Source organism: Mycobacterium sp. RTGN4 (assembly GCF_033804635.1).
In the GTDB taxonomy this organism is placed as follows: Bacteria; Actinomycetota; Actinomycetes; order Mycobacteriales; family Mycobacteriaceae; genus Mycobacterium.
This window is the reverse complement of the sequence record NZ_JAPZLB010000001.1, coordinates 230,687-288,177: the sequence shown is the minus strand read 5'-3', so window position 1 is coordinate 288,177 and position 57,491 is coordinate 230,687. Positions and strand designations below refer to the sequence as shown.

Below are 57,491 nucleotides of genomic sequence, written 5' to 3'. Positions count from 1 at the left end.
GAGCTTCTGCACGTTGGCGACGAACGGCCGCATGTGGGCCTCGTACCGGGCCAACGCTTCGGCCAGTCGCGGTGATGACAATCCGTCGCCTGCCGGGCCCAGTTCGCCTGCGAGGACATATGCCCCGACGAGCGCGAGTGCGGTACCCATGCCGCTGAGCGGCGACGCGCAATAGCCTGCGTCCCCGACCAGGGTGGCACGGCCCGACGACCACGAGTCCATGTGCACTTGGACGAACGCGTCGAAGTAGAAGTCCTCCGCCGTTCGCGCCGCGGCAAGCAGTGCGGCCGATTCCCAGCCCGCGGTGGCGAACTTCTGCTCGACTAGCCGCCGCTGGGCATCGACATCCTTGCGGTCGTAGTCGATCGGCTCGGAGCGAAAGGCTAAGCCGGCCTTCGAGAGTCGGATGTCGTGGTCGGGTCGCATCGACGTGACGAGCCCTGGTTCCTGATAGAGGAGGAACCAGCCGTCGAGCCCGACGGTGTCCGGCGCGGTGAACCACGCGTGGTATCCGCCAAGGGGTTTGACGAATTGTTCCTCGGGCCCCCATACGAGCTTCCGTACTGCGGAGTGCGCACCGTCGGCGCCGACCACGAGGTCTGCGGTGACGGTCGAGCCGTCCGACAGCGTGGCGTGAACTCCGTCGGCATCCTGAGTCAATTCATCGATGCGGCAATCGAATCGGTACTCGGTCTGCTCGACGGTCGCGGTGTAGAGCACCTCGGCGATGTCACCGCGCAGGATTTCGACCGTGCTGACCAGCCCGTTGCCGTCGAACGCGGTGACGGGCATCTCGGCGCGCCGACTGCCGTCTGCCCTCACCCATGCGGCGCCCGCCTGGTCGAGCGCCAACGAGGTCATCTGGTCAAGGAGGCCCATCCGCTCGACGACGTGGCGTCCGACGCCGCGGAGATCGACCGTTTGGCCGCCGGGACGAATACCCGATGCGAGTTCTACGACGATCACGCGATATCCGGAGCGGTTCAGCCAGAACGCCAGCGTGGGTCCGGCGATCCCGGCACCGCTGATGAGCACGGTTGGTTGGGCATGAGCTAAAGCGTATGTCATACGCATTCCGCGTGGGCAAGGCCGGGTGATTCTTGCCCATCGCACACGGCGTCCACATCGCGCGCCAAGGTCACGGGCGTTGACTGACGCTATGAGCCGCGAGATAGCCGATACCGCAACCACAGTCGTCCTCGTACTGGACGGTGACACCGACGCCGGATATCAGCTGGCGCGCGGGCTACTGGCCGACGGCCGTCGGGTCGCGGTGGTAGCTCGTCACCCCGGCGACGTGGTCAGGGTCATGCACGGCTACTCCGCCGATCAGGTGATGGTCATCGCGGGCGATACCACCGACCAGCGCCAATGGAGTCGCATGACCGAGCGGGTGCTCGACCGATTCGGTCGCATCGACACCGTCGTCCGCGCTCAGGATGCGACGTTGCGCGCGTCGGCCTGACCCCACCACCTCCCGCGAGATTCAGGCCTCCAACGCCTGGTAAGTGCGGCGAACGAATCTGGGCTGGGCGGCCTGCAGTTTGGCCAGTGACGTGTTGCCCGCGACGGAGGCGGCCGCGTCGCTGCTGAGGTCGGGCATGTTCTGGATCAGGTAGAAGAGGATGGCGTCATTCGACGGATCCGCCAACCACCACGTGCCGTAGGCGCCGGGCCAGTTGAACGCGCCGAGCCCGCCCGGTCCGTACAGCTGGCGCGACTGCGCGGGATCGGTGACCACCGACAAGTTCAACCCGAAGCCGCGACCCCGCCAATAGGGCATGCCCAGAAACGGGTGGCGCTTCTGTTCCTCGGTGAGCCGGTCGGTGCGCATCGACCGGACCGAGTCCTCCGACAACACCCGCACGCCGTCGACGGTTCCGAACCCGAGCAGCATGCGCGCGAACGCCAGATAGTCGTCGACCGTCGACCACAGCCCCGCTCCGCCTGCGCAGAACGTAGGCAGCGTCACCGGAGCCGGCCCCATCGCGTCGTCGCTGAGTCGATTGTTCGCGTCGAGCTTGTACATGGTCGCCGCGCGCCTACGCCCCGCGGGAGACACGGCGAACCCGGTGTCGACCATGCCGAGTGGCCCGAAGATCCGGTCCGACAGCACCTCCGCGAGCGGCTTGCCCTCGATACGCGACAGTGCGATGCCAAGCACGTCGGTCGCGTGGCTGTACGTCAGCCGGTCACCGGGTTGGTGAGCCAACGGCAGCGCCGCCAACTCGGCCAGCCAGTGGTCCTGATCCTGGCGGTGCATCAGCCGTCCGTACGCCCGTCCGAGCGGCGGTCCCACCGAGAATGCATACGCGAGGCCGCTGCGGTGGGTCATGAGGTCGTCGAAGGTGATCGGCCTGCGCAGCGGCACCGTCTTCTCGAGTGGCCCGCCCGGATCGGCCATCACGGCCACGTCTGCGAGCTCGGGGATATAGGGCGCGATGGGATCGGACAGCGCGAACTTGCCCTCCTCGACAACCGCCATCGCCGCCGCCACCGTGATCGGTTTGGTCATCGACGCGATCCGAAAGATGGTGTCGCGCTGCATCGGCAGTCCCGCGTGGACGTCGCGGTACCCGAGTTCGTTGACCTGGAGTACCTGTCCGGCCTGCCAGACCATCGTGACCGCGCCCGCGAGCAGCCCCCCGTCGATGACCTCGGAGATGGACGCGTGGTTGCCGTCAAGATTCACCGGGCCAGCCTAGCCAGCGCTTCGTGACCGGCTCGCGGGATGCTAGGCTGCCCGGCAGTTCGACGTCCTTTAACGATCCGTCCCGAGAGGCGGAGAAGGAGGTCCGGGTCACACATGGCTGCCTCCAGCCCCGACCGGGAATTGATGTCCGCCGCGGACGTGAGCCGGACCATTTCTCGCATCGCGCATCAGATCATCGAGAAGACCGCGCTTGACGGCACCGACGCGCCGCGCGTGGTTCTGCTCGGCATCCCCACCCGCGGTGTCACGCTGGCCGCGCGGCTCGCACACAACATCACCGAGTTCTCCTCGGTCGCTGTCGCGGCAGGGGCGCTCGACGTCACGCTCTACCGCGACGACTTGAACTTCAAGCCACCCCGTCCGCTCGAGGACACGTCGATTCCTGAGGGCGGCGTCGACGACGCGGTCGTGGTGCTCGTCGACGACGTGCTCTACTCCGGACGCACCGTGCGGGCCGCACTCGACGCGCTGCGCGACGTCGGCAGGCCGCGCGCGGTGCAACTGGCCGCCCTGGTCGACCGTGGTCACCGCGAACTGCCGCTCCGCGCCGACTACGTCGGCAAGAACGTGCCGACCTCCCGCAACGACAACATCAAAGTGCTGCTGGCCGAACACGACGGCCGAGACGGAGTCCTGATCGCAAATACAGGGGGGCCGCTCCGATGAGCGCTTGCGCGAAGAGCGAAGGGTGAAGCGCTAATGCCGAGACATCTGCTGTCCGCAGCCGACCTGACCCGCGACGAGGCAACCGCAATCCTCGACGACGCCGACCGCTTCCGCGAGGCGCTGGTAGGTCGCGAGGTCAAGAAACTTCCGACCCTGCGCGGTCGCACGGTGATCACGATGTTCTACGAGAACTCGACGCGGACCCGGGTCTCGTTCGAGGTGGCGGGCAAGTGGATGAGCGCCGACGTGATCAACGTCAGCTCATCGGGGTCGTCGGTGGCCAAGGGAGAGTCCCTGCGCGACACCGCGCTAACGCTGCGCGCGGCTGGGGCCGACGCCTTGATCATCCGGCATCCGGCTTCCGGTGCGGCACAACAGCTTGCGGAGTGGACCGCGGAAGCCGACGGGGGACCCAGCGTCATCAATGCCGGTGACGGCACCCACGAGCACCCGACGCAGGCGCTTCTCGACGCACTGACGATCCGGCAACGACTCGGAAGCATCGAGGGCAAGCGCGTAGTGATCGTCGGCGACGTCCTGCACAGCCGAGTGGCGCGCTCGAACGTGCTGCTGCTGGCGACCATGGGCGCCGAGGTGGTGCTCGTTGCCCCGCCGACGCTCCTACCGCTTGGAGTCGCCGACTGGCCGGTGAGCGTCTCGCACGACCTCGACGCCGAGTTGCCCGCCGCCGACGCCGTGTTGATGTTGAGGGTCCAGGCCGAGCGGATGAACGGCGGCTTCTTCCCATCGGCCAGGGAGTACTCGGTGCGCTACGGATTGTCCGAGAAGCGCCAGACTCAGTTGGCTCCCAACGCGGTGGTACTACATCCCGGACCGATGCTGCGCGGTATGGAGATTTCGTCGTCGGTGGCGGATTCATCGCAATCGGCGGTGCTGCAACAGGTTTCCAACGGGGTCCACGTGCGGATGGCGGTGCTGTTCCATTTGCTGGTCGGAGCCGAGCGAGAGGCGATCAGCGCATGAGTCTTCTAATCCGCGGCGTGCGCCCCTACGGCGAAGGTGATCCCGTCGACGTGCTCGTCGCCGACGGCCAGTTTGCGGGCATCGGTTCCGCGCTCAAGGCGCCGAAGGATGCAGAAGTCGTCGACGCGCACGGGCAGGTATTGCTGCCCGGCTTCGTCGACCTACACACCCACCTACGCGAGCCCGGCCGCGAGTACGCCGAGGACATCGAAACTGGTTCGGCGGCAGCCGCACTCGGCGGCTACACCGCGGTGTTCGCCATGGCTAACACCAGCCCGGTCGCCGACAGCCCGGTGGTCACCGACCACGTCTGGCATCGCGGGCAGCAGGTCGGGCTGGTCGATGTACACCCGGTCGGGGCGGTGACCGTCGGGTTGGCCGGCACACAGCTCACCGAGATGGGCATGATGGCCGCAGGGGTGGGACAGGTCCGGATGTTCTCGGACGACGGCATCTGCGTGCACGACCCGTTGATCATGCGTCGGGCGCTCGAGTACGCAAGCGGTTTGGGCGTGCTCATCGCCCAACATGCCGAGGAGCCGCGGCTCACGGTCGGCGCCGTCGCGCACGAGGGACCCAATGCGGCGCGGCTCGGCCTTGCCGGTTGGCCACGCGCCGCCGAGGAATCGATCGTCGCGCGCGATGCACTGCTCGCTCGCGATGCGGGAGCGCGGGTGCACATCTGCCACGCCTCCACCTCTGGCACTGTCGAACTCGTCAGATGGGCTAAGGCGCAGGGGATTTCGATCACAGCCGAAGTGACACCGCATCACCTTCTGCTCGATGACACCCGACTGCAGACCTACGACGGGCGCAACCGGGTGAACCCACCGCTACGTGAAGCCAGCGATGTGCTGGCGCTGCGCCAGGCTCTGGCGGACGGCATCATCGACTGTGTCGCGACCGATCACGCTCCGCACGCCGAGCACGAGAAGATGTGCGAGTTCGCCGCCGCAAGGCCGGGCATGCTCGGCCTGCAGACCGCGCTGTCGGTCGTCGTCGAAACCATGTTGCGCCCAGGCCTATTGACCTGGCGCGACGTCGCCCGGGTGATGAGCGAAGCGCCCGCACGCATCGTCGGGTTGGCCGACCAGGGCCGCCCACTCGAAGTCGGTGAGCCCGCCAACGTGACGGTGATCGATCCGGACGCGACCTGGACCGTCGACGGGGCGACCTTGGCCAGTCGATCGGACAACACCCCGTACGAATCGATGACCTTGCCCGCCTCCGTAACGCTGACGTTGTTGCGCGGCAAGGTCACTGCGCGCGACGGGAAGAGTCCGGCGTGAACGCCCAGCGGGATCGCGCATGAATACCGGCACGCTCGTCGCCTCGCTGATCATGGCGGCGCTGCTGGTGCTGCTGATCGCCTTCCTGATCCGTCGGATGATGCAGGGTTGGCTGCATCGGGCGCAGCGCCAGGTCAAGTCCATCGGTCGGTTGCCTGCGCTGCCGGATACCGTTGGGCCCGCGATCATTCCGGCGACCAAGGGGCTGTACGTGGGGAGCACCATCGCCGACCTGGATGCCCTTCGGGGCAGCGGCGCACCGCCGAGCTGGCTGGATCGGGTCGTGGTCGGTGACCTCGGCTTCCGCAGTAAGGCGACGCTGACGCGCTACCCCGAGGGCATCATGGTGCAACGCGTCGGTGCGACGCCGATCTGGATCCCCAACGAGTCGATCATCGCACTCCGGACGGAGCGGGGTATCGCAGGCAAGGCCCTCACGCACGACGGCATCCTGGCCATCCGATGGAAACTCCCGTCGGGCACCGAGATCGACACCGGATTCCGCAGCGACGATCGCAGGGATCTCGCCAATTGGGTAGAGGAGGACGTTGCGTGAGCAGCAAGAACGTCACCGGTCGGGCCGTGCTCGTGTTGGAGGACGGCAAGGTATTCACCGGAACTCCGTTCGGGGCGGTCGGCCAGACCTTGGGCGAGGCGGTGTTCTCCACCGGAATGTCCGGCTATCAGGAGACTTTGACCGACCCCAGTTACCACGGTCAGATCGTCGTCGCGACGGCACCGCAGATCGGTAACACGGGCTGGAATGGCGAGGACGCCGAAAGTAGGGGCGACAAGATCTGGGTGGCCGGATACGCCGTGCGCGACCCCTCGCCGCGAGCGTCGAACTGGCGGGCCACCGGAACGCTCGATGACGAACTCGTCCGGCAGGGCATCGTCGGCATCGCGGGCATAGATACCCGCGCCGTGGTTCGCCACCTCCGCACGGCCGGCTCGATGAAGGCAGGCGTCTTCTCCGGCGGTGCGCTCGCCGACGCGGACGTGCTGGTCAGCAGAGTGCTCAGCCAACCCTCGATGTTGGGCGCCGACCTCGCGGGCGAAGTCAGCACGGAGGCGGCCTACGTGGTGGATCCCGATGGACCACAACGCTTTACCGTCGCTGCACTGGACCTTGGCATCAAGACGAACACGCCGCGGAACTTCGCCAACCGCGGCATCCGCACGCACGTACTGCCCTCGTCGACGACGTTCGAGCAGCTCACCGCCGTGAATCCGGACGGAGTCTTCCTGTCGAACGGGCCTGGCGACCCGGCAACCGCCGACCAGGTGGTGGCGCTCACCCGGGAGGTGCTCAGCGCCGGGATTCCGTTGTTCGGCATCTGCTTCGGCAATCAGCTGCTCGGCCGTGCGCTGGGCAGGGCTACGTACAAGATGACGTTCGGCCACCGAGGCATCAACATCCCGGTGATGGACCACGCCACCGGCCGCGTGGCGGTCACCGCGCAGAACCACGGATTCGCGCTCGAAGGCGAGGCTGGTGAAGAGTTCGACACGCCGTTCGGGCGTGCCGTAGTCAGCCACACGTGCGCCAACGACGGTGTCGTGGAAGGCATCAAACTCGTTGACGGAAGAGCATTTTCGGTGCAATACCACCCGGAGGCGGCGGCCGGACCGCACGATGCGGAGTACCTGTTCGACCAGTTCGTCGACCTCATGGCAGGAGACAAGTAGTGACCGTGCGGATCCAAACGCCCAACGTGGCGTGTCGCATACGAAACCGCACACTGGCGGGGGAGAAGTAGATGCCGCGTCGCGCCGATCTCAATCACGTGCTCGTCATCGGCTCTGGACCGATCGTCATCGGGCAAGCCTGTGAGTTCGACTACTCAGGTACCCAGGCCTGCCGTGTGCTGCGAGCCGAGGGTCTACAGGTCAGCCTGATCAATTCGAATCCGGCGACGATCATGACCGACCCGGAGTACGCCGACAACACCTACGTCGAGCCGATCACTCCGGAGTTCGTGGAGAAGGTGCTGGCGCAACAAGCCGAGCGCGGCAACAAGATCGACGCCGTGCTGGCCACGCTCGGAGGGCAGACCGCGCTAAACACCGCCGTCGGCCTCCACGATCTGGGCATCCTGGAGAAGTACGACGTCGAGCTCATCGGTGCCGACTTCGAGGCCATCCAGCGCGGCGAGGACCGGCAGCAGTTCAAGGACATCGTCGCCAAAGTCGGTGGCGAGTCGGCGAAGTCGCGGGTGTGCTTCACCATGGACGAGGTCCGCGAGACCGTCGAGGAACTTGGCCTGCCCGTCGTCGTCCGGCCCTCGTTCACCATGGGCGGACTGGGTTCGGGCATGGCCCACTCGGCCGAGGACGTGGTCCGGATGGCTGGCGACGGGCTGGCAGCCTCGCCGAGTGCCAATGTGCTCATCGAGGAATCCATTTACGGCTGGAAGGAATTCGAGCTCGAGCTGATGCGTGACGGCAAGGACAACGTCGTCGTCGTCTGTTCGATCGAGAACTTCGACCCGATGGGCGTGCACACGGGCGACTCCGTCACGGTGGCGCCTGCGATGACACTGACCGACCGCGAGTACCAGAAGATGCGCGACCTCGGCATAGCGATCCTGCGCGAGGTCGGCGTCGACACCGGTGGCTGCAACATCCAGTTCGCGGTAGATCCGGCGGACGGAAGACTGGTCGTCATCGAGATGAATCCTCGGGTGTCGCGGTCGAGTGCGTTGGCGTCCAAGGCCACCGGCTTTCCGATCGCCAAGATCGCCGCCAAGTTGGCCATCGGCTACACGCTCGACGAGATCGTCAACGACATCACCAAGGAGACCCCGGCCTGCTTCGAGCCGACGCTCGACTACGTCGTGGTCAAGGCGCCACGGTTCGCGTTCGAGAAGTTTCCGGGTGCTGATCCCACGCTGACGACCACGATGAAGTCTGTGGGCGAGGCGATGTCGTTGGGCCGCAACTTCATCGAGGCGTTGGGCAAGGTCATGCGGTCCCTGGAGACGGGACGGGCAGGCTTCTGGACCGGACCCGATCCTGACGCGTCGGTGGAGGAGCTGCTCGAAGGCCTCGAGACACCGACTGACGGGCGCCTCTACGACATCGAGCTGGCCCTGCGGCTCGGCGCGACTGTGGAACGGGTCGCGGCCGCCTCCGGTGTCGACCCCTGGTTCGTCGAGCAGATCGCCGGTCTGGTCGAGCTACGGGCCGAACTGATCGAGGCCCCCGTACTCGACGAGGAGTTGTTGCGACACGCCAAGCACAGCGGGTTGTCTGACCGCCAACTCGCCGCCCTACGACCGGAACTCGCCGGTGAGGACGGAGTGCGGACGCTGCGGCGCAGGTTGGGTGTTCACCCCGTCTACAAGACCGTCGACACGTGCGCCGCCGAGTTCGAGGCGAAGACGCCGTATCACTACAGCAGCTACGAGTCGGATCCTGCGGCCGAGACGGAGGTGGCTCCGCAGACCGAACGGCCGAAGGTGCTCATCCTCGGTTCGGGTCCCAACCGCATCGGCCAGGGCATCGAGTTCGACTACAGCTGCGTGCATGCGGCGACGACCTTGAGTGAGGTCGGGTTCGAGACCGTCATGGTGAACTGCAATCCGGAGACGGTGTCGACCGACTACGACACCGCCGATCGGCTGTACTTCGAGCCCTTGACGTTCGAGGACGTGCTCGAGGTGTACTACGCCGAATCTGCCTCGGGTGCCGGAGGTCCCGGTGTCGTCGGCGTGATCGTCCAGCTTGGCGGACAGACGCCGCTCGGCCTTGCACAGCGGCTCGCAGATGCTGGTGTGCCGATCGTCGGCACCAGCCCCAAGGCGATCGACCTGGCCGAGGACCGCGGCGAATTCGGCGAGGTGCTCAAGAACGCGGGCCTGCCCGCGCCCCGCTTCGGGATGGCCACCAGTTTCGAGCAGGCCCGCCGCATCGCCGCTGATATCGGCTACCCGGTTTTGGTGCGGCCGTCGTACGTGCTCGGCGGACGCGGCATGGAGATCGTCTACGACGACGAGACGCTGCGCGGCTACATCACCCGTGCCACCGAACTCTCACCCGAGCACCCGGTGCTCGTCGACCGGTTCCTCGAGGACGCGATCGAGATCGACGTCGACGCATTGTGCGACGGCACCGACGTGTACATCGGTGGCGTGATGGAGCACATCGAGGAGGCCGGTATCCACTCCGGCGACTCGGCCTGTGCGCTGCCGCCGGTCACCCTGGGCCGTCAGGACATCGCCGCGGTGCGGCACGCCACCGAGGCGATTGCCCACGGCATCGGGGTGGTGGGCCTGCTGAACGTGCAGTACGCACTGAAGGACGACGTGCTCTACGTGCTCGAGGCCAACCCGCGTGCCAGCCGCACCGTGCCATTCGTGTCGAAGGCGACCGCGGTGCCGCTGGCCAAGGCGTGCGCCCGAATCATGCTGGGCGCCACCATTGCCCAGCTTCGCGAAGAGGGCGTGCTCGCGGCGACCGGCGATGGGTCCAATGTCACGCCGAATGCGCCGATCGCGGTGAAGGAAGCAGTGCTGCCGTTTCACCGGTTCCGCAAGTCGGATGGCACACAGGTGGACTCGCTGCTCGGTCCGGAGATGAAGTCGACCGGTGAGGTCATGGGCATCGACCGTGACTTCGGTACCGCCTTCGCCAAGAGTCAGACTGCGGCATACGGTTCGTTGCCCGCCGAAGGCACGGTGTTCGTCTCCGTGGCCAATCGTGACAAGCGCTCGCTGGTGTTCCCGGTGAAGCGGCTCGCCGACCTCGGGTTCCGGGTATTGGCGACCGAGGGCACCGCGGAGATGCTGCGCCGCAACGGCATTCCGTGCGACGAGGTGCGCAAGCACTTCGAAGCCCCGAGTGCCGACCGCCCCGCGTTGTCGGCGGTGGACGCCATCCGCGCCGGAGAGGTCGACATGGTGATCAACACGCCATACGGCAACTCCGGTCCGCGCGTCGACGGTTACGAGATCCGTTCGGCCGCCGTCGCCATGAACATCCCGTGCGTGACCACGGTGCAAGGGGCGTCCGCTGCGGTGCAGGGGATCGAGGCGGGCATTCGTGGCGACATCGGGGTGCGCTCACTGCAGGAGCTGCACAGTCAGCTGAGCGCGACGCCGTGACCGGCTTCGGGGCCCGACTGGCCGACGCGATGTCCGCGCGGGGTCCGTTGTGTCTCGGCATCGACCCGCATCCCGAGCTGCTGACCGCATGGGGATTGCCGACCGATGCCGACGGACTACGCGCGTTCTGCGAGGTCTGTGTGCAGGCTTACGCCGGTTTCGCAGTGGTCAAGCCGCAGGTGGCGTTCTTCGAAACGTATGGCGCTGCAGGTTACTCCGTACTCGAGTACGTCATCGCTGCGCTGCGGGAAGCGGGCGTGCTGGTGCTCTCCGACGCCAAGCGCGGCGACATCGGTACGACGATGGCCGCCTATGCCGCCGCGTGGGCGGGTGATTCGCCACTCGCAAGTGACGCCGTGACCGCGTCGCCGTATCTAGGGTTCGGTTCGTTGCGACCCTTGCTCGACACGGCGGCACAGCATGGCCGCGGCGTGTTCGTGCTGGCTGCGACGTCGAATCCCGAGGGCGCGAGCGTGCAGCGGGCGACCGTGGACGGACGCACCGTTGCGCAGTCGATCGTCGATGCGGTCGCCGCGGAGAACTGCTCCCGCGGTGCGGGTTCCGTTGGCGTCGTCGTCGGTGCGACACTGTCGAACGTGCCCGACCTGAGTGCGCTTGGCGGCCCCGTGCTGTTGCCAGGAGTGGGAGCCCAAGGTGGTCGGCCGGAGGCGTTGAAGGGGCTTGGGGGAGCGGTCGAAGGGACGCTGCTGCCAGCGGTGTCGCGCGAAGTCCTGCAAGCGGGTCCGGACGTGGCGGCGGTTCGAGCGGCAGGCGAGCGGATGCGGGACGCGGTCGCCTATCTGGCTGGCTGACTGCGTCATCGAGAACGCAGTGAGGGTCGCGATCACGTCGGCGATCACGACCCTCAGTGCAAATGTCAACGGTTACATCGGGATCCACATCCCCAAGAACCAGAAGCCCCAACCCGCTCCGTTGCCCGCCTGCATCGGCGTGACCTGCTGGCCATTCCAGTTGAACGGCTGATGGTCCTGGCGGCCCTGGTCGATGCCGCGGTGGTTCCAATCCATCGGGCCGTTGTTGCCCGGGCCGTTGTTCCATTGGTGGTTGTCGTTGTTGTTGTTCCACTGGTTGTTGTTGTGCTGGTCCTGACCGCACGGCGGCCGGCCCGGCGCGTTGCACCCTGGTCCGGGATCAGCGGATGCCGTACTCAGGCCGACACCCAGCAATCCAGCGAGCCCCACTCCGGCGGCCAGCGTCGACGCGCACATAGCCCTCTTGAAGCTCATCAGTGACTCTCCACTCGTCATGTAGGCGCGAATTCGCCTCACTGCCAAGACGTTAAGGCGACGGGCTGGGCCAGGTCTGTGCCGCGCGTGGGCGCGCGCTGTGGAACCGGTAACGGTTCGAAAACCATTTGTGCTCGGCGGTATCACGCGCTGGGCCTATGCGATGCGAAGCGTCGACGTCGGTTCACCATCACGATGGCCAAGGACACGATGTCGAGGCCGATCACGACGAGGAGGATTAGCCCGCCGATGTGACCGCGATTGCGAGTGACGTAAAGACGTTTTGATACGGGTGTCGGTATCAGCTTGGCCGAATACTTGGCCGAATACGTAGTCGCCCTCGATGAGGCTCGGCTGGCCGAGGAAGTTACTCCACCGAGTCCGCCAGCCCTTCGCCTCCGTGCGCCGGCGGTGAAGCTCCCGCCCGCCGGAGGCTGCCGAGCTGAGCTGTGCGTTAGCTTTTTGCTGGATATGAGTGGCCTGAGCTGTTGCTGATGTGACATATGTAACTGGTGTGACGCACGTGACGACGGACGTCCCCGTCAACCTGCGCCGACACGCCCGACACGCCGTGACCTGCGAAAATTTCTCATCAAGCGAATGGGTAGGGCTGCCGTCCGGCGTCGTCGCGCCCGCGTGATTGCCCGATCAGCTCGCGAAAACCGCTCAAAACCCTTGATACGCAGGCAAATCGACGGCCAGCAGCCCTCCCGAAGCCGCCGCGAGCGCGGATTCGGGGCTTGTCGACCACGTTCGCAGGCTTCCTACACGCTGGCGTTTTGGGGCGCTAACCAGGGGGTGGGGTTAGCTTTCGTCACCCAGCGTGGGTACGGTCGTCGTCGCTGGCTGGTTCGCTAACCAGTCAATACACAAGATGATGATGGCCAGTTCAGATGGCAAGAGACGGAGGAACCCGTGGCCCTTCCCCAGTTGACCGACGAGCAGCGCGCGGCAGCGTTGGAGAAGGCTGCTGCCGCACGTCGGCTGCGAGCCGAGCTCAAAGATCGGCTCAAGCGTGGCGGCACCAACCTCAAGCAGGTCCTGAAGGACGCTGAGACCAACGAGATCTTGGGCAAGATGAAGGTTTCGGCGCTTCTTGAGGCGTTGCCGAAGGTTGGCAAGGTCAAGGCGCAGGAAATCATGACCGAGCTCGAGATCGCTCCCACCCGCCGTCTGCGCGGCCTGGGCGATCGTCAGCGCAAGGCCCTGCTGGAAAAGTTCGACTTCACGGCGGATTAAGCGCCGGCGAGGGGCCGGACGGCGATTGCGATGAGTCGAGTTGTCGTGCTGTCCGGTCCCTCTGCGGTCGGTAAGTCGACGGTCGTGCGCTGTTTGCGCGACCGCCTTCCCGACCTGCACTTCAGCGTCTCGGCCACCACCAGGGCGCCCCGACCGGGCGAGGTGGACGGCGTGGACTACACGTTCGTCAGCCCCGAGCGCTTTCAGCTGTTGATCGATGACGGCGCACTGCTGGAGTGGGCCGAGATCCACGGCGGACTCCACCGGTCCGGTACCCCGGCCGAGCCCGTTCGCCAGGCCGCCCGGGATGGCCGTCCGGTGCTCATCGAGGTCGATCTGGCAGGCGCGGCCGCTGTGAAGCAGTCGATGCCGGAGGCCACCACGGTCTTCCTCGCCCCACCAAGCTGGGACGCATTGGAACGTCGACTCGCCGGTCGGGGGACCGAGAGTCCCGAGGTGATGGCCCGCAGGTTGACCACCGCGAAGGCCGAACTTGCCGCTCAGGACACCTTCGACAGAGTGGTCGTCAACAGTGAGTTGGAATTTGCCTGCTCAGAGTTGGTATCCTTGCTGACGGGCCATTGATCGTCGCCGTGCCGGCAGTGGTACGGCCCGACCCGCTAGCTAGCCCCCAGCGCAAAGCCAGGAGAATTCTTCGTGACCAAACCTGTCGAGAGCATCGACTCCGACGCCGCCAACGCGTACGACACCCCGCTGGGCATCACCAACCCGCCCATCGACGAGCTGCTTGACCGCGCGTCGAGCAAGTATGCGCTGGTCATCTACGCCGCCAAGCGTGCGCGCCAGATCAACGACTACTACAACCAGCTCGGTGACGGCATCCTCGAGTACGTCGGCCCGCTCGTCGAGCCGGGCCTGCAGGAGAAGCCGCTGTCGATCGCCATGCGCGAGATCCACGCCGACCTGCTTGAGCACGTCGAGGGCGAGGGCTAAGCCCTCCCGGCGGGATCCGATGAGCCTCTCGGGCGAAGAGCACACGTGACGGAGCGCAGACGGATCGTCGTCGGTGTCGCCGGGGGCATCGCCGCCTACAAGGCGTGCACAGTGGTCCGTCAGCTGGCCGAAGCAGGCCACTCCGTACGCGTCGTACCTACCGAGTCGGCCTTGCGTTTCGTCGGGGCGGCTACATTCGAGGCCCTTTCCGGCCAGCCCGTGCACACCGGTGTCTTCGCGAACGTCGACGAAGTTCCGCACGTTCGCATCGGGCAGGAGGCCGACCTCGTCGTCGTCGCGCCTGCGACCGCCGACCTGTTGGCGCGCGCCGTGGCCGGACGGGCCGACGACCTGCTGACCGCGACGCTGCTCACCGCCAGATGCCCGGTGTTGTTCGCGCCTGCCATGCACACCGAAATGTGGTTTCACCCGGCCACCGTGGCGAACGTCGAAACGCTGCGTGGTCGGGGCGCAGTAGTGCTCGAGCCCGCATCCGGACGGCTCACCGGTTCCGACAGCGGCGCCGGCCGCCTGCCGGAGGCCGAGGAGATCACCACCTTCGCTCAATTGCTGTTGGATCGTCCCGACGCGCTGACGCACGACCTGGCCGGGGTCAAGGTGCTCGTCACGGCCGGCGGCACACGCGAGCCCATCGATCCGGTGCGGTTCATCGGCAACCGCAGTTCGGGCAAGCAGGGCTATGCGATGGCCCGCGTGGCCGCTCAGCGGGGCGCCGAGGTCACGTTGATCGCAGGCAATACCGCCGGTCTCATCGACCCAGCCGGCGTCGACGTCGTACACATCGGCTCGGCCAGCCAGCTTCGCGACGCGGTGTCCAAGCACGCTCCGGACGCGCACGTGCTGGTGATGGCGGCTGCCGTCGCCGACTTCCGTCCGACCCACGTGGCCACCAGCAAGATCAAGAAGTCCCATGATCCTGGGCACACCGCGGACGCGCCAGCCATCGAGCTGACGCGTACCGATGACGTGCTCGCCGGCGCGGTCCGGGCACGCACCGACGGCCAACTGCCCAACATGAGAGCCATCGTTGGCTTTGCGGCCGAGACCGGTGACGCAAACGGCGACGTGCTGTTCCACGCACGGGCGAAACTCCAACGCAAGGGCTGCGACCTGCTGATCGTCAACGCCGTCGGCGAGGGCCGCGCGTTCGAGGTGGACAACAACGACGGATGGCTCCTCACGGCCGACGGCAACGAGGTCGCATTGGAGCACGGTTCGAAGACGTTGATGGCCAGCCGTATCGTGGACGCGATCGTGGCCGTTCTGCACACCAGCAGTGGGTGATGAGCGCTCGCGCGAAGTACATGCAGGAGTGACGCGAAGCACCCGACAAGGTGCGCGTAACGGTTGCGCGCGGTGAGTGCGCACGCTTGGCTGCATCGAGATACAGATATGATTCGCTTAACTAAGTATCGGAAAGGGATGAACCGTGAGCAAAGGTCGGCTGTTTACCAGTGAGTCGGTAACCGAAGGACACCCCGACAAGATCTGTGACGCCATCAGCGACTCGGTGCTCGACGCGCTGCTTGCGCAGGATCCCAAGTCCCGCGTCGCGGTGGAGACGTTGGTGACCACCGGGCAGGTGCACGTGGTCGGTGAGGTGACGACGACGGCCAAGGAGGCCTTCGCCGACATCCCGAAGACCGTTCGCGAGCGCATCCTCGAAATCGGCTACGACTCGTCGGAGAAGGGCTTCGACGGCGAGACCTGCGGCGTGAACATCGGCATCGGCGCTCAGTCGCCCGACATCGCCCAGGGCGTCGACACCGCGCACGAAGCCCGTGTCGAGGGCGCCGGTGACCCGCTGGATGCGCAGGGCGCCGGCGACCAGGGGCTGATGTTCGGCTACGCCATCAAGGACACCCCGGAACTGATGCCGCTTCCGATCGCCATTGCGCACAGGCTGGCGCGTCGGCTGACGGAGGTCCGCAAGAGCGGCGTGCTGGACTATCTCCGTCCGGACGGCAAGACGCAGGTCACCGTCCAGTACGACGGCACCACGCCTGTCCGACTCGACACGGTGGTGCTCTCGACGCAGCACGCAGAGGGCATCGACCTGGACGGCACGCTCACGCCGGACATCCGCGAGAAGGTCGTCAACACCGTGCTGGGTGACCTCGCACACGACACGATGGACACATCCGACTTCCGGCTGCTGGTCAACCCCACCGGGAAGTTCGTGCTGGGCGGTCCGATGGGCGACGCGGGACTGACGGGCCGCAAGATCATCGTCGACACCTACGGTGGATGGGCCCGCCACGGCGGCGGCGCCTTCTCCGGCAAGGATCCGTCCAAGGTGGACCGTTCGGCCGCGTACGCGATGCGCTGGGTCGCGAAGAACGTCGTCGCAGCTGGCTTGGCGGAGCGCATCGAGGTCCAGGTGGCCTACGCGATCGGCAAGGCCGCCCCCGTCGGACTCTTCGTCGAGACGTTCGGCAGCGAAACCGTCGACCCGGCCCGCATCGAGAAGGCCATCACGTCGGTCTTCGACCTGCGGCCCGGCGCGATCGTCCGCGATCTCAACCTGCTCCGTCCGATCTACGCGCCGACGGCCGCGTACGGCCACTTCGGCCGCACTGACGTCGACCTGCCGTGGGAGCGGACCGACAAGGCCGAAGAGCTCAAGGCTTCGGTCTAGTTCCTGCCGCGAGTTCCTCCTGCTCGCGCCGATGGGGTGGTTACAGCAGGATGGGGCGAATGGAGCATGTGACGTTCGTGCCAACGGTCGACGAGATGACCTTCACCTTCGGTGGAGCGGCCCCCGTGCGACGCATCAGGCCGGGCACCGTGCTCACGCTGTGGACGGAGGACGCGTACGGCGGCCGCATCACCTCGACGGACGACGTCGCCAGCACCGTCCTCGACACCGAGGACCTCAATCCCCAGACCGGCCCGTTCTGGATCGAGGGTGCCGAACCGGGTGACACGCTGGCCGTTCACCTCGTCGATCTGACCCCGGCGCGGACCTGGGGCGCGTCGACGCTCATCCCGTTCTTCGGCGGGCTCACCAGCATTCCGGTGAGTCCCACACTGCAGCCGGCGCTGCCCGAGCGCACCTGGATCTACGAATACGACTCGGCCACCGACACACTGGGCTTCTCGGCGCGGGCCAGTGACTTCGAGGTCGCGCTGCCCGCCAACCCCATGCTCGGCACCGTCGGGGTGGCCCCGGCCCGCCGCGAGGTCCGTACCTCGTTGGTGCCGGACTACTTCGGCGGGAACATGGACACGCCCGAAATGGCTGCTGGCGCAACGTGTTATCTGCGGGTCAATGTGGAAGGTGCGCTATTTTCGCTCGGCGATGGCCACTACCGGCAGGGTGAAGGCGAGTCCTGCGGCACGGCGGTGGAGGGCGCGATGAACGTGACCGCGATCATCGACTTGATCAAGGCCCCGGGGCCGGCGTGGCCGAGAATCGAAAGCGATACCCACCTGATGTGCATCGGTTCTGGGCGACCGCTCGAAGAAGCGTGGCGGGCGGGTCAGGTCGAGATGATCACCTGGCTCGGCGAGCTCCACGGCCTCGACCGGCTCGATGCCTACCAACTGCTGAGCCAGATATCGCAGGTCCCCATCGCGAACGTCGTTGACGCCAACTACAGCGCCGTGACCAAGATCGACAAGCGATTGTTGCCGAGTTCGCCTGCCTACGGCGGAGTGCATGCCGAAATGCGCAGCGTGGCAAGATCACTCGGCGCTATCTCATACTGACTCGCTAGCTACTGAACTCGTAATCCGCGAGCGGAAAGCGACGACTGCGCCAGATGGCCTCGGGCGTGCTCGTCGGCCGCAGGGGCACGTCGCCGTTCTTGTCGAAGTAGTAGCTGTTCGCGAGACTGCACGAGTCCTGCCAGAAGATCTGGCGGTGCCGCTTGCGCATCATCTCGGCGAAGAAGCGGTCGTTGGCCTCTTGCGACACCTCGACGCGGGTGGCTGCGTCACGTGACGCGCGTTCCAGGCATCGCACGATGTGGTGTGTCTGCGTTTCGATGAGTGCGAAGTACGACGAGCCGACGTAACCGTAGGGACCCATCACCGTGAAGAAGTTGGGGAAGCCGGGCACGCTGACACCCTCGTAGGCCTGAAGACGTTGTTCCGACCAGAATTCGGCCAGCGATCGCCCGCCCGCCCCTGTGACGGGGAACGTGGGGATGCTGTCGACGTCCATCACCTTGAATCCGGTGGCAAGGATCAGCACGTCGACGTCACGGGTCGTCCCGTCAGTGGTGGCGACGCCCGTGCCGGTGACCTTGTCGATGGGTTCGGTGACCAGTTCGACGTTGTCGCGGTTGTAGGTCGACAGGTACGTGTTGTGAAAGCCGGGGCGTTTGCATCCGACCGCATAGCGGGGCGTCAGCTTGTCGCGTACCTCGGGGTCGTGGACCTCACGCTTGAGGTACGCGCGGCCCATCTTTTCGGCGCGCCTGGCCAGCGGGAACACGGTGTAGTACTGGGCGGAGATGGTGAACGTCAGCTCCACGTAGGCCTGGCTGAGCGCCCGCTGCAGCACCTTGCCGCCCGGTATCCGCATCGCCCACCGGGCAGGCGCGGGCAACGGCACGTCCAGTTTCGGCATGCACCAGATCGGCGTCCGTTGAAACACCGTGAGCTTCTCGACGACCGGGGCGATCTCCGGAATCACCTGAACCGCAGAGGCGCCCGTGCCGATGATCGCGACGCGCTTGCCTGTCAGGTCCTGCTGGTGGTCCCAGCGCGCGGTGTGCATGGTGATGCCCGCGAAGCTGTCGACGCCGTCGATGTCGGGCAGATTCGGCACCGTCAACACGCCGCTGGCGTTGATCAGAAATCGTGCCGTCAATGCCTCGCCCGAGTCGAGTTCGACTCGCCACCAACCGGATTCGTCGTCGAATACCGCTGCGGTGACTTTGGTGCCGAACCTGATCTTGCGGCGCAGGCCGTACTTGTCAACGCAACGCTCGGCGTAGGCCTTAAGTTCGTTGCCCTTCGCGTACGTGCGCGACCAGTCGGCGCTCTGCTCGAACGAGAACTGGTAGGAGAACGAGGGGATGTCGACTGCGATGCCGGGGTAGGTGTTCCAGTACCAGGTACCACCAGGTTCCGCGCCCGCCTCGACGATCAGGTAGTCGCCGAGGCCCACCTTGTCGAGTTGTATCGCGGCGCCGATGCCGGAGAATCCGGCACCGACGATGAGCGTGTGGAAGTCGGGATCCGTTGCGGTCACGTCATACCTCCGTCGTCGACTTCGCCTCAAGATACGCCGCGGACGCGATATGCGGTACCGCGGGTATCGGGTCAGTGCCCGAGGTGAATCTCGACGCCATGCTGGAGTTGGCCGAACGAATAGCTGAACTCGCCGCGGTGTCCAATCGACAGCACGTAGCGGTCCTGGCCCTCGGTGACGGGAAAGCTGAAGGAGAACGTGCACGTGACTTCGCTGCCCTTGCCGGTGCCCAGCGCCGTCATCGTGAGGATCTCGCCCTTGCCGTTTCTGACGACGACCTGTGTCTGCTCGCCGACGTCGGAGTAGCCGTCGGCCCCAGCGCAGGACTTTCCGTCCGAGGTGATCGGTCGGGTGTACTCGCTCGACGACGTGTTGGTGAGCACGAACGTCCCCCCGACGGTGGCAGTTTCGAGGATGTGAAACCCGCCGTTGAATTGCGGGCAGAACGAGTCCACCGCCAGCTTGTCCGCCGGAAGCCCCTGCTGCGGTCCGCCCTCCTCGAGTTGCCTGCAGACTTGCCTGCCGTGCGCCAATGCGTTGGCGTTGGAGTTGAATTGATTGGCGAAGCCCGAGTCGTTGAGCGCCGAGAGGTACCGATCTTCGGGTGACTCCTGCTTGGCGCCGGGATGCAGCAGCCCCCAGACGACGGCCGCGAGCGCGACGAGGACGGCGACCGCACCGCCGGTGCCCAGCCGGGCCGAGCGCGGGCTCGTTCGTGCGGACCAGGGAAGTTCGGTGTACTCCGGCAGTAGCCGTCCGCCGTCCGGATCGGACGACTGTGCCTTGCCGTCACGGACACGGTTGGTCGGGCGGTCCACGGAGTAGTAGCGACCTTCGTGCCGCGCGGTCGGATCCGGTCGCCATCCCGTCGGTGCGCTGGTCGCCTGGACTGTGCCGCACTTCGCACACGTGCCCGCGTCGCCCAACTCGGAGCCGCAGTACGAGCAGGACATCAGCGCCGAGGCCTGGCCGCACGTGGAGTTCGACCGTGTCTCATCGTCGGGCGGCCTTCCTCGCGCGGTTCCCTCGTGAACTCCTGCGTCGTCTCAGCGCGTCGGCCAGCGCCCGTCGGCCTTGGCGCCTTCGATCTGGCGCAGGCCCGGGGCTCGCATCCGGCCTTCGTCGAGAAGACGTTGCACCCGTTCGACATTGGACTTCGACCATGCGCTCCTGGCTTTGCGCGGACTGAACCGCTGGATGCGTGACACCTCATCGTGACCGCGGGCCAGGCTGTCGATCCAGCCGAAGCACAGTGCGATCTCGACGGCATCACCGTACGACACCGGAACATCGCCCGCAGCCTTGTTGAACAGCCGAACCCACACCTCGGTCGCGGTGTCGTAGTTGCGCTCCAGCCACTCCTCCCACTGCTGGGGCGAGCGCACGTCGAGCACGTCCCGCTCGGTCATCGCCCGGCGTGTAGCGCCGCCTTCAGTGCAGCAAGCCCACGGTCGGTGGCCTCGGCCGCGGCAGGGGACGCCATCGCCAGACTCACGTAGCCGTGCACCATCGTCGGCTCATTGCTCAACTGGACGGGAACACCTGCAGCGGAGAGCAGCTCGGCATACTTGCCGCCGTCGTCGCGCAGCGGGTCGTGCTCGGCGGTGCCGATGAAGGCGGGCGCCAAACCCGTCAGCGTGGCGGCGTTCGCGGGGGCGAGATCGGTCGGAAGCGCCTTGGGATCGGACATGTCCTGACCAGGCAGGTACCAGGTCAAGAATGCCGAGGTCACGTCGGAGTTCAACAGGGGCGCATCCGCATTCTCCGTGAACGATGGAAGCGAGAGGTCACCGACGGCGACGGGGTACCAGAGCAGCTGGAACGTCAGGGGAGGGCCACCGGCGTCCCGCGCGCGCAACGCCATCACGGCCGACAAGTTGCCGCCCGCGGAGTCTCCGGCAACGGCGATGCGGGTTGGATCGCCGCCGAGCTCGGCAGCGTGCTCGCCGACCCACTTCAACGCTGCCCAGGCATCCTCGACGCCTGCGGGGAACGGATGTTCCGGCGCCAGTCGGTAGTCGACCGACACGATGATCGCCTCGGCACCGATCGCGTGCGCGCGGGCTACGTGATCGTGGGTGTCCAGATCGCCGATGGCCCAACCGCCCCCGTGGTAGAAGACGACGACCGGCAGCACGTCGTCGGTGTCGACCGGCGGCCAGTAGATGCGCACCGGGATGTCGGTGAGGTCGCCGTAGCCGATGGTGCGCTGTTCGATTCGCATGTCCGGCAACAGCTCCGCGGGCGGCTTCATCACGCGCAACTTCTCACGGGCCACTTCGACGCCGTCGTCGATGGTGAACTCGAGGGGGACTGCATCCAGCAACATCTTCAGGTTGGGGTCGATGTCGGGTCGCGTCGTCGAAGTGTCTGCCATATGCCTCACGTTAGCGCGGCGCGCAACGCACTCAGCCCGCGGTCGACGGCATCGGTGGCCGCAGGCACCACGCCCGCGTATCCGAGGTAACCGTGCACCAGGGTCTCGGCATTGTGCACCTCGGTGGACACTCCCGCCGCGGCCAGTAACTCGCCGTACCGCATGCCGTCATCGCGCAGCGGGTCATGGCCTGCGACCGCGATGTAAGCCGGCGGCAGCCCCGTCAAGTCGGCGGCCCTGGCCGGAACCAAGGTGGACGGGGCATTCCGCATGTCCACGTCACGGGCGTACCAACGGGAGAACTCGGCGACCGCGTCCACGGCGAGTATCGGAGCGTTCGCGTTCTCGGTGAACGACGGCAGCGAGGTATCCCACGTCGTTGCCGGGTACCACAGCAGCTGAAGGGCAAGCGCCGGTCCGCCCGCGTCGCGCGCGAGCTGTGCAACGACGGCCGCGAGGTTGCCGCCCGCCGAGTCGCCTGCGACGGCAAGCCTTCCCACGTCGACGCCGAGTTCCTCGCCATGGGCGGCCACCCATTGTGTTGCGGCCCATACGTCGTCGACCGCCGCCGGATACGGATGTTCGGGGGCCAACCTGTAGTCGACCGACACCACTACGGCACCGGCTCCCACCGCATGGCGGCGCGCATCGCCGTCGTAGCTGTCCAGGTCGCCGACCACCCAGCCGCCCCCGTGGAAGAACATCACCACCGGCGGCGGTGCGGCGGCGTCCGGTGGCCAGTACAACCGAATCGGTATCGGACCCGATGGCCCGTCGATGGTTCGGTCCTCGACGCGCAGCTCCTGGTGGACCGGCCTGCGCGGCAGGTCGCGAAACCGTTGCCGAGCCGCTTCGGGTCCGCCGTCGGTTGTCAACTGGAAGGGGACCGCTTCCAGTACCTTCTGCAGGATGGCATCCACTGCGGGCTTGTCGACGGAGGCGGGCATGGCCACACCGTACGCACCGAGGCGACTGCGCACGTTGTGGGTGGCGGCTGCGGTCGTGGGGGCCGGCTACGGGGTCTTCCTCGCCGTCACGGCCCTGCGGCTGCCTGCCGGCGCGGAGCTTACCGGCCAGTTCGCGCTGCAACCCGCAGTGAAGGCATTGGCCGCAATCTTGCTGGCGATCGCGGCGCTCAGCCATCCCATCGCGCGGGAGCGACGCTGGCTGTTGGGTGCGCTGAGTTTCTCAGCGGCAGGCGACTTCCTGCTCGCCCTGCCGTGGTGGACGCCGTCCTTCGTGCTCGGCCTCGGGGCGTTTCTGATCGCGCACCTGTGCTTCCTGGCCGCGCTGATCCCGCTCGTCACGCGCACGGCGCCCCGGATGGCGGCCGCCGCCGTGCTGGTGTGCGTGTGCGTCGGGCTGCTGGTGTGGTTCTGGCCCCGCCTCGCCGCCGAGCAGATGACGGTGCCGGTGACGCTGTACATCGCCGTGCTGGGTGCGATGGCCTGCGCGGCGCTGCTGGCGCGGCTGCCCACGATGTGGACGGCGCTGGGCGCGGTGTGCTTCGCCGTGTCCGACGGGATGATCGGCATCGGCAAGTTCGTGCTGGGATCCGAGGCGCTGGCGGTACCGATCTGGTGGGCCTATGCGACGTCGCTGCTGTTGATCACGGCCGGGTTCTTCTTCGGGCGGGGCCGAGTGACGTCGGACGGCTCTGCTACACCGGCTGCGTGACCACCACGCGGCAGGCCGCGGAGTTCGAGCCCATTGCTCGGGTACTCCCGATGCTGTCGGTGCCACACCTGGATCGGGAGTTCGACTACCTGGTCACTGCCGAGCAGTCCGATGACGCCCAACCCGGGGTGCGGGTCAGGGTCCGCTTCCACGGTCGGTTGGTCGACGCATTCGTGCTCGAAAGACGTTGGGACACTGACCATGATGGCAAACTCGGCTGGCTCGACCGGGTGGTCTCCGCCGAACGCGTGCTGACGCCGGACGTGCGCAGGCTCGCCGACGCGGTGGCCGCGCGCTATGCAGGCACGCGAGCCGACGTGCTGCGCCTCGCCATCCCGCCGCGGCACGCCAAGGTCGAACGTGAAGCCGTGCTCGAGCTTCCGCCGCCGATCGCCACCGATATCGACGAGGCGCCGTGGGATGCGTACGGCCGAGGTCGGCAGTTCCTAGGCGCGTTGCGGGAAGGCCGGGCCGCAAGGGCCGTTTGGCAAGCGTTGCCGGGAGAGTCGTGGACGGATCGGCTCGCCGAGGCCGCGGCCACCGTCGTGTGCTCGGGCCGCGCGGCGTTGGCCATCGTCCCGGATCAGCGCGACGTCGACGCGCTGTCCGCCTCCGCCGTTCGGTACGTCGACGAGTCCCGGGTGGTAGCGCTGTCGGCGGGGCTTGGTCCGGCCCAGCGGTACCGGCGCTGGCTGTCCGCGCTCCGTGGGAACGCCCGATTCGTTATCGGCACCCGCAGTGCCGTCTTTGCGCCGGTCGACGCCCTTGGGCTTGTCATCGTCTGGGACGACGGCGACGACAACCTGGCCGAACCAAGGGCGCCGTATCCGCACGCCCGCGAGGTGGCGATGCTGCGCGCGCACCAATTGCGTTGTGCGGCCCTCATCGGCGGCCACGCGCGAACCGCCGAGGCACAGGCGTTGGTGCGCAGCGGCTGGGCCCATGATCTGGTCGCGACGCGTTCGGTGGTGCGGGCCAGGGCACCACGCGTGACTGCGCTCGAGGACAGTGCATTCGCCCAAGAACGCGATGCGGCCGCGTACACCGCGCGCCTCCCGTCGATGGCCTTGGCGGCCGCCCGGGCCGCGTTGGTGGCGCAGCGGCCCGTGCTGGTTCAGGTTCCGCGTAGGGGATACGTGCCTGCGCTTGCCTGTGGGAAGTGCAGAACGGTGGCCCGCTGCAGGCACTGCACGGGACCGATGTCGCTCCCGGACCGAGATACCGCAGGCGCCGTGTGCCGCTGGTGTGGTCGCGCCGAAACCGCGCTGCGTTGTGTCCGGTGCGGCTCGGACGCGGTGCGGGCCGTCGTCGTCGGAGCCAGGCGCACCGCCGAGGAGCTCGGAAGGGCGTTTCCCGGCACCAACATCCTCACCTCCGGGGGCGACGCGGTGGTCACCGAGGTGCCCGCGGGGCCTGCGGTCGTGGTCGCGACGCCGGGCGCCGAACCACGGGTGGCCGGCGGGTACGGGGCCGCGCTCTTGCTCGACGGCTGGGCCCTGCTGGGTCGCCAGGATCTGCGGGCCTCTGAGGATGCGCTGCGCCGGTGGATGGCCGCTGCCACGTTGGTGCGCGACGGGGCCGACGGTGGTGTGGTCGCGGTCGTGGCCGAGTCGGCGATCCCGACCGTGCAGGCCCTGATCCGCTGGGATCCCGTCGCGCACGCCGAATCCGAGCTCGATTCCCGGGCTGAGGTCGGGCTGCCGCCCGCGGTCCACCTGGCCGCCGTCGACGGCGCTCCCGGCGCGGTCGCGGCGCTGCTCGAGGCCGCACAACTCCCAGATGACGCGAACGTCCTCGGACCGGTGGAATTGCCCGCAGGCGCCCGGCGCCCTTCGGCAAACTCGGGTGACGGCGTGGTGAGCCGGATGTTGGTCAGGGTGCCGCGGCGCGATGGACTCGCGCTCGCGGCGGCGTTGCGCAGGGCCACCGGCGTGCTCAGCGCGCGCCGGGATCAGCAGCCCGTCCGTGTTCAGATAGATCCCTTGCACATAGGGTAGGTCGGACAGCAACAGGCGGGTCAAAGGGGTAGGTCCGACAGCAACAGGCGAGATCGACGGGGAAGGCTAGCGTGCGCAGGATTATTGGTTGGTTAATCCTGTTGGGTCTCTTTGCCTTTGGCCTCTTCTGGCCACTTCTCTTCAGCGCGACGTCCACGTCCTCACCGGCGAGTGATCCCGTGGTGATCAGCGATTACCAAGGCGACTTCACCGTCGCCGCCGACGGCACACTCAGCGCGCTCGAGACCATCACCGGCGAATTCCCCTCCGGGCGGCACGGCATCTTCCGGTATTGGGATGTGGCGAACAAGAACAGCTCGAGCGTGCGACAGCCGCCCGAGCTCACCTCGATCCTCTTGGACGGAGAGCCGGCCCCGTATCAGCTGCTGTGGGAAGACGGTGACCGGTTCCGCGTCGCCAAGATCGGCGACCCCGACAGCACCTTGTCGTACGGCACTCACGTCTACGAGCTCCGCTACACCATTCCGGGTGTGCTCGATCCCGGCAGCACCGGCGAGCACCTCGGGTTCGCGCACAGCGTCGGAGACCCCAACTCGACGTCGGCGTTCTTCTGGGACGTCATCGCATCGTCGTGGAACAACACCATCCAGCACGCACACATCAAGGCGACGTTGCCTGCCGACGTCACCGGCGCACAGTGTTCCGTCGGACGCGGGGTCGGGAGCACCTGCACGGACTTGACGGTGTCGGGCCGCACCGTGGAGTTCACGGCCGCAGGCCTGCCGCCCCGCACACCGGTGACGTTGCGGGCCGGCGTCGACGTGCCGACCCCACCGCGCGCGAGCGTGCCTTGGCCCTTCGAGTGGGACCGCATCCTCGGCCGGTCGGTGACCGGTGTGGCGATCGTCCTGGGGCTTTCGGCAATCGCCGGCGTCGGCGCGTATTTCTTGTATCGCACCACGGTTGAGTCGCCGCCAGGCTTCCCCGTGCAGTACGCCCCACCGCCGGGACTGGGTCCGGTGCAGACCGAGTACATCCGGACCGAGGCGGTCCCGAAGGATGGGCTGACGGCCACCTTGTTCTACCTCGGCGAGCGCAAGCTGGTCGAGCTCAAACAGGTCAGCGACGACCAGTGGAACGTCACGGGGGTGGCACGCAAGGCCGCCTGGGCCGACGTCGACCCGGTCAGCGTCGCCGTTGCATCGGCGCTGAAGGTGATCGGGCCCGGCGCGGAGTTCGCGGCCAAGAAGTCGGTCAAGGCGGGCGAAAAGCTCAACAAGGCCAAGGTCGACATGCGGGCGGCGGTCTCGAAGTGGGCACTGGACAGCGGCGTGATGGTCAAGCGCAAGAAGGAGCTCTGGGTGCGGTTCGCCAGCGCCGTTGCCGTGGTCCTGGCCGTCTGCGGGTTCTTCCGCTGGGGCTTCCCCTACACGATGTGGGGGCTGCCGTTCGCGGCGTTCTTCGTCTGCTCGAGGCGAGCCTGGTCCGCCGGGGTGGGCACTCGGCGCACCGAAGCCGGTCGCCAATTGTGGTCGCAGGCCGGAGGTTTCCATCGTCTGCTGGCCACTGATTCGGCGGAGACGCGGTTCGACTTCTCGGCACGCAAGGACCTCTACACGGCCTACATCCCGTTCGCCGTGGCGGCGGGTAGTGCGGCGTTGTGGGCCAAGAAGTATCAGGAGACGACGGGAACGGTTGCACCGCAACCTGGTTGGTACTATTCGTCGTCATCGAGTTCGGGCTGGGGTTTTTCGGGCGGTTCCAGCGGCCCCAACTTCGACAGCTTCGAATCGGCGCTCTCGTCGTCGATCGGTGCATACACCGCGTCGCAGTCGTCGTCCTCCTCCAGCAGCGGAGGAGGCGGCTTCAGCGGCGGTGGTGGCGGTGGCGGCGGCGGAGGAGGAGGTGGGGGCTCGTGGTGAGACTCATACTGATCGTCATACTGGTGATCGCGGTGCTGGTGCTCATAGGTTTCGTGGTGGGCTACAACAAGATCCGCACCGCGGACGTGCGCGTTGCCGAGGCGTTGTCCGGCATTGACGTCGAGTTGACTCGAAGGGCGTCGCTGATTCCGAGCCTTGTCCAGACCGTTGGGACCTTCGCCGCACACGAGCGCGGCATCCTCGACCACGTCACGAACGCGCGCGCCGCACTGACCTCGGCCACTGGCGGCAAGTCGGTGGCCCAGCGCAGTGCCGCCGAGCAGGACCTGGATACAGCCGTCGGGCAGGTGCTGGCCCTTGGTCAGAGCTACCCACAGTTGAACTCGTCCAACAACTTCCTGAACCTGCAGGACAATCTCGCCGACACGGAGAACAAGCTCGCGTTCGCCCGTCAGTACTACAACGATGCCGTCGCGACCCTCAACCGGCTGATCGCCACCATTCCCTGGATGTTCGTCGCGCCGCTCGCCGGGGTGTCCGAGCGCGAGTATTACCAGATCCCAGCCGGGCAGCCCCGGTAGCCGTGCGGATTCTCTTCGCAGGTACCCCGGAGCCAGCCCTGCCGTCCCTGCAGCGGCTGATCGACTCGCCTGGCCACGACGTGATCGCGGTGCTGACGCGGCCCGATGCGTCGTCGGGTCGTCGCGCCAAGCCGACCCCGTCGCCGGTGGCGGCATTCGCACTCGAACGCGACATCCCGGTGCTGCGGCCCGATCGCCCCAACAGCGCGGAGTTCGTCGCCGAACTCGCCGAACTGGCGCCCGACTGCTGTGCAGTGGTCGCCTACGGCGCCATGCTCCGTGATGGACTACTGGCCGTACCTCCACACGGATGGATCAACCTGCATTTCTCATTGTTGCCCGCGTGGCGAGGCGCCGCCCCGGTGCAAGCCGCGATCGCGGCGGGTGACGCGGTGACCGGGGCGACGACGTTCCGGATCGAGCCGAGCCTGGACTCCGGCCCGGTGTTCGGCGTCGTGACCGAAGCCGTCCGGCCCATGGACACCGCAGGGGATCTCTTGGATCGGCTTTCGGTCTCGGGGGCGGCCTTGCTCGAGGCGACGTTGGACGGCATCGCTGACGGGTCGCTGGCCCCGGTGCCGCAGCCAGCCGATGGGGTGACGGTGGCTCCCAAGATCACTGTCGACGAGGCCCGAGTGCGCTGGGAGTTACCAGGCCATGTGGTGGATCGCCGAATTCGTGCGGTGACTCCGAACCCTGGGGCGTGGACATTGATAGGAGATCTGCGAGTGAAGCTCGGCCCCGTCACGGTCAGCGATCGGGAACCTTTGGCGCCCGGCGTAATTCATGTCGATCGTGAGGGTGTTCACGTCGGCACGGGTTCGCGCCCCGTCGTGCTTGGCGAGCTCCAGCCGCCGGGCAAGAAGTTAATGAAGGCCACCGACTGGGCGCGTGGTGCCCGACTCGACGAGAGTGTGCGGGCCCAATGAGCAGGCCCCAGAACCGGTCACAGCACAACCCGCGCCGCCCGCAACGCCGAACGCCGCTCGACCCCGCCCGTCAGGCTGCGTTCGACGTCCTGCGCGCAGTGTCCGAGCGCGACGCCTACGCCAACCTCGCGCTGCCCGCACTGCTGCGCGAGCGTGCCATCACCGGACGCGATGCCGCCTTCGCCACCGAATTGACTTACGGGACATGCCGTGTGCTCGGTCTGCTCGACGCCGTCATCGCCCGTGCCGCGAACCGCCCGGTGGACCAGATCGACGCGGTATTGCTCGAGCTGCTCAGGCTCGGCGCCTATCAGTTGCTGCGCACCCGCGTCGACGCGCATGCCGCCGTCGACACCACCGTCGAGCAGGCAGCCGTCGAATTCGATTCGGCACGTGCCGGTTTCGTCAACGGTGTGCTGCGCAACATTTCGGCGCGCGACGAGCAGTCCTGGGTGGCCGAGCTCGCGCCGTCCGCCGACACCGACCCCGTCGGCCACATCGCGTTCGTGAACGCGCATCCCCGCTGGATCGCACAGGCGTTCTCCGACGCCCTCGGCGCTGAGGCTGGACAGCTGGGTGCCCTGTTGGCCAGCGACAACGAACGGCCGTTGGTGCACCTGGCCGCACGGCCCGGTGCCATCACCGCCGACGAGCTCGCGACCGCGGTCGATGGTGAGATCGGCCGCTACTCGCCATACGCCGTCTACCTTTCCGGCGGCGATCCGGGCCGGCTTGTGCCGCTGCGGGATGGCCTGGCGCAGGTGCAGGACGAGGGCAGTCAACTGGTCGCGCGTGCGTTGACGTTGGCACCCATCGACGGACCCGACGGTCGCTGGTTGGATCTGTGCGCCGGACCCGGCGGCAAGACGGCGTTGTTGGCCGCCATCGGCACGATGCCGGGTGCGCGGGTGACGGCGGTTGAACCCGCTGCGCACCGCGCGGAACTGGTCGAGCACAACGTCAGCGGATACGACGTGGAGGTACTCCGGGTCGACGGTCGTGATTCCGGGCTGGCGCCGGGCTCGTTCGACCGGGTGCTCGTCGATGCGCCGTGCACTGGGCTCGGTGCGCTCCGCCGTCGACCCGAGGCCCGGTGGCGTCGTCAGCCCGGAGACGTGCCCGGGTTGACGAAGTTGCAGAAGGAACTGCTGGCGTCGGCCATCGGGCTCACGCGCCCCGGCGGGGTAGTGCTGTATGCGACGTGTTCGCCGCACCTTGCCGAAACGGTCGGCGTGATCGCCGACGCCGTGCGCCGTCATCCGGTGCGCGCGATCGACACCCGGGCCTTGTTCGAGGGCGTCGACGACGTCGGCGCCGGACCACACGTCCAGCTGTGGCCGCACCGGCACGGTACGGACGCCATGTTCGCCGCCGCGCTGCAGGTGCAGTAGAGCTCTGGTCAACCGTTACGCTGGCCGCCATGGCAGCACCGCTGATTGCCCCGTCGATTCTGGCCGCCGATTTCGCGAGGCTGGCCGAGGAGACCGCCGCCGTGCGTGGAGCCGACTGGCTGCACGTCGACGTGATGGACAACCACTTCGTGCCGAACCTCACCCTGGGTCTTCCGGTGGTGGAGAGCCTGCTGAACGTGACCGACATCCCGATGGACTGTCATCTGATGATCGACGACCCACACCGGTGGGCGCCGCCCTATGCCGAGGCGGGCGCCTACAACGTCACCTTTCACGCCGAGGCCTCCGACGACCCGATCGCCGTGGCCCGTGACATCCGGGCCGCCGGAGCGAGGGCAGGCCTCAGCGTCAAGCCCGGCACCCCGATCGAGCCGTATCTCGAGTTGCTCCCGTACTTCGACACTCTGCTGGTGATGTCCGTCGAGCCCGGCTTCGGCGGACAGAAGTTCATCCCCGAGGTGTTGTCCAAGGTCACGTTGGTCCGGCGTTTGGTCGACGCGGGCGAACTCACCATCGTCGTCGAGATCGACGGCGGCATCAACGCCGACACCATCGAAGCTGCCGCCGAGGCCGGCGTGGACTGCTTCGTCGCCGGATCCGCCGTCTACAGCGCAGCCGATCCGGCCGTCGCCGTGGAGTCGCTGCGCCGCCAGGCCGCTGCGGCGTCCAAGCACTTGACGTAGTGACCGTCAAGATGAACACCGAAGCCGCGATGCGGCTGGCCATTGGGCAGGGCGATCAGGTCAAGGGCACGACCTATCCCAACCCACCAGTCGGTGCGGTCATCCTCGACCGCGACGGCGACGTCGCAGGCGTGGGCGGGACCCAACCGGCAGGCGGCCCCCACGCTGAGGTGATTGCGCTGCGGCGAGCGGGGGAGCGGGCCAGGGGCGGTACCGCGGTCGTCACATTGGAACCGTGCAATCACCACGGTCGCACCCCGCCCTGCGTGGATGCCCTTCTCGCGGCCGGGGTTTCGTCGGTCGTGTATGCAGTGAAGGATCCCAACCCCGTCGCCGCCGCGGGTGCGGCGCGGTTGGCCGATTCCGGGGTCGGCGTCGCCGTCGGAGTGCTCGCCGACGAGGTCGCGGGCGGAGCGCTGCGCGAGTGGTTGCACAAGCAGCGCACCAGCAAGCCACACTTCACCTGGAAGTTCGCGACGAGTGTCGACGGTCGCAGCGCGGCGGCCGATGGCAGCAGCCAATGGATTACCAGCGAGGCGGCCCGGGCCGACGTGCACCGACGGCGCGCCGTGGCCGACGCCATCATCGTCGGTACCGGCACCGTCTTCATGGACGACCCCGCGCTCACGGCGCGCCTGCCGGATGGCCGGCTGGCCGATCGGCAGCCCTTGCGGGTAGTCGTCGGGGAGCGTGAAATATCTTCGGAGGCAAGGGTTCTCAACGACGACTCGCGAACCATGGTGATCCGCACCCGTGACCCACTCGAGGTGGTGCAAGCGATGTCCGATCGCGTCGACGTGCTCATCGAGGGTGGCCCGACGCTGGCGGGTGCGTTTCTGCGGGCCGGGGTGGTCGACCGGATCGTGGCCTACGTGGCCCCGATGCTCTTGGGCGGTCCGATCACCGCGGTAGACGACGTGGGTGTACTGAACATTGCGCACGCGCAGCGGTGGCGATTCGACGGCATCGACAGGGTTGGGCCGGACGTTCGGCTCAGCCTGATCCCCGGCTAACCGACGGCGCTGCGTCCAAATCGGTGAGACGCGGAATTCCTTTGCCACTCAATGTGACTGCCGTCACGGCGGATCGGTCAACGTTTGATGACTCGTTACCGCTTTGAGACCCGTAGAGCCCGCTTGGCGCTGAATCCGGACCGGCGGTCCCGGTAAAATCGAAGAAGACAACCGGGTCACCCGACCCGGCTGCCAATCGAAAAGGACGAAGAGCGTGACTGCATTGCAGGACTGGCTCAGCTTTCGCCCAGTCGATCAGAGCGCCATCCGGGAATTCGTGTTCCGCCCGCTACGCGCGGTGTTGAGCACTCAGAATCCCGGTGAACGCGTTGAGTTCACATCGATGGGCCCCGGCGTCGAACGCTGTTGAGCCGAATTAGCTTGACGCGCTGACGGTCTCGATCTCCTGATCGGGGTCGTCAGCGCGTTCCTTTCGACCCGCGATGAACAGGCCGAGCACGGCTCCTACCACGCAGACAATCGCGGTGATGGCGAACATCTCGCCGTACTGCATCGAGAAGGCCAGCTTGTAGTTCGCGGCCTCAGCGGTGATGCGTTCGACCAGCGACGTGCCGCCGCCCTTCTTCGGTAGGTGCTGCAGGATCTGATTGAACCGGTACAGCCCCCACGCCGACAGTGACGCGACACCGACCAGCATGCCGGTCATGCGTGCCACGACCACCGCAGACGACGCGATACCGTGCTGGGCCGCGGGCACCACCCGTAGCGACGCCGACGTCAGCGGTCCGATCACCAGGCCCAGCCCGAAACCGGCCAACGCCAGGTCGAAGTCCATCGCCGGGACCGTGAACAGCCCGAAGTCGTGGCGCGCGGCCAGTAGATCCACCGGCCAGTGCGACACCAGGTAGTAGGCGAAGGCGGCGATCAACAACCCGACGCAGGCCACGATCCGGTCGCCGATACGCGTCGCCAGGAAGCCGCCGATCAGCGCACCAACGGGCAGCGCGACGAGGAATCGCATCAACAGGAATGCGGCCTCGTTCTGACTCAGACCAAGTACGCCCTGGCCGAACAGTTCGACGTTGACCAGCGTGACCATCAGGGCCGCGCCCGCGGCGAACGAGGCGCCGAGCGCACACAGGAAGGGTCTGAAGTGCACGCCGTCCGGGTCGATCAGCTTGGTGCGCGACCAGCGCTCCCACGCAAAGAACGCCACGGTGACCACGGCGGCCCCGATCAGCATCAGCCCGCCGCCGTTGGGCAGCACCTGCTTGCCGTCGGGCGCCGGGTTGTACAGCCCGAACACGACGAGGACGAGGACGACCGCCAGCAGCAGGCCGCCGATGACGTCGACCTTCTCGGGTGGCTCCGTGCTCTTCCGCCGGCCCGGAACGCTGAAGTGGATCATCACCATCGCGATGAGGGCCAACGGAATGTTGACCCAGAACACGTAACGCCAGCTGCTGAGCGCCCAGACGATCGCGATGCCGTAGAGCGGGCCCAGCACGCTGCCGAGTTCCTGGGCTGCACCGATGCCGCCGAGGATGGTGGCGCGGTCGCGTTGCGCCCACAGATCGGCGGCCAACGCCAGCGTGACGGGTAGCAGTGCGCCGCTGGCGGTGCCCTGAATGATGCGGCCGATGACGAGGATGGTCAGGTCGGACGAGAGTGCGGTGACCACCGAACCCGCTGCGAAGCCCGCCAAGCTGACCTGGATCAGCAGCTTGCGACCGAATCGGTCCGACGCCCGACCCAGCAGCGGCATGGCGGCGATGTAGCCGACCAGGTAACCGGTGATGATCGGCGCGACCCGCTGAATCTGGTTGATCGGGATGCCGACGTCCGTCATCACGTCGCGGATGATCGTGACGACGACGTAGGTGTCGAGCGCACCGAGCAGTACGGCCAAGCCGCCGGCGGTGATCGCGATCCGGCGACCCGCGCCGGCCGGGGTGTCCGTCGTGTGAGCCATCAGACTGCGGGCTTGGTGACCGTCACCGGCTTGCCCCAGTCCGACGTCGCCAGTTGGATGGCGGTGCCCGAGGTGGGTTCAAGTTTCGCCTGGATCAGCTTGTGGTCGCCGTCCGGACTGATCCACGCGGTGCCTGGCACGGGGCCGGTGACTGCGAGTTGCGGGGCGATGCCATTGACGGCGTCCGCCGAGACGGTGCCGGTGACCTTCACGGTGTCGACGCCATTGACCGACTCGCGGCCGACCGCCTTGGGATCGGAGAAGTTGGCCAACACGTTGGCCAGGCCCTTGTCCGGGTTGAGGATCGCGGAGACGTCGTAGATGTCGGCGGCGGGACCGAAGTCCGTCCAGCTGCCCGGCGTGAGGGCGGCGTACAACGTGCCGTCTGCGACGACGAATCCGACGCCTTCCAGCTTGGTGCCGAGCGCCGTGATGTCGGCCTTGCCCGACGCGGCCACCGCAGGGGTGTTGGTCAGGTCTCCGGTCAACTGCGTGATCGGCAGTGCCTTGATCTCACCGGTGACGGTAATGACCAGGTGCACGCTCTGTTGCGCCTTGGTAGTGACATTCGAGTCCTTCAGCAGCGTTGCTGCGTCGGGTAGCGGGTCGTTGGACGACTTGTCCGACGAGCATCCCGAGGTCAGGACGAGAGCCGTCACCAAAGCGGTGAACAGTGAAATGAGCATGGCAAGCCTGGGGCGCGTCTGCATGAGTTTCATCGTAGAGGGTGCAGTGGGGTGGACGCGTGGCCCGGGCACGCGATGGAAGGGGACTCGTGGCGTCTGACCTGGAGTTTCGGCTCGTAGCCGCAGATGAGGGCGACGGCGCGGTGCTCGACGCCGCGATGTTTTCCGGCGCGCGCACCTCTAGGCTTGTTGGATGTTCACCGGAATCGTCGAGGAACTGGGCGAGGTCGTCGGCAAGGAGGACCTCACCGACGCGGCCCGGTTCGTCATCCGAGGCCCGCTCGTCACAGCCGATGCGGGGCATGGCGATTCGATCGCCGTGAACGGTGTCTGTCTGACCGTCGTCGACGTGCTGCCCGACGGCGCCTTCACCGCTGACGTGATGGCCGAAACCCTGAACAGATCGAGTCTGGGCGCCATCGACGTGGGTAGCCAGGTGAACTTGGAACGGGCCGCCGCGGTCAACAGCCGGCTCGGCGGTCACATCGTTCAAGGCCATGTCGACGGCACCGGGCACGTCGTCGCGCGCACGCCGTCCGAGCACTGGGAAGTAGTCCGGATCGCGCTGCCCAACGCAATCTCGCGGTACGTCGTGGAGAAGGGGTCGATCACGGTCGACGGGATCTCCCTGACCGTGTCGGGGCTGGGCGACGACTGGTTCGAGGTCTCGCTGATTCCCACCACGCTGCGGCTGACGACGCTCGGTCGGGCCGCCATCGGGGCGCCGGTAAATCTCGAGGCGGACGTCATCGCCAAATACGTTGAACGGCTGCTTAAGCACGACGGTTGACCGTCCGCGGTCCCAAGAATTCGCCAAGGACCGCGCCGCACCCTTCCACGATGACATCCGCGAAACCCTCGGCCGCGGCGTTGGTCGCGGCCGCGTTCGTGTCCGGCGGGTTGGGCGCCGGAGGGTTGGGCGTAGCCGGAATGTTGCTCGCCTTGCCTACCAGCCAGGCGCAACCCGAATGCTCGCCCGCGAACTACCAAGAGCCTCGGTGCGCACCACCCGAGGGACCTCCGAGCGGATGCGACGCCAATGACGTCTGCGCGCAGCTCTGGTGCCCGGGTTCGGGCATGAGCCCGATCCCCAAGTGGGACATGAACGTCTGCCACACCTTCTACTTCGATCCCAACGCACCATTGACCAAGCCGATCATCATCGCGGGCCAACCCCCGGGACCGCCGCGTGCTCCCCAGCCGCCGTGCATCCCGCTCATCAATTGCCTGCCCGGGCTGTAACGCCGTGTGACGGAAGACACGCCTCGGTTCACCGACCAACCCACTGGTCGACGGGGGCAATAACCCATACCCCTGAGTGGTTCATACTGAAGTCGGTCGGTTGAAGGGTCCCCGTCTGGGACCGGCGAGTGGGTGAAGTGATGACGAGGCTTGATTCGGTCGAGCGGGCGCTAGCCGATATTGCGGCGGGCAAGGCCGTCGTCGTCGTCGACGACGAGGACCGCGAGAACGAAGGCGACCTGATCTTCGCCGCAGAGAAGGCCACGCCCGAGCTCGTCGCCTTCATGGTCCGCTATACCTCCGGATACCTGTGCGTGCCGTTGGACGGCGACGTCTGCGACCGGCTCGGTCTGTTGCCGATGTACGCCGTCAACCAGGACAAGCACGGCACGGCCTACACCGTCACGGTCGATGCGAGGGAGGGCGTGGGAACGGGCATCTCCGCGTCCGACCGTGCCACGACCATGCGTCTGCTCGCGGATCCTTCGGCCGTCGCCCACGACTTCACCAAGCCCGGCCACGTCGTCCCGCTGCGGGCCAAGGACGGTGGCGTACTGCGCAGGCCCGGACACACCGAGGCCGCCGTGGACCTGGCCCGGCTGGCGGGATTGCAGCCTGCCGGCGCGATCTGCGAGATCGTCAGCCAGAAGGACGAAGGCGCGATGGCGCAGACCGACGAGCTTCGGGTCTTCGCCGATGAACACGGCCTGGCACTGATCTCCATCGCCGACCTCATCGAGTGGCGCCGCAAACACGAGAAGCACATCGAGCGCATCGCCGAGGCCCGTATCCCGACCCGCTACGGCGAGTTCCGCGCGGTTGGCTACACCAGCATCTACGACGACGTCGAGCACGTTGCGCTGGTTCGTGGCGACATCGCCGGGCCGGAGGGCGACGGCCACGACGTGCTGGTGCGCGTCCACTCGGAGTGTTTGACCGGTGACGTGTTCGGCTCACGGCGCTGCGACTGCGGGCCCCAGTTGGACGCAGCGATGGCGATGGTGGCCAAGGAGGATCGTGGCGTCGTGCTTTACATGCGTGGTCACGAGGGCCGCGGGATCGGACTCCTGCACAAGCTCCAGGCCTATCAGCTGCAGGACGCCGGCGACGACACCGTCGATGCGAATCTCAAGCTGGGGCTGCCCGCCGATGCGCGTGACTACGGCATCGGTGCTCAGATCCTCGTCGACCTCGGCATCCGGTCCATGCGCCTGCTGACCAACAATCCGGCGAAACGCGTTGGGCTGGACGGCTACGGCCTCCACATCATCGAGCGGGTGCCGTTACCGGTGCGTGCCAACGCCGACAACATCAGGTACCTGATGACCAAACGCGACCGCATGGGACACGATCTGAGCGGACTCGAGGACTACGACGAATCCGTTCGGATGGACGGGTACGACGAGGCGGTCTACCTGCTCGGCCACCGCTTGTCGCCGACGGCAGACGACGCGGGTGATGCGCCGTGAGTAACCCGGACGGAGTCCGGAAGTGAGCGGAGGCGCAGGCGTTCCGGAGATGCCGGTGCTCAACGCCTCCAGGCTCAAGCTGGCGATCGTCGCGAGCACCTGGCATACCACCATCTGTGACGCCCTGCTCGACGGTGCACTTCGCGCCGCGAAGGGTGACGGGGTGGCCGATCCGACAATCGTGCGCGTGCTTGGCGCAATCGAAATCCCGGTGGTGGCACAGGAGTTGGCCCGCACGCACGACGCGGTCGTCGCGCTCGGCGTGGTGATTCGCGGGCAGACGCCGCACTTCGACTACGTGTGCGACGCCGTCACCCAGGGCCTGACCCGGGTGTCGCTGGACGAGTCCACCCCCGTCGCCAACGGAGTGCTGACGACCAACACCGAGGAACAGGCGCTCGATCGCGCCGGACTTCCGGGTTCGGCTGAAGACAAGGGTGCCCAGGCGGCCTCCGCCGCGCTGTCCACCGCGCTGCTGCTGCAGGAGTTGCGTACGTGACATTGCCCGAGGGTTGGGACCTCGAGGTCAAGCCGCACCTGACGCCGTACTTCGCCTACGGCGCCGCGTTTGTGATCGCGGCAGCGCACATCGCCGTCGGCGCATTGCTGAAGGTCGGTTCCAGCGGTGTGATCTTTCAGACCTCGGACCAAATCGCCATGGGCGTGCTGGGCATCGTCATCGGCGGCCTGGTGCTGCTGTTCGCCCGGCCGCGGCTGCGGGTTGGTGCCGCGGGCGTCGCAGTGCGAAACCTGCTGGCGTACCGCTTGATTCCATGGTCGGAAGTGGTGGGTGTTTCGTTTCCCGTCGGTGCACGATGGGCCCGAGTCGACCTGCCCGATGACGAATACCTGCCGCTGATGGCGATTCAGTCCGTTGACAAGGAGCGGGCCGTCGAGGCGATGGACCGTGTGCGCGCACTCGTATCGCACTATCGCCCCGATGTCAGCCCACACTCAGCGACATCGTGAGTTCGGCTGTCGGGCCGCTGTCTTCGTCGCCAACGGGGGGCGCGAGGCTGAATCCCAGCGCCTCGTACACGCTGCGCGCGGCAGTGTTCGTGGCGTTTACTCGCAGCGTGACGGTTCGGACCCGCTGTGCGCGCGCCCAGTCCACCGCAACCGATACCAGAAGCTGGCCGAGTCCGTGGCCCCTCGCGCTCGGCTCGAGCCACAGCGAGTACAGGTAGACGGAGTCGGCATGCTGGCGCTGGGCCCCGATCAGCCCGACCGGGCGGTCGTCGACGAGCGCGGCGAACTGGGCGTGGACGCGCAACCGCTTTCGCCACTGCGCAGCGGTGAAGGACGACTCCTGGTGGAACTGGGGATCGTGCGGGCCAAGGGAGTCGTGGAGCGCCTGCAGGCGCAGCTCGGCGAAGGCGCGCCAATCCGACTCGGTCAGTCGGGAGACCCTGGAGGTGTTCATTGGGCAGTCATTCGGCGGCGAACGGCTCCATCGGTCCAATACGATAGAATGTGCTGATAGTGACCGATTTTCGCACGTCGACGACCGCTCTGGACGTCGTATCCAGCTCAATGCTCGGCATTGGTGAAATCGGTCACCCGGTATTTGCCGCCACGCAGGTCATGGCCCACCCCGGAACCAGCCCCACCGTCAGCGTCCCCGTGGTGAATGGCCGCCCGCCCGACGTCGACGCGATCTGGGCGTACCTGGCCGAACCCGCCGAGTGCTTCGGTTTCGCGATGCCCGCCCGCGAGGTGTTCGCGGACGCGATCGCGGGGTTCGTCGACGCGGTTCGCAGCGAAGCCGGCCCGACGATCTTCTCGTTGTGCGTCACGGTCGCGGAGGTCGAGGGTTCCGCGCAGTTCGTGATCACCGGCTCCGAGGTGCATTTCCTCCGGTCCGAAGCCGTCCGGATCGACGAGTGCGACGTCACGTTTCCGCTGACCCGGTCGACTGACCCGCGGTGGCGGCGCATGGCTGCCCGCACGACGAGCAGGGCCGAAGAGGACAGCCTTCGACGCTGGCTGGAGGACCGCGGCCATGCCGACGGCGTTGCAGGCGGCGTTCCCTTCCTGGGAGCGTTGATCTTCGAGCGCGGCGCCGACGTCAGCGGAGTCGACAACGTCGAACCGACCTCGGTTCTGGCGCAACTCCAGGACTGCGGGGCGGTCGGGCCGATCCGACGGGTGGAGCGTCATCCCGTCGACGTCGAGCGCGTGTGGTGGATCTCGCCGGGCTATGAGGTACATCCCGTCGCCGCCATTGGAGCTCGCTCGTACCCCGTCGAGGTGGCCGCACCTTCCTTCGCGAGGATCCGATGAGCACGACCTTCGACCCGAAGGCGTTCGCCGCCATGACCATCGACGGCTACGACTACGCCGGCGGCAAGTTCACGGCTCACTACACCCTGCGCGGCGTCGACTCGGCAGACGACGTCGCCTTCACCGAGCTGGTCGACTTCGGAACCGCCCTCGGCGAGCGCAGGCCCGACGACAGGCTGCTCGGACTGCTCGCGCTGACCTGCTCACCGAGCTACTACAAGGCCGCCGCTCCGCCGCGCATCGACATCGCCTTTCCCACTGGCGAATTCGAGCAGCATTACCTCCGCGAACTCATCGCAGGCGGGCTCGGCGAGTTTGCCTACCGCAACTCGTTGCCCGAGGCCTTGACCCCGACCGTGTCTGGCCCGGTCGGCGAGCGCGGGCCTGTGTCTTCCGATGACTGGGACGCGGACGCGGACCCGCTGGTACCCGTCGGCGGTGGCAAGGACTCGGTGGTGACCATCGAGGCGCTCAAGCGTCATGGGATGCGGCCGATGTTGTTCAGCGTCAACAAGTTCGACCCCATCGATCGGTGCATCGAGGTGAGCGGACTCGACAGTATCCGGGTCAAGCGGGCCATCGATCGGCGCCTCATCGAAGTCAACGACCAGGGGGCGCACAACGGCCACGTCCCGGTGACGGCCATCAATAGTGTGATCGGGTTGATCGTCGCCGATGCGAATGATCTTGGGCCCGTGGTGTTGTCGAACGAACGATCGTCAAACATCGGCAACGTCAACTGGCTGGGCCGCGACGTGAATCACCAGTGGTCCAAGAGCATCCTCTACGAGACGCTGTTGCGGGACACGCTCGCGCAGTTGGGTTTCAACCCGGACCGGTACTTCTCGCTGTTGCGCGGGTTGTCAGAGTCCGAGATCGCCGACCGATTTCGCACATGCGCCCAGTACTTCCGGGTGTTCATCAGCTGCAATCGTCCGTTCGCGATCGACGCCGGACGGCGCGGAGCCACCTGGTGCGGGCACTGCCCGAAGTGTCTGTTCGTGTTCGCGTTGATGGCGCCGCGGCTGGGGCGGGCCGAGGTCGAAGCGATCTTCGGCCGCGAACTCTTCGAGGCCACCGACAACCGCGTCGGCTTCGAAGACATCGTCGGACTGGGTGTACACAAGCCGTTCGAGTGCGTTGGCGAGTACTACGAGGCCGCGGAGTCGTTGCTCGCGGTGCTCGACGACGAACAGTGGGCCGGCTTGCCCCTCGTCGAGGAATTCCGCTCGCGCCGAGCCGAATTGGCGACCGTCGCCGCCGGGAACGACGAGTCCGGGCCCGCGGTGAACTACGTGCCTGCCAACTACGCGGCCACCTTGGCTTTCGCCGAACTGCCCGGATGACGTGATGGCCGAGCCGTTGCCCAGCCTCGCGGGCCTGGTCGTTGGAGTGTGGGGCTTCGGGCGCGAAGGTCTTTCGATGGCCAGAATCGCAGCAGCCTCGGGGGCCGCGCGCGTTGACGCCGTCGACGACGCGGGATTACGTCCGATCGACCCGCCGGAAGATGTCGACCGGTTGACCGTCTACCGCGGGGCCGAGCACCTGGACCGGCTTCGCCATTGCGACATCGTGTTCGTGAGTCCCGGAGTGCCTTGGGCCCAACCGCTATTCGCAGAACTGAGGGAATCGGGCGTCCGCGTTTCCAGCGCGGCAGACTGGTTCGTGTCCCAGCACGCCGCGCGCACCATCGGCGTCACCGGCACCAAGGGCAAGAGCACCACCGCGTCGTTCCTCGGACACCTGCTGAATTCGCTCGACGTCGATGCCGTCGTCGCGGGGAACATCGGAACCCCACTGTCGGATCTGGCCGCCGACGACGAGGCCATCGTGGTGGCCGAACTGTCCAGCCAACAGGCGGCCCTGCTCTCGGTGTCACCCGCGTTGGCGATCGTAACCAATCTCTATGAGGATCACCTGGATTGGCACGGTGACACCGCGTCCTACTACCAGGCGAAGGCCAACGTCTTTCGCAACGGTGCCCAGACCCTGGTGACCACGCCAGAAACGCTCGCCAGCTTCGAGCGGGTCGGAGTCACGTCGTTCCCGTCGCTGCTGCTCGTCGATCCCAACGTCATCCGCTGGCCGGCCGGGGACACGGTGATGGGCTACGCACACAACGTCGGGAACGGGGCGCTGGCCATCGCCGCCGCGGGCCTGGTGCTAGGCAGGCCCGTGACCCGGGAGGAGGCCGAGGCCGCCAAGAGCACGTTCCAAGGCCTGCCCCACCGACTGCAGACCGTGCGGACCACCGGGCGTACCCGATGGATCGACGACACGTTGGCGACGACGGGGGAGAGCGTCGTCGCCGCGCTGACGGCCATGGACCCCGACGAGCACGTCGCCCTGATCGTCGGTGGCATGGACCGCCAGCTGAACTACGACCAGGTCGACGCCTACCTGTGCAGCGGCGCGCGCCGGGTTTCGCTTATCCAGGCGCCCACCAACGGCGCCAACATCGGTCGCGGGTATGCCGCCACGCACCCGGAGCGGGTTCACGTTGTCGACAGCCTCGAGGCCGCCGTGCAAACGGCCGCGTCGTTGCCCGACGTCGACGTCGTGCTGCTGTCGCCCGGCGCGGCGAGCTACGACCTGTTCGCCAACTACGTGGCCAAGGCCGCCGCCTTCTGCGAGCTCATCGACGGTCTGTCGGGTCCCGTCGGCGGTCCGCACTAACCTGGAAGCGTGCCCGATCCAGCGACGTACCGACCGGCGCCCGGATCCATCCCGACCGAGCCCGGTGTCTACCGGTTTCGTGATCCGCGCGGCCGCGTCATCTACGTGGGTAAGGCCAAGAGTCTTCGAAGTCGGCTGAACTCCTACTTCGCCGATCTGTCGGGGCTGCTTCCCCGAACCCGCCAGATGGTGATGACGGCGGGCAGCGTCGAGTGGACGGTGGTCAGCACCGAGGTCGAGGCGCTCCAGCTGGAATACAACTGGATCAAGGAGTTCGATCCGCGGTTCAACATTCGCTATCGCGACGACAAGTCGTATCCGGTGCTGGCCGTGACGCTCAACGACGAGTACCCCCGGCTGTTCGTGTACCGAGGGCCGCGGCGCAAGGGGGTCCGGTACTTCGGCCCGTACTCACACGCGTGGGCCATCCGCGAGACGCTCGACCTGCTCACCCGGGTGTTTCCGGCCCGCACGTGTTCGGCCGGGGTTTTCAAGCGGCACAACCAGATCGATCGGCCGTGTCTGTTGGGTTACATCGACAAGTGTTCGGCGCCGTGTGTGGGTCGGGTCAGCGCCGAAGAGCACCGCAGGATCGTGCTGGACTTCTGCGACTTCCTGGCGGGCAAGACCGACAAGCTGGTCCGGGACATGGAACGGCAGATGACCGCCGCTGCCGAGGATCTCGACTTCGAGCGGGCCGCGAGGCTGCGCGACGACATCGGCGCACTGAAGCGGGCCCTCGAGAAGCAGACGGTCGTGTTCGGCGACGGCACCGACGCGGACGTGGTGGCCTTCGCCGACGACGACCTCGAGGCGGCTGTTCAGGTGTTCCACGTGCGCGGTGGTCGGGTGCGCGGCCAACGCGGCTGGATCGTCGAAAAGTCAGGGGAGCCTGGGGAATCGGAACAGGTGCAGTTGGTCGAGCAGTTCCTCACGCAGTTCTACGGCGATCAGGCCGAGTTGGGCGATGCCTCCGATGAGGCCACCAACCCGGTGCCGCGTCAGGTCCTGGTGCCCTGTCTTCCGGACAATGCAGACGAAGTCGCGGCGTGGTTGTCGCAGCTGCGCGGCTCGCATGTGTCCCTGCGGGTGCCGCAGCGCGGCGACAAGCGCGCGCTGGCCGAGACCGTGCACCGCAACGCGAAAGATGCACTCGCGCAGCACAAGCTCAAGCGTGCGGGCGACTTCAACGCGAGATCCGAAGCACTACAGAGCATTCAGGAGTTCCTTGGGCTGGCCGACGCGCCGCTGCGCATCGAATGCATCGATATCAGCCACGTGCAGGGCACCGACGTGGTGGCGTCCTTGGTGGTGTTCGAAGACGGGCTGCCGCGCAAGTCGGACTACCGGCACTACGCCATCCGTGAGGCGGCAGGCGACGGACGCTCGGACGACGTCGCATCCATCGCCGAGGTCACGAGGCGGCGTTTCCAACGTCATGTCGCCGATGCCGACCGGCCGCTAGTGGATAAGGACAAGGCACTGGCACAAGGTCCTCGCGCAAGCGCTCGTCCGCGATTCGCTTATCCGCCAAACCTCTTCGTCGTCGACGGCGGCGCACCCCAGGTGAATGCCGCCGCTGCGGTGCTCGACGAACTCGGGGTGACCGATGTCGCCGTCATCGGCCTGGCCAAGCGGTTGGAAGAGGTGTGGGTGCCTTCGGAGGCGGACCCGGTGATCATGCCCCGCAACAGCGAAGGGCTGTACATGTTGCAGCGCGTGCGCGACGAGGCGCACCGCTTCGCGATCAGCTACCACCGCAGCAAGCGGTCCAAACGCATGACGGCGTCCGTCCTTGACGAGGTACCCGGGTTGGGTGAGCAGCGGAGGAAGGCCCTCGTCACGCACTTCGGCTCGGTGGCCAGGCTCAAGGTTGCCAGCGTCGAGGAGCTCGTCGCCGTACCGGGCATCGGCGTCGCGACGGCGAAGGCAGTTCTCGAGGCGCTCGGTGGAGCCGCCGAATCCGGCACGGCCGCAGAGCTCATCGGCGATGATCAGAAGACGGCATCTGTATGACGGGGGGCGCCAAGCAATCAGCGAGCAGCGAGGAATCGGCGAGCCGCGAAGGCGGATCGCGCATGGCTGAGCACCTTCAGGACCCTGAGCACCTCCGGGACCACGGCATGGATGACGGCGCGGCCGGCATCGAGGTGCTCCTGGTGACGGGGCTCTCCGGAGCAGGCCGCGGCACGGCCGCGAAGGTGCTGGAGGATCTCGGTTGGTACGTCGCCGACAACCTTCCGCCGGAGTTGATCGCGCGCATGGTTGAGCTAGGGCTGGCGGCCGGATCCCGGATCACGCAGTTGGCGGTCGTCATGGACGTCCGCTCACGCGGCTTCACGGGTGATCTCGACGGGGTACGGACGGAGCTGGCCACCCGCCAGATCACCCCAAGGGTGCTGTTCCTCGAGGCATCTGATGACATCCTGGTGCGGCGGTACGAACAGAACCGGCGCAGCCATCCGCTTCAGGGCAATCAGACACTCGCCGAAGGGATTACGGCCGAGCGCGCCATGCTGGCTCCGGTGCGCGCCGTCGCCGACCTCGTCATCGACACCTCGAAGTTGTCGGTCCACGGGCTTCGAACCGCCATCGAGAATGCGTTCGGCGGGGAGACCGTTGCCCACACCAGCGTCACCGTCGAGTCGTTCGGGTACAAGTACGGGTTGCCCATGGACGCGGATACCGTGATGGATGTCCGGTTTTTGCCCAACCCGCACTGGGTAGATGAGTTGCGACCACACACGGGACAACATCCGGCGGTCCGGGACTACGTCCTGAGCCAACCGGGGGCGACGGAGTTCGTCGACACCTACCATCGGCTGCTGGACGTCGTCATCGACGGCTACCGCAGGGAGGGAAAGCGCTACATGACCGTCGCCATCGGATGCACCGGCGGTAAGCACCGCAGCGTAGCGATCGCCGAGGCGCTCGCAACGCGGCTGTCCGGTGGCGACCAGTTGACGGTGCGGGTCCTGCACCGGGACATGGGCCGCGAATGAGCTCGCGGATCGTCGCGCTCGGCGGAGGACACGGGCTCTACGCAACGTTGTCGGCGGCGCGGCGGCTCACGCCCTACGTCACAGCCGTGGTGACGGTGGCCGACGACGGCGGGTCCTCGGGTCGGCTGCGCAGCGAGTTGGACGTCGTGCCACCCGGTGACCTACGAATGGCATTGGCGGCGTTGGCATCTGACAGTCCGCACGGTCAGTTGTGGGCCACCATCATCCAACACCGGTTCGGCGGCAGCGGTGCCCTCGCGGGCCACCCCATCGGGAATCTGCTGCTGGCCGGGCTCAACGAGGTGCTCGCAGATCCGGTCGCGGCACTCGACGAACTGGGCCGAATGCTGGGCGTCAAGGGCCGGGTATTGCCGATGTGTCCGATCGCTTTGCAGATCGAGGCCGACGTGGCGGGGCTGGAGTCCGACCCGAGGATGAGCAGGGTGATCCGTGGTCAAGTGGCCGTCGCCACCACCGTCGGCAAGGTTCGTCGGGTCCGGCTGTCGCCCGGCAATCCGCCCGCGACACGACAGGCGGTCGACGCGATCATGGCTGCTGACTTGGTGGTGCTCGGTCCGGGATCCTGGTTTACCAGCGTGATTCCGCACGTGCTGGTGCCCGAAATGGTGGCCGCACTTCAGGCCACCCGGGCCAGACGGGCGTTGGTCTTGAATCTGGTGGCCGAGCCGGGGGAGACCGCAGGCTTCTCGGCCGAGCGTCACATCCACGTGCTGGCACAACATGCGCCGGGATTCATCGTCCACGACATCGTCGTCGACGCGGCCCGCGTACCGGGCGAACGCGAACGCGATCAACTCAGGCACACCGCCGCCATCTTGGATGCCCACGTTGAGTTTGCTGACGTGTCCAGACCTGGTACACCTTTACATGACCCGGCCAGGTTGGCCGCGGCTCTGGAGCGCGTAAGGCTGCGCGGCAGCGCGCCCGCGAGCACACTTCAGGAGCCGACGGCGCCCACGCCTGCCGCTCGGTCAGTCGAGGAGAGGTGACGATTTCGTGGCGATGACAGCCGAGGTCAAAGACGAGCTCAGTCGTCTGATCATCAACTCGGTGAGTGCGCGTCGCGCTGAGGTTGCGTCGTTGCTTCGCTTCGCGGGCGGGCTCCACATCGTCGCCGGGCGGGTCGTCGTCGAGGCCGAGGTGGACCTCGGAGTGATCGCACGGCGATTGCGAAAGGACATCCACGACCTGTACGGCTACAACGCGGTGGTGCACGTGCTGTCGGCCAGTGGCATCCGCAAGAGCACCAGGTACGTCGTGCGGGTCGCGCAGGACGGTGAGGCGTTGGCCCGCCAGACCGGGCTCTTGGATCTGCGCGGTCGCCCGGTGCGAGGCCTACCAGCGCAGGTGGTCGGCGGCAGCGTCGGCGATTCCGAAGCCGCTTGGCGGGGCGCATTTTTGGCACATGGCTCGCTGACCGAGCCTGGCCGTTCGTCGGCGTTGGAGGTCAGCTGCCCCGGCCCTGAGGCGGCGCTGGCCCTAGTGGGTGCGGCCCGGCGGTTGGGGGTCAGTGCGAAGGCCCGCGAGGTGCGGGGGAGCGATCGGGTGGTCGTGCGCGACGGGGAGGCCATCGGAGCGTTGCTCACCCGGATGGGCGCCCAGGACACCCGGCTGATCTGGGAGGAACGTCGATTGCGCCGCGAGGTGCGGGCCACGGCGAACCGGTTGGCGAACTTCGACGACGCGAATCTGCGACGCTCGGCGCGTGCGGCGGTGGCGGCGGCAGCGCGGGTCGAGCGCGCGTTGGACATCCTGGGCGACACTGTGCCCGATCACCTGTCTTCGGCGGGCAGGCTGCGGGTGGAGCACCGGCAGGCGTCGCTGGAGGAGCTCGGTCGCCTCGCGGAGCCACCGATGACGAAAGATGCTGTGGCGGGTCGCATTCGAAGACTGTTATCGATGGCTGATCGCAAGGCCAAACAGGACGGCATTCCCGACACCGAGTCTGCGGTCACCCCCGATTTGCTGGACGACGCTTAGCCGATTTCGGTGAGATCCGCTTTTTGCAGAGAAAGCGTGAGTGAACCCCTGCAAAAGGCGATTCTCGCCATGGCTGGGCCTAGGTTAGATACGTGACGACGCTGAGAGTCGGTGTGGCGTACCCCGATCCGCCGTTCAATTCCATGGGCCCGGACCGTGGCGGCCTCGACATCGACTTGATCACCGCAATCGGGGCGACGTTGGGCTCGTCGGTGACCCTCGTCGCCTACGAGGGCGCCGACTTCAACGGCATCTTCGACGAACTGAGCACGGGCTCCTACGACTGCGTGATTGCGGGGACCACGGTGACCCCCGAACGCGAACGAAGGGCCGGGTTCGCGCCGCCGTATCTGGTGTCGGGACAGTCGTTGGCCGTCGACACCGACCGGTGGCCCGCAGTTCGGTCGATCGACGAACTCGTCGGGCTGACGGTCGGCGTGCAACGCGGCAACACCAGCCAACCGATCGCTGAACGCCTGGCCTCCGAGGGAAAGGTCAAGGCCGTTCGCATCTACGACTACGCCGACATCGAGGCGGCGCTCACCGACCTGACCACGGGCGCATGTGATGCGTTCATGAAGTTGGCGCCGGTGCTGACCGAACTCGTCAAGCCCATCCCAGGTGTAGAGGTCGTCCAGCGCGGCCTGACGAGTGAGGCGATCGCCATTGCCGTCCGCTCGGGCGACGACGCCATGTTGCAGCGGATCACGACGGCGCAAGCCGCGCTCGAGGACGACGGAACGCTGCAGACCATTCGTCGTACCTGGCTCGGCAATCCCTACCGCGATCAGAACGTGACGATGCACTGACCCAGGTTCCGGTGACTGGTGCGTTCACCCGACGGCGATACCCCGTTCACCGCGCGGTACGCACGCATTGCCCAGGCTGCACGCGCTCAGTCGCGCGCTACTAGGCTGACCCCGAGCAGTTCATCACCGACTAAGGAGACATGCGTGACCATCCGCGTAGGCGTTAACGGCTTCGGTCGAATCGGACGGAACTTCTTCCGGGCGCTCGATGCGCAGAAGGCGCTTGGCAACAACACAGACATCGAGATCGTCGCGGTCAACGACCTGACTGACAACGCCACGCTCGCTCACCTGCTGAAGTTCGACTCCATCCTGGGGCGACTGCCCTACGAGGTCAGCCTCGAAGGCGACGACACCATCATCGTCGGCGACACCAAGATCAAGGCGCTCGAGGTCAAGGCCGGGCCTGCGGAACTGCCGTGGGGTGATTTGGGCGTCGATGTCGTAGTTGAATCAACGGGCATCTTCACCAACGCCGCCAAGGCCAAGGGCCACCTGGATGCGGGTGCCAAGAAGGTCATCATCTCCGCGCCGGCCACCGACCCCGACATCACCATCGTGCTCGGCGTCAACGACGACAAGTACGACGGCAGCCAGAACATCATCTCCAACGCGTCGTGCACGACGAACTGCCTCGGCCCGCTGGCCAAGGTGCTCAACGACGAGTTCGGCATCGTCAAGGGCCTGATGACCACCATCCACGCCTACACCCAGGACCAGAACCTGCAGGACGGCCCGCACAGCGACCTGCGTCGCGCCCGCGCCGCCGCGCTGAACATCGTCCCGACCTCGACCGGCGCGGCCAAGGCCATCGGCCTCGTGCTGCCGGAACTCAAGGGCAAGCTCGACGGTTACGCGCTGCGGGTGCCGATCCCCACCGGCTCGGCGACCGACCTCACCGTCGAGCTGGCCAAGCCGGGCACGGCCGAAGAGATCAACGCCGCGTTCAAGGCTGCGGCCGACGGACCACTCAAGGGCATCCTCAAGTACTACGACGTGCCGATCGTGTCCAGCGACATCGTCACCGATCCGCACAGCTCGATCTTCGACTCCCTGCTGACCAAGGTGATCGACAACCAGGCCAAGGTCGTGTCGTGGTACGACAACGAGTGGGGCTACTCCAACCGGCTCGTCGATCTGGTCGGCCTGGTCGGCAAGTCGCTCTGACCGTGGCGGTTTCGACGCTTGAACAGCTGCTGGCCGACGGCGTCGAGGGGCGGGGCGTTTTAGTCCGCTCCGACCTGAACGTCCCACTCGACGACGAAGGCCAGATCACCGATCCGGGCCGCATCATCGCGTCGGTCCCGACGTTGAAGGCGTTGTCGGAGGCCGGTGCCAAGGTGGTCGTCACTGCGCACCTCGGTCGGCCCAAGGGTGGTGCTGACCCCAAGTTCTCGCTGGCACCGGTCGCGGCCGCGCTTGGAGAACAGCTGGGTCGACACGTTCAGCTGGCCGGTGACGTCGTCGGTGCCGACGCCTTGGCCCGTGCGGAGGGCTTGACCGACGGCGATGTGCTGTTGCTCGAGAACATCCGCTTCGACCCGCGGGAAACCAGTAAGGACGACGCGGAGCGGCTGGCGCTGGCCAAGGCTTTGGTCGAGCTTGTCGGCGATGACGGGGCTTTTGTCAGCGATGGCTTCGGTGTGGTGCACCGCAAGCAGGCGTCGGTGTATGACGTCGCCACCCTGCTGCCGCATTACGCGGGCACGCTGGTGGCCGCCGAGGTGAAGGTGCTCGAACAGTTGACGAGTTCCAGCGCGCGGCCGTATGCCGTGGTGTTGGGTGGCTCGAAGGTCTCGGACAAGCTGGCCGTCATCGAGAACCTTGCCAGCAAGGCCGACAGCCTGATCATCGGCGGCGGCATGTGCTTCACCTTCCTTGCCGCGCAAGGGGTTCCGGTCGGAACATCCTTGCTGCAAGAGGATCAGATCGACATCTGTCGCAAGCTGCTCGAGGACTACGGCGACGTGATCCACCTGCCGGTGGACATCGTCGTGGCCGCAGAGTTCGCGCCCGATTCCCCGCCCGAGACCGTGGATGCCGATCGCATCCCCGAGGGCAAGATGGGACTGGACATCGGACCGGGTTCGGTCAGGCGCTTCACCACCTTGTTGTCCAACGCCGAGACGATCTTCTGGAACGGACCCATGGGAGTCTTCGAGTTCCCGGCCTTCGCGGCGGGCACCAAGGGCGTCGCGGAGGCGATCGTCGGAGCCACCGCCAAGGGCGCGTTCAGCGTCGTCGGCGGCGGCGACTCCGCGGCGGCCGTGCGCCAACTCGGCTTGCCCGAAGACGGCTTCTCGCACATTTCCACCGGAGGCGGGGCATCACTCGAATACCTTGAAGGCAAGGAACTGCCCGGTATTCAAATACTGCAAGACTGACACCTAGGAGACTCGTGGCGCGCAAGCCGCTCATCGCTGGCAACTGGAAGATGAACCTCAATCACTTCGAGGCCATCGCGCTGGTGCAGAAGATCGCATTTTCGTTGCCCGAGAAGTACTTCGACAAGGTCGACGTCACGGTCATCCCACCGTTCACCGACCTGCGCAGCGTGCAGACGCTGGTCGACGGCGACAAGTTGAGGCTGACCTACGGTGCGCAGGACGTGTCCCAGCACGACTCCGGCGCCTATACCGGCGAGATCAGCGGCGCCTTCCTGGCGAAGCTCGGATGCTCGTTCGCCGTCGTCGGCCACTCGGAGCGACGCACGTATCACCACGAGGACGACGCACTGGTTGCCGCAAAGGCTGCCGCGGCGCTCAAGCACGGCCTGACCCCGATCGTCTGCATCGGCGAGGGTCTGGACATCCGCGAGGCAGGTGAGCACGTGAGCCACTGCGTCAACCAGTTGAGCGGCTCGCTCGCAGGCTTGTCCGCCGAGCAGATCGCCGCCGTCGTGATCGCCTACGAGCCGGTGTGGGCGATCGGTACTGGTCGAGTGGCCAGCGCCGCCGACGCCCAGGAGGTGTGCGCGGCCATCCGCAAGCAACTCGGCGAACTGGCGACGCCCGCGATCGCCGACGCCGTTCGGGTGCTGTACGGCGGGTCGGTCAATGCCAAGAACATCGGGGAGCTGGTCGCTCAGGACGACGTCGACGGGGCGCTGGTCGGTGGTGCGTCGCTGGAAGCCGAACAATTCGCACAGCTGTCCGCGATCGCCGCGGGCGGGCCCCTGCCCTGACCCCGAATCCTTGATTTCGGGCTGCGCCCGGTAGGCTGGCGGCCATGTTCTTGGCGTTGCAGATCACCTTGATGGTCACCAGCGTGCTGGTCGTGTTGCTGGTGCTGCTGCATCGTTCCAAGGGTGGCGGCCTATCGACGCTGTTCGGCGGCGGCGTGCAGTCGAGTCTGTCGGGTTCGACGGTCGTGGAGAAGAACCTCGACCGGCTGACGTACTTCGTCACCGGCATCTGGATCGTCTCGATCGTCGCGGTGGCGTTGCAGATCAAGTACGGCGTCTGACGCAGTCGCTCGGCGTCGCAGCTCGTCCTCGTCGACAAGCCGTCGGCCGTTCCGATTGCTAACGTATTGCCCCAGTACGGCGGCGTGTTGGCCTGCTGCCACCGAGGCATGAGAGGTCGAACGTGAGTACTCCCCAAGGACCGCAGCCCCATCCGTCCAACCGGCCACCTCAGTGGCAGCCGCCTCCGCCGTACCCCCCGTACGGTCAGCGGCCCGCTCCGCCGCCATACGGTCGCCCGCAGTATCCGCCGCCGCAGGCTCCGCCTCAGTACCGGCCGCCGCCGCCACCGCCTCAGTACGGTCGGCCACCCGCCCCGCCCCAATACGGTCAACCCCAGTACGCTCAGCCGCCTGCCGCGCCGCAGCCGCAGTACGCTCCACCGCAATACGCCCAGCCGCAGTACGGGCAATCGCAGTACGCCCAGCCGCAACCCGGTCAACCCAGCGAGGGCATTGCGGTGACCACCCACTTCTTCCCGTTGGCGTGGCTGTTCTTGTTCATCAAGCCCAAGATCTTCGTCGACGGACAGGAGTCGCCGCCGGCGACCTGGGGTCGTAACGTTCTGCCCGCTCGCCCGGGCCACCACCAGGTCCACGTCCATACGCCGTACTTCCTACCGGCTCGGGTAGGCCCCGCCGACGCGCTCGTCGATGTTCAGCCGGGACAGCTATACGAGCTTGAGTACAAGGCGCCGGTCTGGTCGTTCAGCCCGGGTTCGCTGGGTGTCGGCCCGCAGAAGTACAACGGCGTCGGCATCACAATTGCGATCATCGCGATTCCGTTCGCGATCATCCTTCTATTCATTCTGCTGTCGGTTTTCACTCGGTGATCTAGGCCGGAGGCAAGCACCTCTCGTACACCGACTCGAGCGCGGCGTCGCGCTTGAGGTGAATGTGCCACTGCCACGCGGCATTCCAGTACCACTTCAGGAACACGGGTTCGTCACACTGCCGATCCTGAGCGTGCCAACGGATGGGTTCGCGGTTAGGCGCAACGCAGTCCTGTCCCAGGAAGTACTCAGCGGCGGCCCCTACGATCGGCGCCAAGCCCAGCCTGGGCAAGAACCGTTGATCTGCTTGACGTAAGGCGGGTACGTGCTCAGAATTCTCCGCGCTGGTGGGCTTGCCATGACTCTGCTCTGCGTCACCGCGGGCGTGGCCAGAGCCGACCCCATCCCGCTGGCGGACGTGACCCAGTCCGCCGACACCGACGACAATTGGCACCTGAGCGCCGCGCTGACGCGCATGGCCATGAACTCCGTACCGAACATGGCGGCGACGGCCTTCACCAGGGAGGCCTTCGTCACGGGCAAGGCCGCTGCGACCATCGACGGCAACGGCGCCGTCCCGGTGAACTCCGGCACCCTGGTGATGGGTCTGCAATTGGGCTGCCAGATCGATCTCAGTGAGGGCGGCAGCATCGGCGGGGATGCCGACATCGGTATCAACCCCGGCCTCAATGGCAACGTGATCAACGATGTCGGTCCCTACGCGGACTTAGGTGGCAACGTGTCGATCAACTTGCTGCCTGGGACGATCACGAATCTGGGCCTTGGTAAGAAGGCGCTCAAGGGTCGTACCGGGGAGATCGTCGTGCACGACGCCCACGTCAAGGTGGACGCGTGCGGCGGACCGGTCTCGGCGCGGTTCTTCGCATCGGTGATGATCGACACGGACAAATCCGACGACAGTGTGAACGCCTACGGCGACATCCTGTCCATATGAGCCGCTCCCACCCAATTGCGTTGCGCCGCAGGCTCGCGGCGGGAGCCGGCGCGGCCTGCGTGGCGATGGCCGCGATCGGCCTGTTCCCGGCGGTAGGTGTCGCGGGTGCGGACTGCACCACTGCAGGCGACTTCGGCGCCGGGGCCGGGTGCGCGCCTCCTGGCGGTTCCTCGGGTGCGGGTGGCGGCGAGGCGTGGCCCCCGAAGTCGGTGGATTGGCCGCCCTCGCAGGACGCCGATGACAGCGGCGGTAGCGGCGCCGACAGCGGTGGTGGTGGCGGCGACAAGCCGACGCCCATCCTGCTGCCCGACGGCAGCCAGCCGGCGCTTGGTGCGCATACGTCGAGCTCGGGTTCGTCGAGCTCGGGTTCGTCGAGCAAATCAGCTGCGGCCTCGCCGATCGTCGGCGGGAACGCGGCGTCCGGGGGTTCGTCGCAGGTTACGAGTACGGCGCCGACCCCGATCGTCGTGCCAGACGCGACTGGGCCTGGCTGAAGGCTCGATATGCGCCGCGTTCGTCGGACGTCGATACTGGACGCCATGGCCGAAACCTCCGACATCGCGCTCGAACCGATCGGCTCGGTACGCCGCACCCAGGTAGGTCGCGAGGCGACCGAACCGATGCGCGAGGACATCCGGCTACTGGGCGCCATCCTGGGTGACACGGTGCGCGAGCAGAACGGCGAGGCGGTGTTCGACCTCATCGAGCGCGCCCGCGTCGAGTCGTTTCGGGTGCGTCGCTCTGAGATCGACCGCACCGAGCTGGCTCGCTTGTTCGACGGAATCGACGTCCACGAAGCCATCCCGGTCATTCGGGCATTCACCCACTTCGCGCTTCTGGCCAACGTCGCCGAGGACATCCACCGCGAGCGCCGCCGCGCGGTGCACGTCGCCGCTGGTGAGCCGCCCCAGCGCAGCAGCCTGGCCGCCACGTACTTGAAACTCGACTCCGCCGACCTGGATTCGGCGACGGTCGCCGACGCATTGGCGGGGGCGCTGGTGTCGCCCGTCATTACGGCGCACCCCACCGAGACTCGACGGCGCACGGTGTTCGACACGCAGCACCGCATCACCGAGTTGATGCGCTTGCGTATGCGTGGCCATACCGAGACCGACGATGGGCGAAGCATCGAAGTCGAGTTGCGGCGACACATCCTGGTGCTGTGGCAGACCGCACTGATCCGGTTGTCCCGATTGAAGATTCAGGACGAGATAGAGACCGGCCTGCGGTACTACGCGGCCGCCTTCTTCGAGGTGATTCCCCAAGTCAACGCCGAGGTTCGGGCGGCGGTTCAGGCGCGTTGGCCAGCTGCCGACGTGCTCGAGCAGCCGATTCTGCGGCCGGGGTCGTGGATCGGCGGCGACCGGGACGGCAACCCGAACGTGACGGCCGAGGTGGTCCGACTGGCCACCGGGAGTGCCGCGTACACCGCGTTGGCCCACTACTTCGTCGAATTGACTGGCCTCGAGCAGGAACTGTCGATGTCGGCGCGGTTGGTATCGACCAGTGCCGAGCTCATCGCACTGGCCGACACCTGTACCGAACCCGCGCGTGCCGACGAACCGTATCGACGGGCGCTGCGGGTCATCCACGGCCGGCTCACGGCGACCGCCGCCGAAATACTGGACCGCCAACCCGAACACGCGCTCGACCTGGACATGCCCGCCTACCAGGTCCCTGCCGAACTGCTGGCCGACCTCGATGTCGTCGACGCGTCGTTGCGGGCCCACGGTAGTGCCGTATTGGCCGACGATCGGCTGGCCCGACTGCGCGAAGCCGTGCGGGTGTTCGGATTTCACCTCTCCGGACTGGACATGCGGCAGAACTCCGAGGTTCACGAAGAGGTCATTGGCGAGCTGCTGGCCTGGTCGGGCGTGCACCCCGACTACGCGTCGCTGTCCGAGCCTGACCGCGTCGAGGTGCTCGTCGGCGTGCTCGCTACCCGGCGGCCGCTGGTCGGCCCCGACGCCGAATTGTCGGAGCTCGCGGAGAAGGAACTCGGCATCGTGCGCGCCGCGGCCCGAGCGGTGAATGTCTTTGGCCCACAAGCGGTGCCCAACTACATCATCTCCATGTGCCAGTCGGTGTCGGACATGCTCGAGGCGGCCATCCTGCTGAAAGAAGCCGGGTTGCTGGACGCGTCGGGGGAGCACCCGTACAGTCCCGTCGGCGTGGTGCCGCTGTTCGAGACCATCGATGACCTGCAACGGGGCTCGGCGATTCTGGAAGCGGTGCTCGACCTGCCGTTGTACCGGGGACTCGTGCACGCGCGCGGTGAGCACCAAGAAGTCATGCTGGGCTACTCCGACTCGAACAAGGACGGCGGATACCTCGCCGCGAACTGGGCGTTGTACCGGGCCGAGCTCGACCTCGTCGAGTCTGCCCGCAAGACGGGAATCCGCCTGCGGCTCTTTCACGGTCGCGGCGGAACCGTCGGTCGCGGCGGCGGCCCCAGCTACGACGCCATCCTCGCGCAGCCGCCCGGCGCCGTGAAGGGTTCGTTGCGGATCACCGAGCAGGGCGAGATCATCGCCGCCAAGTACGCCGAACCGCGCATTGCCCTCCGCAACTTGGAGACGCTCGTTGCCGCGACCCTCGAGTCGACACTGCTCGACGTCGAGGGCCTTGGCGATGCGGCAGGCCCGGCCTACGAGGTGCTCGACGAACTCGCGACCAAGGCGCAGCGTGCGTACTCCGAATTGGTGCACGAGACACCGGGTTTCGTCGAGTACTTCAAAGCCTCGACCCCGGTGAGCGAGATCGGCGCCCTGAACATCGGAAGCCGTCCAGCGTCCCGTAAGCCGACTACGTCGATCTCCGACTTGCGCGCCATCCCGTGGGTACTGGCCTGGAGCCAGTCGCGCGTGATGCTGCCCGGCTGGTATGGCACCGGCACGGCGTTCGAGGACTGGGTCGCCGAAGGGGACGGTCGACTCGAGGTGCTTCAGGACCTCTACCAGCGGTGGCCGTTCTTCGCCTCGGTGCTGTCCAACATGGCGCAGGTGATCGCCAAGGCCGACATGGGGCTGGCGGCGCACTACTCCGAACTGGTGGAGGACGAAGCCTTGCGGCACAGGGTGTTCGACAAGATCGTCGCCGAACACGACAAGACCATCAAGATGCTGCGATTGATCACCGGCAACGACGACCTGCTGGCCGACAACCCGGCGTTGGCCCGTTCGGTGTTCAACCGCTTTCCCTACCTGGAGCCGTTGAACCACCTGCAGGTGGAGCTCCTGCGGCGCTTCCGTGCGGGCGACGAAAATGAATTGGTGCAGCGCGGCATTCTGCTCACCATGAGCGGGCTGGCCACCGCGCTGCGCAACAGCGGCTGAGTCACTGGCGAGTGCGCAGATCAGCGGTGAATGTCGATGTCGTGCAACGTGATTACTCGGCTAGCTCGATGGGCTTTCCGTGTGGCGTGCGGCTCGCCGCATCTGCCCACGCCGCCCGATAGCGCGACATGGCGTCATCGGTGGTGAGGTCCTTTTGCACGACCAGCTGTTCCAGCGCTGCCAGCCAGTGCTCGTAGTAGGTGCTGCCGTCGACAGGGTCACCCGTTGCTTGGGCGCATCGGATCGCCGCGCCGAGTGCGGTGGCCCATTCGCCCGGGGTGACCAGTTCGGCATTCTGCAGAGCACGCACCATGGCGAACGCCCGCGCCTCCCACGGCGCGCTGAAGGCCGGCCTGCTCACGGGACGGCCTCGAGGTACGGCTCGAACGCGTCGATGGACACGGTGGTTCCCGGTTCCGCGTCATCACCCCACAGCTCCTGACCGTCGAAACGAACCGTGTAGAGCCACTGCGGGTCTTCGCCCTGCCCGCTCACGATGCTGTCGGGGAACACGTGCGCTCCGTGCAGTCGTTCGACGACGCCGGTGCGCCCGCGCACGTAGCGCGGCAGTCGGGTGTGCGACCGCGGGTGGATGTTGCGAGCGCGCACACGCTCGTCCGGCTGAAAGCGAGGCGGCCTCTGGGGTTCGCGGGTGAACGAGCCACGCTGGAGTACGGTCGCCACCCGCTCCTTCGTGAACGTGCCGCGCGGCAGCTCGCGTCCGGTCGTGTCTGAGTGCTCATTCGCGAGCTCGCTCTCCAGCACCAGCCCATGCTCGATCAGCATCAATTCGAGCCTGCGCAGCCAGCGCTCGTAGTACGAGCTGGACAGGTAGACAAGGGGTGGGAGGCGCTCGATGCCGTGCCGTCCCACGTCGATGTTCCACTCGCCTGCCGCCCCCATCGCGGTGCTCATGGCGAACGCCCGTCCC

At 66.8% G+C, this 57,491-nt stretch carries 57 protein-coding genes (2 of these 57 running past the window's edge); 44 read left to right on the top strand and 13 right to left on the bottom strand.

The genetic code is table 11. The features are described from left to right. Positions 1-1,068 carry the 5' portion of an FAD-dependent monooxygenase gene (locus tag SLQ30_RS01340; RefSeq protein ID WP_319445043.1) on the bottom strand. It extends 174 nt beyond the left edge of the window, so 1,068 of the gene's 1,242 nt are visible here — the first part of the coding sequence; the start codon lies at positions 1,066-1,068; the stop codon falls past the left edge of the window. A gap of 91 nt (positions 1,069-1,159) precedes the next feature. Between SLQ30_RS01340 and SLQ30_RS01335 the strand changes: the two genes are divergently transcribed. Further along, the gene (locus SLQ30_RS01335) at positions 1,160-1,465 is read left to right on the top strand and encodes an SDR family NAD(P)-dependent oxidoreductase (RefSeq protein WP_319445042.1); all 306 of its coding nucleotides are present in this window, start codon (positions 1,160-1,162) and stop codon (positions 1,463-1,465) included. A gap of 21 nt (positions 1,466-1,486) precedes the next feature. On the opposite strand, the gene SLQ30_RS01330 is transcribed toward SLQ30_RS01335, so the two are convergent. After that, positions 1,487-2,692 (bottom strand): serine hydrolase domain-containing protein, encoded by a 1,206-nt coding sequence (locus SLQ30_RS01330; protein ID WP_319445041.1) that lies wholly within the window; start codon positions 2,690-2,692, stop codon positions 1,487-1,489. A gap of 114 nt (positions 2,693-2,806) precedes the next feature. Here SLQ30_RS01330 and pyrR point away from each other — a divergent pair, with 114 nt between their 5' ends. The 7 genes from pyrR (at position 2,807) to pyrF (ending at position 11,569) form a co-directional block, all read left to right on the top strand. After that, on the top strand, positions 2,807-3,379 hold the full coding sequence (gene pyrR, locus SLQ30_RS01325; protein ID WP_319445040.1) for a bifunctional pyr operon transcriptional regulator/uracil phosphoribosyltransferase PyrR: 573 nt from the start codon (positions 2,807-2,809) through the stop codon (positions 3,377-3,379). Positions 3,380-3,412: 33 nt separating this feature from the next. Further along, positions 3,413-4,363: an aspartate carbamoyltransferase catalytic subunit gene (locus SLQ30_RS01320; protein ID WP_319445039.1), complete on the top strand. Its 951-nt coding sequence runs from the start codon at positions 3,413-3,415 to the stop codon at positions 4,361-4,363. Then, positions 4,360-5,652, top strand: coding sequence for a dihydroorotase (locus SLQ30_RS01315; protein ID WP_319445038.1), 1,293 nt, complete (start codon positions 4,360-4,362; stop codon positions 5,650-5,652). The genes SLQ30_RS01320 and SLQ30_RS01315 overlap by 4 nt, the downstream gene beginning before the upstream one ends. Before the next feature lie 19 nt (positions 5,653-5,671). Further along, entirely contained in the window at positions 5,672-6,208 is a 537-nt protein-coding gene (locus SLQ30_RS01310; protein ID WP_319445037.1) for a transporter, read from the top strand. Continuing rightward, a complete protein-coding gene (gene carA / locus SLQ30_RS01305) occupies positions 6,205-7,341 on the top strand; it encodes a glutamine-hydrolyzing carbamoyl-phosphate synthase small subunit (protein ID WP_319445036.1) in 1,137 nt (378 codons plus the stop codon). Before SLQ30_RS01310 ends, carA begins: the two co-directional genes overlap by 4 nt. A 71-nt stretch (positions 7,342-7,412) precedes the next feature. Then, the gene (gene carB / locus SLQ30_RS01300) at positions 7,413-10,757 is read left to right on the top strand and encodes a carbamoyl-phosphate synthase large subunit (protein WP_319445035.1); all 3,345 of its coding nucleotides are present in this window, start codon (positions 7,413-7,415) and stop codon (positions 10,755-10,757) included. Further along, the gene (pyrF, locus tag SLQ30_RS01295) at positions 10,754-11,569 is read left to right on the top strand and encodes an orotidine-5'-phosphate decarboxylase (protein ID WP_319445034.1); all 816 of its coding nucleotides are present in this window, start codon (positions 10,754-10,756) and stop codon (positions 11,567-11,569) included. Before carB ends, pyrF begins: the two co-directional genes overlap by 4 nt. A 72-nt stretch (positions 11,570-11,641) precedes the next feature. Here pyrF and SLQ30_RS01290 read toward each other — a convergent pair whose 3' ends face one another. Further along, a complete protein-coding gene (locus tag SLQ30_RS01290) occupies positions 11,642-12,004 on the bottom strand; it encodes a hypothetical protein (RefSeq protein ID WP_319445033.1) in 363 nt (120 codons plus the stop codon). Between the two features lie 915 nt (positions 12,005-12,919). On the opposite strand from SLQ30_RS01290, the gene mihF reads away from it, so the two are divergent. The 6 genes from mihF (at position 12,920) to SLQ30_RS01260 (ending at position 17,929) form a co-directional block, all read left to right on the top strand. Continuing rightward, positions 12,920-13,243, top strand: a complete 324-nt coding sequence (gene mihF / locus SLQ30_RS01285; protein ID WP_319445032.1) for an integration host factor, actinobacterial type — start codon at positions 12,920-12,922, stop codon at positions 13,241-13,243. A gap of 30 nt (positions 13,244-13,273) precedes the next feature. Next, positions 13,274-13,828 (top strand): guanylate kinase, encoded by a 555-nt coding sequence (gene gmk / locus SLQ30_RS01280; RefSeq protein ID WP_319445031.1) that lies wholly within the window; start codon positions 13,274-13,276, stop codon positions 13,826-13,828. A gap of 72 nt (positions 13,829-13,900) precedes the next feature. Next, positions 13,901-14,197 carry a DNA-directed RNA polymerase subunit omega gene (rpoZ, locus tag SLQ30_RS01275; RefSeq protein WP_319445030.1) on the top strand — a complete coding sequence of 99 codons (297 nt, stop codon included), beginning with the start codon at positions 13,901-13,903 and terminating at the stop codon, positions 14,195-14,197. A gap of 45 nt (positions 14,198-14,242) precedes the next feature. Beyond that, positions 14,243-15,502, top strand: a complete 1,260-nt coding sequence (coaBC, locus tag SLQ30_RS01270) for a bifunctional phosphopantothenoylcysteine decarboxylase/phosphopantothenate--cysteine ligase CoaBC (RefSeq protein WP_319445029.1) — start codon at positions 14,243-14,245, stop codon at positions 15,500-15,502. A 145-nt stretch (positions 15,503-15,647) separates the two neighbouring features. Beyond that, positions 15,648-16,856, top strand: a complete 1,209-nt coding sequence (gene metK, locus SLQ30_RS01265) for a methionine adenosyltransferase (protein ID WP_319445028.1) — start codon at positions 15,648-15,650, stop codon at positions 16,854-16,856. 59 nt (positions 16,857-16,915) lie between these two features. Next, on the top strand, positions 16,916-17,929 hold the full coding sequence (locus SLQ30_RS01260) for an acetamidase/formamidase family protein (RefSeq protein WP_319445027.1): 1,014 nt from the start codon (positions 16,916-16,918) through the stop codon (positions 17,927-17,929). A 4-nt stretch (positions 17,930-17,933) separates the two neighbouring features. Here SLQ30_RS01260 and SLQ30_RS01255 read toward each other — a convergent pair whose 3' ends face one another. The 5 genes from SLQ30_RS01255 to SLQ30_RS01235 form a co-directional block, all read right to left on the bottom strand. Continuing rightward, positions 17,934-19,421, bottom strand: a complete 1,488-nt coding sequence (locus SLQ30_RS01255; RefSeq protein WP_319445026.1) for an NAD(P)/FAD-dependent oxidoreductase — start codon at positions 19,419-19,421, stop codon at positions 17,934-17,936. A gap of 71 nt (positions 19,422-19,492) precedes the next feature. Beyond that, positions 19,493-20,239 (bottom strand): DUF732 domain-containing protein, encoded by a 747-nt coding sequence (locus SLQ30_RS01250; protein WP_319445025.1) that lies wholly within the window; start codon positions 20,237-20,239, stop codon positions 19,493-19,495. A 228-nt stretch (positions 20,240-20,467) separates the two neighbouring features. Then, complete coding sequence (locus SLQ30_RS01245; RefSeq protein WP_319445024.1) at positions 20,468-20,830, bottom strand: hypothetical protein; 363 nt, start codon at positions 20,828-20,830, stop codon at positions 20,468-20,470. Continuing rightward, on the bottom strand, positions 20,827-21,798 hold the full coding sequence (locus SLQ30_RS01240; RefSeq protein ID WP_319445023.1) for an alpha/beta hydrolase: 972 nt from the start codon (positions 21,796-21,798) through the stop codon (positions 20,827-20,829). The genes SLQ30_RS01245 and SLQ30_RS01240 overlap by 4 nt, the downstream gene beginning before the upstream one ends. Before the next feature lie 5 nt (positions 21,799-21,803). Beyond that, positions 21,804-22,745 carry an alpha/beta hydrolase gene (locus SLQ30_RS01235; RefSeq protein ID WP_319445022.1) on the bottom strand — a complete coding sequence of 314 codons (942 nt, stop codon included), beginning with the start codon at positions 22,743-22,745 and terminating at the stop codon, positions 21,804-21,806. Between SLQ30_RS01235 and SLQ30_RS01230 the strand changes: the two genes are divergently transcribed. The 9 genes from SLQ30_RS01230 (at position 22,744) to SLQ30_RS01190 (ending at position 32,304) form a co-directional block, all read left to right on the top strand. Next, the gene (locus tag SLQ30_RS01230) at positions 22,744-23,475 is read left to right on the top strand and encodes a lysoplasmalogenase (protein WP_319445021.1); all 732 of its coding nucleotides are present in this window, start codon (positions 22,744-22,746) and stop codon (positions 23,473-23,475) included. The two genes, SLQ30_RS01235 and SLQ30_RS01230, sit on opposite strands and share 2 nt — an antisense overlap. After that, entirely contained in the window at positions 23,472-25,472 is a 2,001-nt protein-coding gene (locus SLQ30_RS01225; protein WP_319445020.1) for a primosomal protein N', read from the top strand. The genes SLQ30_RS01230 and SLQ30_RS01225 overlap by 4 nt, the downstream gene beginning before the upstream one ends. Positions 25,473-25,543: 71 nt before the next feature. Then, positions 25,544-27,355 carry a DUF2207 domain-containing protein gene (locus SLQ30_RS01220; protein ID WP_319445019.1) on the top strand — a complete coding sequence of 604 codons (1,812 nt, stop codon included), beginning with the start codon at positions 25,544-25,546 and terminating at the stop codon, positions 27,353-27,355. After that, the gene (locus tag SLQ30_RS01215) at positions 27,349-27,897 is read left to right on the top strand and encodes a LemA family protein (RefSeq protein ID WP_319445018.1); all 549 of its coding nucleotides are present in this window, start codon (positions 27,349-27,351) and stop codon (positions 27,895-27,897) included. Before SLQ30_RS01220 ends, SLQ30_RS01215 begins: the two co-directional genes overlap by 7 nt. 2 nt (positions 27,898-27,899) lie before the next feature. Further along, on the top strand, positions 27,900-28,826 hold the full coding sequence (gene fmt / locus SLQ30_RS01210; protein WP_319445017.1) for a methionyl-tRNA formyltransferase: 927 nt from the start codon (positions 27,900-27,902) through the stop codon (positions 28,824-28,826). After that, positions 28,823-30,217: an RsmB/NOP family class I SAM-dependent RNA methyltransferase gene (locus SLQ30_RS01205; RefSeq protein ID WP_319445016.1), complete on the top strand. Its 1,395-nt coding sequence runs from the start codon at positions 28,823-28,825 to the stop codon at positions 30,215-30,217. The genes fmt and SLQ30_RS01205 overlap by 4 nt, the downstream gene beginning before the upstream one ends. A 29-nt stretch (positions 30,218-30,246) precedes the next feature. Further along, the gene (gene rpe / locus SLQ30_RS01200; protein WP_319445015.1) at positions 30,247-30,921 is read left to right on the top strand and encodes a ribulose-phosphate 3-epimerase; all 675 of its coding nucleotides are present in this window, start codon (positions 30,247-30,249) and stop codon (positions 30,919-30,921) included. Positions 30,922-30,932: 11 nt separating this feature from the next. Beyond that, positions 30,933-31,934 (top strand): bifunctional diaminohydroxyphosphoribosylaminopyrimidine deaminase/5-amino-6-(5-phosphoribosylamino)uracil reductase RibD, encoded by a 1,002-nt coding sequence (ribD, locus tag SLQ30_RS01195; protein WP_319445567.1) that lies wholly within the window; start codon positions 30,933-30,935, stop codon positions 31,932-31,934. A 214-nt stretch (positions 31,935-32,148) separates the two neighbouring features. Then, positions 32,149-32,304 carry a hypothetical protein gene (locus SLQ30_RS01190; RefSeq protein WP_319445014.1) on the top strand — a complete coding sequence of 52 codons (156 nt, stop codon included), beginning with the start codon at positions 32,149-32,151 and terminating at the stop codon, positions 32,302-32,304. Positions 32,305-32,310: 6 nt separating this feature from the next. Here the strand turns inward: SLQ30_RS01190 and SLQ30_RS01185 are convergent, their stop codons facing one another. Next, positions 32,311-33,867: an MFS transporter gene (locus tag SLQ30_RS01185; protein WP_319445013.1), complete on the bottom strand. Its 1,557-nt coding sequence runs from the start codon at positions 33,865-33,867 to the stop codon at positions 32,311-32,313. Further along, on the bottom strand, positions 33,867-34,577 hold the full coding sequence (locus SLQ30_RS01180; RefSeq protein ID WP_319445012.1) for an LppX_LprAFG lipoprotein: 711 nt from the start codon (positions 34,575-34,577) through the stop codon (positions 33,867-33,869). The genes SLQ30_RS01185 and SLQ30_RS01180 overlap by 1 nt, the downstream gene beginning before the upstream one ends. Positions 34,578-34,746: 169 nt before the next feature. Between SLQ30_RS01180 and SLQ30_RS01175 the strand changes: the two genes are divergently transcribed. The 5 genes from SLQ30_RS01175 to SLQ30_RS01155 all read left to right on the top strand — a co-directional run bounded on the left by SLQ30_RS01175 (position 34,747) and on the right by SLQ30_RS01155 (position 38,233). Further along, positions 34,747-35,343: a riboflavin synthase gene (locus SLQ30_RS01175; RefSeq protein WP_319445011.1), complete on the top strand. Its 597-nt coding sequence runs from the start codon at positions 34,747-34,749 to the stop codon at positions 35,341-35,343. A 50-nt stretch (positions 35,344-35,393) separates the two neighbouring features. Continuing rightward, positions 35,394-35,795: a hypothetical protein gene (locus SLQ30_RS01170; protein WP_319445010.1), complete on the top strand. Its 402-nt coding sequence runs from the start codon at positions 35,394-35,396 to the stop codon at positions 35,793-35,795. A 140-nt stretch (positions 35,796-35,935) separates the two neighbouring features. Continuing rightward, positions 35,936-37,264, top strand: coding sequence for a bifunctional 3,4-dihydroxy-2-butanone-4-phosphate synthase/GTP cyclohydrolase II (locus SLQ30_RS01165; protein ID WP_319445009.1), 1,329 nt, complete (start codon positions 35,936-35,938; stop codon positions 37,262-37,264). 22 nt (positions 37,265-37,286) lie between these two features. Continuing rightward, positions 37,287-37,763: a 6,7-dimethyl-8-ribityllumazine synthase gene (gene ribH / locus SLQ30_RS01160; protein WP_319445008.1), complete on the top strand. Its 477-nt coding sequence runs from the start codon at positions 37,287-37,289 to the stop codon at positions 37,761-37,763. Further along, on the top strand, positions 37,760-38,233 hold the full coding sequence (locus SLQ30_RS01155; RefSeq protein ID WP_319445007.1) for a PH domain-containing protein: 474 nt from the start codon (positions 37,760-37,762) through the stop codon (positions 38,231-38,233). Before ribH ends, SLQ30_RS01155 begins: the two co-directional genes overlap by 4 nt. Here the strand turns inward: SLQ30_RS01155 and SLQ30_RS01150 are convergent. Continuing rightward, on the bottom strand, positions 38,208-38,687 hold the full coding sequence (locus SLQ30_RS01150) for a GNAT family N-acetyltransferase (protein ID WP_319445006.1): 480 nt from the start codon (positions 38,685-38,687) through the stop codon (positions 38,208-38,210). The two genes, SLQ30_RS01155 and SLQ30_RS01150, sit on opposite strands and share 26 nt — an antisense overlap. A gap of 59 nt (positions 38,688-38,746) precedes the next feature. Between SLQ30_RS01150 and SLQ30_RS01145 the strand changes: the two genes are divergently transcribed. The 16 genes from SLQ30_RS01145 (at position 38,747) to ppc (ending at position 56,560) form a co-directional block, all read left to right on the top strand. Next, positions 38,747-39,547 carry a hypothetical protein gene (locus SLQ30_RS01145; protein ID WP_319445005.1) on the top strand — a complete coding sequence of 267 codons (801 nt, stop codon included), beginning with the start codon at positions 38,747-38,749 and terminating at the stop codon, positions 39,545-39,547. Further along, entirely contained in the window at positions 39,544-40,893 is a 1,350-nt protein-coding gene (locus SLQ30_RS01140) for a hypothetical protein (RefSeq protein ID WP_319445004.1), read from the top strand. Before SLQ30_RS01145 ends, SLQ30_RS01140 begins: the two co-directional genes overlap by 4 nt. Positions 40,894-40,897: 4 nt before the next feature. Continuing rightward, entirely contained in the window at positions 40,898-42,223 is a 1,326-nt protein-coding gene (gene murD, locus SLQ30_RS01135) for a UDP-N-acetylmuramoyl-L-alanine--D-glutamate ligase (RefSeq protein WP_319445003.1), read from the top strand. 9 nt (positions 42,224-42,232) lie between these two features. After that, complete coding sequence (gene uvrC / locus SLQ30_RS01130) at positions 42,233-44,239, top strand: excinuclease ABC subunit UvrC (RefSeq protein WP_319445002.1); 2,007 nt, start codon at positions 42,233-42,235, stop codon at positions 44,237-44,239. Positions 44,240-44,346: 107 nt separating this feature from the next. After that, positions 44,347-45,225, top strand: coding sequence for an RNase adapter RapZ (rapZ, locus tag SLQ30_RS01125; protein ID WP_319445566.1), 879 nt, complete (start codon positions 44,347-44,349; stop codon positions 45,223-45,225). Continuing rightward, positions 45,222-46,235 carry a uridine diphosphate-N-acetylglucosamine-binding protein YvcK gene (locus tag SLQ30_RS01120; protein ID WP_319445001.1) on the top strand — a complete coding sequence of 338 codons (1,014 nt, stop codon included), beginning with the start codon at positions 45,222-45,224 and terminating at the stop codon, positions 46,233-46,235. Before rapZ ends, SLQ30_RS01120 begins: the two co-directional genes overlap by 4 nt. A gap of 13 nt (positions 46,236-46,248) precedes the next feature. Then, complete coding sequence (whiA, locus tag SLQ30_RS01115) at positions 46,249-47,226, top strand: DNA-binding protein WhiA (RefSeq protein WP_319445565.1); 978 nt, start codon at positions 46,249-46,251, stop codon at positions 47,224-47,226. A 92-nt stretch (positions 47,227-47,318) separates the two neighbouring features. Next, on the top strand, positions 47,319-48,035 hold the full coding sequence (locus SLQ30_RS01110) for an ABC transporter substrate-binding protein (RefSeq protein WP_319445000.1): 717 nt from the start codon (positions 47,319-47,321) through the stop codon (positions 48,033-48,035). 144 nt (positions 48,036-48,179) lie between these two features. Beyond that, entirely contained in the window at positions 48,180-49,202 is a 1,023-nt protein-coding gene (gene gap / locus SLQ30_RS01105) for a type I glyceraldehyde-3-phosphate dehydrogenase (protein ID WP_319444999.1), read from the top strand. Between the two features lie 2 nt (positions 49,203-49,204). Then, complete coding sequence (locus SLQ30_RS01100) at positions 49,205-50,419, top strand: phosphoglycerate kinase (RefSeq protein ID WP_319444998.1); 1,215 nt, start codon at positions 49,205-49,207, stop codon at positions 50,417-50,419. 14 nt (positions 50,420-50,433) lie between these two features. After that, positions 50,434-51,219 (top strand): triose-phosphate isomerase, encoded by a 786-nt coding sequence (tpiA, locus tag SLQ30_RS01095; RefSeq protein ID WP_319444997.1) that lies wholly within the window; start codon positions 50,434-50,436, stop codon positions 51,217-51,219. Between the two features lie 44 nt (positions 51,220-51,263). After that, on the top strand, positions 51,264-51,500 hold the full coding sequence (gene secG / locus SLQ30_RS01090; protein ID WP_319444996.1) for a preprotein translocase subunit SecG: 237 nt from the start codon (positions 51,264-51,266) through the stop codon (positions 51,498-51,500). A 122-nt stretch (positions 51,501-51,622) separates the two neighbouring features. After that, on the top strand, positions 51,623-52,330 hold the full coding sequence (locus tag SLQ30_RS01085; RefSeq protein ID WP_319444995.1) for a hypothetical protein: 708 nt from the start codon (positions 51,623-51,625) through the stop codon (positions 52,328-52,330). Positions 52,331-52,628: 298 nt separating this feature from the next. Beyond that, positions 52,629-53,225: an MspA family porin gene (locus SLQ30_RS01080; protein WP_319444994.1), complete on the top strand. Its 597-nt coding sequence runs from the start codon at positions 52,629-52,631 to the stop codon at positions 53,223-53,225. Further along, entirely contained in the window at positions 53,222-53,719 is a 498-nt protein-coding gene (locus tag SLQ30_RS01075; protein ID WP_319444993.1) for a hypothetical protein, read from the top strand. Before SLQ30_RS01080 ends, SLQ30_RS01075 begins: the two co-directional genes overlap by 4 nt. 45 nt (positions 53,720-53,764) lie before the next feature. After that, complete coding sequence (gene ppc, locus SLQ30_RS01070; protein ID WP_319444992.1) at positions 53,765-56,560, top strand: phosphoenolpyruvate carboxylase; 2,796 nt, start codon at positions 53,765-53,767, stop codon at positions 56,558-56,560. A gap of 52 nt (positions 56,561-56,612) precedes the next feature. Here the strand turns inward: ppc and SLQ30_RS01065 are convergent, their stop codons facing one another. Together SLQ30_RS01065 and nthB are read right to left on the bottom strand one after the other, a co-directional pair. Then, complete coding sequence (locus SLQ30_RS01065) at positions 56,613-56,921, bottom strand: nitrile hydratase accessory protein (RefSeq protein WP_319444991.1); 309 nt, start codon at positions 56,919-56,921, stop codon at positions 56,613-56,615. Then, positions 56,918-57,491, bottom strand: partial view of a nitrile hydratase subunit beta gene (nthB, locus tag SLQ30_RS01060; RefSeq protein WP_319444990.1) — the 3' portion only. 89 nt of this gene lie beyond the right edge of the window; the window shows 574 of its 663 coding nt (coding positions 90-663); its start codon lies beyond the right edge, outside the window; the stop codon is at positions 56,918-56,920. The genes SLQ30_RS01065 and nthB overlap by 4 nt, the downstream gene beginning before the upstream one ends.

Coding starts and splice junctions, on each gene's coding strand:
- SLQ30_RS01235 (WP_319445022.1), bottom strand. CDS start 22,745: ATGCCCGCCTCCGTCGACAAGCCCGCAGTGGATGCCATCCTGCAGAAG.
- SLQ30_RS01320 (WP_319445039.1), top strand. CDS start 3,413: ATGCCGAGACATCTGCTGTCCGCAGCCGACCTGACCCGCGACGAGGCA.
- SLQ30_RS01230 (WP_319445021.1), top strand. CDS start 22,744: ATGGCCACACCGTACGCACCGAGGCGACTGCGCACGTTGTGGGTGGCG.
- secG (WP_319444996.1), top strand. CDS start 51,264: ATGTTCTTGGCGTTGCAGATCACCTTGATGGTCACCAGCGTGCTGGTC.
- SLQ30_RS01335 (WP_319445042.1), top strand. CDS start 1,160: ATGAGCCGCGAGATAGCCGATACCGCAACCACAGTCGTCCTCGTACTG.
- carB (WP_319445035.1), top strand. CDS start 7,413: ATGCCGCGTCGCGCCGATCTCAATCACGTGCTCGTCATCGGCTCTGGA.
- whiA (WP_319445565.1), top strand. CDS start 46,249: ATGACAGCCGAGGTCAAAGACGAGCTCAGTCGTCTGATCATCAACTCG.
- SLQ30_RS01120 (WP_319445001.1), top strand. CDS start 45,222: ATGAGCTCGCGGATCGTCGCGCTCGGCGGAGGACACGGGCTCTACGCA.
- SLQ30_RS01185 (WP_319445013.1), bottom strand. CDS start 33,867: ATGGCTCACACGACGGACACCCCGGCCGGCGCGGGTCGCCGGATCGCG.
- SLQ30_RS01140 (WP_319445004.1), top strand. CDS start 39,544: ATGAGCACGACCTTCGACCCGAAGGCGTTCGCCGCCATGACCATCGAC.
- rpe (WP_319445015.1), top strand. CDS start 30,247: ATGGCAGCACCGCTGATTGCCCCGTCGATTCTGGCCGCCGATTTCGCG.
- murD (WP_319445003.1), top strand. CDS start 40,898: ATGGCCGAGCCGTTGCCCAGCCTCGCGGGCCTGGTCGTTGGAGTGTGG.
- SLQ30_RS01075 (WP_319444993.1), top strand. CDS start 53,222: ATGAGCCGCTCCCACCCAATTGCGTTGCGCCGCAGGCTCGCGGCGGGA.
- gmk (WP_319445031.1), top strand. CDS start 13,274: ATGAGTCGAGTTGTCGTGCTGTCCGGTCCCTCTGCGGTCGGTAAGTCG.
- SLQ30_RS01080 (WP_319444994.1), top strand. CDS start 52,629: ATGACTCTGCTCTGCGTCACCGCGGGCGTGGCCAGAGCCGACCCCATC.
- rapZ (WP_319445566.1), top strand. CDS start 44,347: ATGGATGACGGCGCGGCCGGCATCGAGGTGCTCCTGGTGACGGGGCTC.
- SLQ30_RS01175 (WP_319445011.1), top strand. CDS start 34,747: ATGTTCACCGGAATCGTCGAGGAACTGGGCGAGGTCGTCGGCAAGGAG.
- SLQ30_RS01170 (WP_319445010.1), top strand. CDS start 35,394: ATGACATCCGCGAAACCCTCGGCCGCGGCGTTGGTCGCGGCCGCGTTC.
- SLQ30_RS01260 (WP_319445027.1), top strand. CDS start 16,916: ATGGAGCATGTGACGTTCGTGCCAACGGTCGACGAGATGACCTTCACC.
- SLQ30_RS01310 (WP_319445037.1), top strand. CDS start 5,672: ATGAATACCGGCACGCTCGTCGCCTCGCTGATCATGGCGGCGCTGCTG.
- SLQ30_RS01150 (WP_319445006.1), bottom strand. CDS start 38,687: ATGAACACCTCCAGGGTCTCCCGACTGACCGAGTCGGATTGGCGCGCC.
- SLQ30_RS01240 (WP_319445023.1), bottom strand. CDS start 21,798: ATGGCAGACACTTCGACGACGCGACCCGACATCGACCCCAACCTGAAG.
- SLQ30_RS01290 (WP_319445033.1), bottom strand. CDS start 12,004: ATGAGCTTCAAGAGGGCTATGTGCGCGTCGACGCTGGCCGCCGGAGTG.
- SLQ30_RS01180 (WP_319445012.1), bottom strand. CDS start 34,577: ATGCAGACGCGCCCCAGGCTTGCCATGCTCATTTCACTGTTCACCGCT.
- ribD (WP_319445567.1), top strand. CDS start 30,933: ATGAACACCGAAGCCGCGATGCGGCTGGCCATTGGGCAGGGCGATCAG.
- ppc (WP_319444992.1), top strand. CDS start 53,765: ATGGCCGAAACCTCCGACATCGCGCTCGAACCGATCGGCTCGGTACGC.
- pyrR (WP_319445040.1), top strand. CDS start 2,807: ATGGCTGCCTCCAGCCCCGACCGGGAATTGATGTCCGCCGCGGACGTG.
- SLQ30_RS01245 (WP_319445024.1), bottom strand. CDS start 20,830: ATGACCGAGCGGGACGTGCTCGACGTGCGCTCGCCCCAGCAGTGGGAG.
- SLQ30_RS01315 (WP_319445038.1), top strand. CDS start 4,360: ATGAGTCTTCTAATCCGCGGCGTGCGCCCCTACGGCGAAGGTGATCCC.
- SLQ30_RS01205 (WP_319445016.1), top strand. CDS start 28,823: ATGAGCAGGCCCCAGAACCGGTCACAGCACAACCCGCGCCGCCCGCAA.
- SLQ30_RS01165 (WP_319445009.1), top strand. CDS start 35,936: ATGACGAGGCTTGATTCGGTCGAGCGGGCGCTAGCCGATATTGCGGCG.